Consider the following 56,506-nt stretch of genomic DNA (forward strand, 5'->3'; position numbering starts at 1 on the left):
TGGACGTCGCCGCGGAGCGCGACGAGGCGTCGGTAGGAGGGGTCGGCGAGCATGTCGTTGAGGATGACGTCGGCGGCCTTGAGCTCGTCGGTGGTCTCCAGGAGCGGCACGATGCCGATCTTGGCCCAGCCGGCGTGCAGGTCGATGAGGCCGGCCTCGCGGGCGAGGACGGTGGCGGCGAAGACGTCGTCGGCGCCCTGGCACATCGAGATGATGTAGGACTCGATGACTTCGGGGCCGAAGCGCTCGAAGGCTTCCTTGACGGTGTGGAAGACGCCGAGGGTCTTCTGGCCGGGGGCGTCGAGCGGGGCCGGGGTGGGGGCGAGCGGCCGGCGGGAGCGGAGCTCCTTGGCGAGGAGCTTCTGCCGGTAGTCGCGGGGCATGTCGGCGTACCGCCAGGACTCCTCGCCGAGGCGGTCGAAGAGCTGGCCGAGGGCGTGGTGGTGGGCGTCGGCGTGCTCGCGGACGTCCATGGTGGCGAGCTGGAGGCCGAAGGCGGCGAGGGTGCGGATGGTGCGGTCCATCCGGCCGTCGGCGAAGATGCCGCCGCGGTGCTCGCGCAGGGAGGTCTGGATGAGGGTGAGGTCCTGGAGGAGCTCGGCGGTGCCCAGGTAGTCGCGGCCGTCCTGGTGGGGGGTGCCGTTGGCGAGGCGCTCGCGGGTGTTGAGGAGCTTCTGGCGGACGCAGGTGGCCTTGAGGCGGTACGGCTCCTCGGCGTTGAGCCGCTTGTAGCGCGGGCTGATCTCGGGGAGGAGGTCGAGGTCGCGCTGGAGGGAGTCCAGGAGTTCCTGGGTGGCCCCGGTGTAGCGGATGGAGTTGGAGAGGAGGCCGCGGAGGAAGTCGATGAGCTCCAGGGCGTCGGTGATGCCGTGCTCGTGCTGGAGGATCAGGACGTCCCAGGTGACCTGGGGGGTCACGTTGGGGTTGCCGTCGCGGTCGCCGCCGATCCAGGTGCCGAAGGTGAGGGGGCGGGTGCCGGCGGGGAGCTCGTAGCCGACGCGCTCCAGCTCGGCGGCGAGGTCCTCCAGGACGTCGCCGACGGCGCCCGCGTGGAGCTCGTCGAGGTAGTAGATGGCGTTGCGGGCCTCGTCGGCGGGCTCCGGGCGGACGACGCGGAGTTCGTCGGTCTGCCAGATGAGGTCGATGTTCTCGGCGAGGCGGAGGTCGTGGCGGCGCCGGTCGGCCTCGGTGACCGGGCTCTCCAGGAGGGCGCCGATGCGGCGGAGCTTGTTGAGGACGGAGCGGCGGGCGGCCTCGGTGGGGTGCGCGGTGAAGACGGGGCGCACGTTGAGGTTCTTGATCGTCTCGCGGACGTGGGCGGGGTCGCCGTCCTTGAGCATGTCGGCGGTGCGGGCCAGGAGGCTGCCGTCGGCGGCGCGCTTCTCGCGGAGCTCGCGGCCGCGGTGGACCTGCTCGGTGACGTTCGCCAGGTGGAAGTAGGTGGAGAACGCGCGGACGAGCTTGGCCGCCGTCTCCAGTTCGACGCCGCGGAGCAGCTCGGCGGCGGCGTCGCCGTCCTCGCGGGTGAGCCGCCGGACCTTCTCGACGAGGTCGAGGAGGTCGTGGCCCTCCTGGCGTACGAGGGTCTCGCCGAGGAGATCGCCCAGTCGGCGGATGTCGGCGCGCAGCTCGGCGTTGGTGGTGGGAGTCTGGTCGGCACTGCTCACAGGTGTGGCTCCTTGCAGTGTTCAAGCACGTCTGGAGGGTTCTGGAGGCTTGCGGACCGCGCTGTCCGGCGTCCCCAGGATAGGTGTCCATTCCCTGGACGTGGGCGAGCCCCCCGCTTGTGCCCTCTTGCCGGGCGCCGTCGCGCTGCCATACTTACGTTGCCGTAGGTTACGCAGCCGTAGCCTCGACGCGGCCGATTCCGGCCGCGCCTTCATCCTCTTCCTCACCCCCCAGGGGACACACGTATGACCATCACCCCCGAAATGACCTCGGCGTCCGAGTCGCCGGATCAGGCCCAGGCCCTGCCCTCCGCCACGCTCGGCGGCGACAGCAAGGGCTCCGTCGAACAGCTCGCGCTGGGGCTGTTCATCGTGGTGCCGTTCGTGGCGCTGCTCGCGGCGGTGCCGCTGGCCTGGGGCTGGGGGGTGAGCTGGCTGGACCTGGGGCTGATGACGGCGATGTACTACATCGGCTGCCACGGCATCACGATCGGTTTCCACCGGTACTTCACGCACGGGTCGTTCAAGGCGAAGCGGCCGCTGCGGATCGCGCTGGCGATCATGGGGTCGCTCGCGGTGGAGGGGCCGCTGGTTCGGTGGGTGGCGGATCACCGCAAGCACCACAAGTTCTCGGACTCGGAGGGCGACCCGCACTCCCCGTGGCGGTTCGGCGAGACGGTCCCGGCGCTGCTGAAGGGCCTGTGGTGGGCGCACATCGGCTGGATGTTCGACGAGGAGCGGACGCCGCAGCACAAGTACGCGCCGGATCTGATCAAGGACCCGGCGATCCGGCGGATCTCGCGGCAGTTCGTGCTGTGGACGGTCGTGTCGCTGGCGATCCCGCCGGTGATCGGCGGGTTGGTGACGTGGTCGTGGTGGGGCGCGTTCACGGCGTTCTTCTGGGGTTCGCTGGTCCGGGTCTGCCTGCTGCACCACGTGACGTGGTCGATCAACTCGATCTGCCACGCGGTGGGCAAGCGTCCGTTCAAGTCGCGTGACCGTTCGGGGAACGTGTGGTGGCTGGCGGTGCTGTCCTGCGGGGAGTCGTGGCACAACCTGCACCACGCGGACCCGACGTCGGCGCGGCACGGGGTGCTGAAGGGGCAGGTCGACTCCAGCGCCCGGCTGATCCGCTGGTTCGAGCAGGCCGGCTGGGCGTACGACGTGCGGTGGCCGGCGCGGTCCCGGATCGACGCCCGGCGCCGGGCCGCGTCCGCAGACGCGGCATGATGGAAGACGTGGCGATCGACGGCAGTTCCAGCAGCACCAGCGGTACGGGCGGTACCGGAGCGAAGCCCCGGCGGAGCCGCCGGGTGCGGATGACCGGCGCGGAGCGCCGGGAGCAGCTCCTGGACATCGGCCGGACGCTCTTCGCCGCGAAGGGGTTCGAGGGCACGTCGGTGGAGGAGATCGCGGCGAAGGCCGGGGTCTCGAAGCCGGTGGTGTACGAGCACTTCGGCGGCAAGGAGGGGCTGTACGCGGTCGTGGTCGACCGGGAGATGCGCCAGCTCCTCGACGGGGTGACGGGCGCGTTGACGGCGGGCCATCCGCGGGAGCTGCTCGAACAGGCGGCGTTCGCGCTCCTGGACTACATCGAGAACTACACGGACGGGTTCCGGATCCTGGTCCGGGACTCCCCGGTGGCGCAGTCCACGGGTACGTTCGCCTCGCTGATCAGCGACATCGCCACGCAGGTCGAGGACATCCTGGGCCTGGAGTTCAAGGCGCGCGGCTTCGACCCGAAGCTGGCGCCGCTGTACGCGCAGGCGCTGGTCGGCAGTGTGGCGCTGACCGGCCAGTGGTGGCTGGACGTCCGCAAGCCGAAGAAGGCGGAGGTCGCGGCGCACCTGGTGAACCTGGCGTGGCACGGTCTGGACGGGCTGGAGCAGAGGCCGCGGCTGATAGGGCACCGGAAGAGCTGAGGCCGGGCCCGCGGGCCCGGCGACGGTTCCGGGGCCCGGGCCGGCGCCGCCGACCTGACGGATCTCGAAAAGGCTCGTTGCCGGATCAACGATCAAGGTTATGATCCCCCCACATCCGGGGGGGTGTCCGCCCTCCGCGCGTGCCTTCTGCCGCGCGGAGCAGGAGCGGAGCCCTGTCCTGGATCCTGTTCTCACGTTCCCCAGGGGGGGATCAGTTTTGCGTACCGCTTTCTCCCTGCGCGGCCGCCGGATCGCCGCGTGCACCGCGCTCGCCCTCTCCGCCGGCATGCTGCTGGCGTCTCCCGCCGTGGCCCAGCCCGCGCCCGTACCGCCGACCGCGAAGGAGCTGCCGCGTCACGCCGCGACCCCGCTGCCCGACCTCGACCTGTCGCCGCTGCGCTCCGCCGGTACCGCCCGGACCGCGCAGGCGGGCGAGGCGCTGCCGCCCCGGTTCGACGTGGACGGGGACGGTCTCACGGACATCCTGCTCCGCGACTGGGGCGGCGGGCTCGGCGTGGTGCCGAGCAGCGACACGCCGAGCGGGCCGTGGTACAGCTCCGGGTCCTACGAGGTCTCCATGGACCTGGTGCCGCTCGGCGACCAGAACGCCGACGGCATGCCCGAGGTGCTGGTGCTGACCAAGCACGGCAAGGCCGAGCTCCAGGGCGGCGCCACGCTGAGCGGCAGCTCGCACTACTGGACCGGCGGCGGCTGGAACGTCTACAACAAGGTCTTCTCGCCCGGTGACGTCGACGGCGATGGCCGCTTCGACCTGCTGGCCCGCAAGCACAACGGCGACCTGTACTTCTACCGGAGCACCGGCAGCCCCTCCGCGCCGTTCTCGGCGCCGGTGAAGGCGGGCACCGGCTGGGGTGCCTTCGACCAGCTCGTCGGCATCGGCGACAACGACGGCGACGGCCGGGGCGACGCGGTGGCCCGCACGCCCGACGGCAGCCTGTACTTCTACGGCAGCACCGGGGTGAAGACGAACCCGTTCAAGCCGAAGAAGTTCGTCGGCGGCGGCTGGAACACGTACAACCAGATCCTGCCGGCGGACGACATCAACGGCGACGGGCACGCCGACCTGTACGCCCGGTCCGTCACCGACGGCTCGCTGTGGGCCTACGCGGGCCGCGGCAACGGCACGTTCGAGGCCCGTCAGCGCCTCTCGACCGGCGGATACCTCGCGGTCGACCAGTTCGCCGGTTCCGGCTCGATCGCCTTCGCCGGCAAGAACGCGCTGCTGGCCCGGACGCCCGGCGGCACCCTGTACTGGTACGGGGCGACGAACAACGGCAAGCTGACCGCGCGCGAGCCGTTCGAGGGCGACTGGTCCGGCGCCCCGCTGGGCTTCGCCGCCTCGCTCGACGGGGACGTCTTCGGCGACCTGTTCTTCACCCTCGACGGCACCCTCTACACCGGCGGCTGGAGCGGCGGCGGCTGGGGCTCGTACAACCACGTCTTCGGGCCCGGCGACCTGAACGGCGACGGCAAGGGCGACCTGCTGACCCGGGACCGGTCGGGCGTCCTGTACCTGCAGCGGGGCAACGGCGAGGGGACCGGCTTCGCGTCCCGGCTCCGGGTCGGCAGCGGCTGGGGCCAGTACAACCGTCTGATCGGCGCCGGTGACGTGTCGGGCGACGGCCGCGCGGACATCCTCGCGCGGGACGGCTCGGGCGTCCTGTGGCTGTACAAGGGCACGGGCGTGTCGACGCGGCCGTTCGAGACCCGGTACCGGATCGGTGGCGGCTGGAACGCGTACCGGCAGATCGCCGCCCCCGGTGACATGGACGGCGACGGCCGCGCGGACCTGCTCGCGACGACGTCCGGCGGCACGCTGTACCGCTACCACTCCACCGCCACGAAGGGCGTCTTCGCGCCGCGGGCCGCGGTCGGCGGCGGCTGGCAGGTCTACTCCAACCTGTACTAGTCCACGTCACCCCGGCGCCGGCATCCGTTCGTCCGGATGTCGGCGCCGGGCGCTACACTCACGCACACATCGGGGGAGGCGTTCGCCCTTCGCACGCGGGTGCGTCGCGAAGGCGTGCGGAACCACCCCGGTACCCACATCTTCATGTTCCCCAGGGGGGGATCCTTTGCGTTCCATGTTCTCCGGGCGTGGTCGCCGCGTCGCCGCGTGCACCGCCCTCGCCCTCTCCGCCGGCATGCTGCTGGCGACCCCCGCCTCGGCCGACGACGCCGTTCCGTCGAAGTCGCGTCTGCTCACCGAGCGGAAGCAGGACCACAAGCCCGCGCAGCGGACGCTGACGCTTCCTCAGGCCGGTGCGGCCCGTGCGGACGCGCAGGCCGCCGCGGCCGCCTCGCCGCTCCTTTCGGACCTGGACGGTGACGGCTTCGAGGACCTCATCTACCGCGACACGAGCGGTTTCCTGAACTCGGTCACGGGTACCGGCCTGTTCCTGTTCGGCGACATCGAGAACGTCGTGAAGGACGTCGTCCCGATCGGCAACCAGTCCGGGGACGCTCGGCCCGAGGTGCTGACGGTCAGCGAGACCGGCGCGCTCGTCATGTATCACGACAACGACGAGTTCGGCAGCCAGGACGCGGAAGGCAACCCGCGTCCGGGCACCTTCGTGGGCGGTGGCTGGCAGACCTACAACAAGGTCTTCTCGCCCGGCGACGTGAACGGCGACGGCCGTGCCGACGTCATCGGCCGCGCCAAGACCGGCCAGCTGTACCTGTACCTCGGCACCGGCAGCGCGGACAAGCCGCTGAGCGGCCGGGCCCTGGTCGGCTCCGGCTGGAACAAGTTCGACCAGATCGTCGGCGCCGGCGACGGCAACGGCGACGGCCACGCCGACCTGTACGCCCGCACCCCCGACGGCCAGCTGGTCTTCTACCCGGGCACCGGCGTCGTCGCCCAGCCCTTCGCCGCCCCCAAGGCCATCGGCGGCGGCTGGCAGACGTACACCCAGATCGTGGCGGGCGGGGGCGGCAGCCTCCTCGGCCGCTCCCTGGACGGCACGCTCTTCTTCTACGCCCCGAAGGGCGACGGCACCCTCGCGGGCCGCGTGCAGGAGGGCGACAAGGGCGTCTGGGCGGACGCCGCGCAGATCGCCAACGCGGGCAGCATCCCGTACCTGGGCCGCGCGGGCGTCAACGCCGTCACCACCAACGGTTCGTGGTACTGGTACGACAACACCACCACGGGCCGGCTCAGCCCCCGCCTCCTCATCCACGGGGCCGACCCGTTCATGGCGAGCGCGAACTTCTTCAGCATCGCGTCGACGAACGACGACGGCGTCGGCGACGACGTCTTCATCGTCGACGGCCACCTGATCATCGACGGTCAGGACATCGGCGGCGGCTGGGGCGTCTTCACCTCCGTCGTCGGCCCCGGCGACCTGACCGGCGACGGCAAGGGCGACCTCGTCGCCCGCGACCGCGACGGCGTCCTGTGGCTCTACAAGGGCAACGGCCTCGGCACCCGCTTCGCGACCAAGATGCGCATCGGCGGCGGCTGGAACGGCTTCAACAAGCTCCTCGGCGCCGGCGACTACACCGGTGACGGCCTCACCGACCTGGTGGCCCGCACCACCGGCGGCGACCTGTACGTCTACCCGGGCACCGGCAAGGACACCGCGGTCTTCGGGGCGCGCAAGCCGGTCGGCGGCGGCTGGAACACCTTCAAGCACCTCACGGCCCCCGGCGACCTGAACGCCGACGGCAAGGGCGACCTCCTCGGCATCAACAGCGCGGGCGAGCTCTACCCCTACCTGAACACCTCGTCGGCCCGCTTCGCCAAGCAGAAGAGCGCCGGCACCGGCTACCAGGTCTACAACAAGTTCAACTGACCCTCGGGTCGGGCCCGTCGGCCGCCCCCGCACCGGTTCCCTCCGGTGCGGGGGCGGCCGCGTTTCCAGGGGGTCAGGCCGGCTTGCGGGCGACCGCGAAGACGCGGCGGAACGGGAAGACCGTGCCGTCCGGGCCCGGGGGGTAGGCCTCGCGGAGGAGGTCGCGGTACTGGGCGAGGAAGGCGTCGATCGCGGCCCGGTCGTCGCCGAGGGTGGTGAGGACGGGGCGCAGGGCGGTGCCCTTCACCCAGTCGAGGACGGGGTCCTCGCCCTGGAGGAGCTGGCAGTAGACGGTCTCCCAGACGTCGGTCTCGCAGCCGAGGGCGGTGAGGCGGGTGAGGTAGTCGGCGGCTTCGAGGATGTGGACGAAGCGGCGGCCCTGGCCGGCGAGCCGGCCGCGCCATTCGGGGCGGGCGCAGAGTTCGCCGAGGAGGGCGTGGCTGGGGGAGGTGAAGTTGCCGGGGACCTGGAAGGCGAGGACGCCGCCGGGGCGCAGTCCGTCGATCCAGGCGGCGAAGGACTCGGGGTGGTTGGGGACCCACTGGAGGGCGGCGTTGGAGACGATCAGGTCGTACGGCTCGGTGGGGGTCCAGTGAGCGGCGTCGGCGGGGCGGAAGTCGAGCCAGCCGCCGCCGGCGGTGCTGCCGGCCCAGTCCTTCTCGGCCTGCTGGAGCATCTCGGGCGAGAGGTCGAAGCCGGTGATGCGGGCGTCGGGCCAGCGGTCGGCGAGGAGGGCGGTGACGTTGCCGGGTCCGCAGCCGAGGTCGGCGACGCGGGCGGGGCCGCCGTGGTCGGGGAGGGGCGGTATTCGCTGGAGGAGGTCGAGGAAGGGGCGGGTGCGGTGGGTGGAGTGGCGGAGGTACTGGTGCGGGTCCCACACCGGTGCGGCGACGGAGTCGTCGGAATGCATGTTCGAAGCCCCCTTGCAGGCGAGAGTCGGCCAAACGGAACCGGTTCCGGCCGGGTCTCTTCCCCATAGTTGCGCGAACTATATCTTGAGATCGAGATTCATGATGTCGAGAAACTCGAATGCAAGAGACTTTATGTCAACAGACCCTCTACACTGATCACATGGAGGACGAGGTCGACCGACTGGTCGCTGCATGGCGCCGCGAGCGCCCGGACCTCGACGTGGAGCCGTTGGAGGTCCTCAGCCGCGTCTCCCGGCTGGCCCGGCACCTCGACCGCGCCCGCCGCCTCGCCTTCTCGGAGCACCAGCTGGAGCCCTGGGAGTTCGACGTCCTCACCTCGCTGCGCCGCGCCGGAGCCCCGTACCAGCTCTCCCCCGGCCAGCTCCTCACCCAGACCCTGGTGACCTCCGGCACCATGACCAACCGCATCGACCGGCTCACCAAGAAGGGCCTGGTCGAACGGCTCCCCGACCCCAGCGATCGGCGCGGGGTCCTGGTCCGCCTCACCCCCGAGGGACGCGACCGCGCCGACGAGGCGCTCGCCGGGCTGCTCGCCCAGGAGCGCGCCATCCTCGCCCAGCTCTCCCGCCCCCAGCGCGCCGAACTGGCCGCCCTGCTACGCCGGCTGACCGCCCCGTTCGACAACGTCCCCGGCTAGGACCGGTCCCGGTGCCGACAGCGGCGCCGGACCCACGCCCGCCCGCCGGGCCAGCGCCACCGCCGCGAGCGTCGAGTGGACGCCCAGCTTCCCCAGCACGTTCTGCATGTGCGTGCGGACGGTGTGCGGGGAGAGGAAGAGGCGCTCCGCCACCGCCTTGCGGCCCAGGCCCGCGACCATGCAGCGCAGCACCTCCCGCTCGCGCGGGGTCAGCGACTCCACGAGCCGCTCGCTCTCCGTCCGGTGCCGCCGGGCCGCCGTCAGCTCCCGCAGCACCCCCGTCAGCAGCGCCGGCGGCAGGTGCGTCTCGTCCCGCAGCACCCCGCGCACCACGGCGAGCAGCCGCTGGAGCGAGGAGTCCTTCGCCACCCAGCCGGAGGCCCCCGCCTGGAGCGCGAGCGCGGCACGGCGGGCGTCGTCCTTCTCGGCGAGCACGACCGCGCGCACCGAGGGCTGGGCCTTCCGCACCCCCGCGACCAGCGAGATCCCGTCCACGGCGGGCTCGCCCTCACGAGGAGGCGGTACGGCCCCGGCCGGCGCGCCCAGATCGGCGTCGACGAGCAGCACGTCGAACCGGCGCCCCTCCGCGACGCCCCGGTCCAGACAGCGCATGGCGGCGGGACCCGTGCCCGCCGCGGCGACGTCGACGTCCGGCTCGGCCGCGAGCGCGGCGGCCAGCGACTCGGCGAAGACGCGGTGGTCGTCCACCACCAGGACCCGGATTCGTGCCACGGACACCCCCAAGTGTCGAGGAGAGGCCGGCGCGGTACGGCGCCGGGGGGCGGGTCCGTCGGGCGCACGGCCGCCGCCGTGACCAGACCTGTACCCCGCTCCCGGCGCCGTACCCGACGGGTCTCGCTCCCCTGAACGGCACCGGCCCCCACCGGTGCTGCCCCACAGAGTAGGGGCGGGGCACCGCCGTGGGGGCCGATGGGCGGAAGTGTCCGAAGTCGACCGTCCGTGTGGCCGGAAGGATCACGGACGGGGCTCCTCAGAGACGGCGGGCGCCCGCCGAGGGGACGGCCGGGAAGATCCCCGGCTCCGCGTGCCCGGCGTCCGCGAAGGCCTTCCGGACCGCCGCCGCGACGTCCTCCGCCCGGTCCGCGTCCACCAGGACCACCGCCGAGCCGCCGAAGCCGCCGCCGGTCATCCGGGCGCCGAGCGCCCCGGCCGCGTTCGCCGCCTCGACCACCAGGTCCAGCTCCGCGCAGGAGACCCGCAGGTCGTCCCGGAGCGAGGCGTGGCCCTCGGTGAGGAGCGGGCCGACCGCCCGGGTCGCGCCGGCGTCGAGCAGGGCGATCACCCGGGCCACCCGGTCGTTGTCCGACACCACGTGCCGGACGTACCGCAGAATCGTGCCGTCGCTCAGACGGTCGAGCGCGGCGGGCAGATGCGCGGCGTCCACCTCGCGCAGGGCGCGCACCCCGAGCGCCCGCGCGCCCGCTTCACAACCGGCGCACCGTTCCGCGTACGCGCCGTCCCCGAGCGCGTGCTTCACCCGGGTGTCCACGACCAGGAGCGCGAGCCCCTCGGCGGCGAGGTCGAAGGGCACCTGACGGTGGGACAGGTCCCGGGTGTCCAGGTGGAGGGCGTGGCCCTCCACGGCGCACGCGGAGGCCATCTGGTCCATGATCCCGCAGGGCACGCCGACGAAGGCGTTCTCGGCGCGCTGGGCGATCCGGGCCAGCTCGGGCCGGGTGAGCCCCAGCTCGAAGAGGTCGTTCAGGGCGAGGGCGGTGACGACCTCCAGGGCCGCCGAGGAGGAGAGCCCGGCGCCGGTCGGCACGGTGGAGACGAGGTGGACGTCGGCGCCGGCGACCGGGTGCCCGGCCTCCCGCAGCGCCCAGACGACCCCGGCCGGGTAGGCGGCCCAGCCGCCGCCGGAGAGGGGCTCCAGGTCCGCCACGTCGAGCCGGACGATCCCGCCGTCGACATCCCCGGAGTGCAGCCGCAGGACGCCGTCGTCGCGGCGGGAGACGGCGGCGACGGTGGTGTGCGGCAGGGCGAGCGGCAGCACGAAGCCGTCGTTGAAGTCGGTGTACTCCCCGATGAGGTTGACCCGGCCGGGGGCGGCCCAGACCCCGTCGGGCGCGGCGCCGTACAGCGCCTCGAAGCCGGCGGCGACGCTCATGCGCCCTCCTCCTGGTGACGGTGCCGGGCGAAGGCCCAGGCGTCGGCGACGACGTCCGCCAGGTCGGGGCGGGACGGGATCCAGCCGAGCCGCTCGCGGGCGGTGTCGGCGGAGGCGACGAGGACGGCCGGGTCGCCGGGGCGGCGCTCGGCGGCGATCTCCGGGATCGGGTGGCCGGTGACCTTGCGGACGGTCTCGATCACCTCGCGGACGGAGAAGCCGTTGCCGTTGCCGAGGTTGCAGACCAGGTGCTCGCCGGCCGGGACGTCGCCCCGGGTCATGGCGTCGAGGGCGAGGAGGTGGGCCTCGGCGAGGTCGGCGACGTGGATGTAGTCGCGGACGCAGGTGCCGTCGGGGGTCGGGTAGTCGTCGCCGTAGACGGAGATCGCCTCGCGGCGGCCGAGGGCGACCTGGAGGACCAGCGGGATGAGGTGCGACTCGGGGTCGTGCCGTTCGCCGAGCCCTCCGTGGGCCCCGGCGACGTTGAAGTAGCGCAGCGAGGCGGCGGCGAGGCCGTGGGCGGCGCACTCGCCGGTGATCATGTGGTCGACGGCCAGCTTGCTCGCCCCGTAGGGGCTGGTGGGGGCGGTGGCGGCGGCCTCGGTGATCGGGACGGTCGCGGGCTCGCCGTAGGTGGCGGCGGTGGAGGAGAAGACCAGCTTGCGGACGCCGGCCGCGCGCATCGCGGCGAGCAGCGCCATGGTGCCGCCGACGTTGTTCTCCCAGTACTTCTCCGGCCGGGCGACGGACTCGCCGACCTGCGAGTACGCGGCGAAGTGGAGGACGCCGTCGTAGGAGCCGTCGAGCCAGCGGGCGGCGTCCTGGACGCGGCCCTCGACGAACTCGGCGCCGGCCGGGACGCCCTCCCGGAAGCCGGTGGAGAGGTCGTCGAGGACGGTGACCCGGTCCCCCCGCTCCAGGAGGCGGGCGGCGACCGTGCCGCCCACATAGCCGGCTCCGCCCGTGACCAGGTACTTCTTGGCCGTCGTCATGCGCTTGCCACCTCTCGGATGCGCCGGGCCGCGTCCTCCGGCCGGATGTCGTTCATGAACGCGCCCATGCCGGACTCGGTGCCCGCGAGGAACTTCAGCTTGCCGGAGGCGCGCCGGACCGTGAACAGCTCCAGGTGCAGTCCGAAGTCCTCCCGCCGCTCGTCCGTGAACGGCGCCTGGTGCCAGGCGGCGATGTAGGGCGTGGGCGGCTCCGCCGGGCCGAAGATCCGGTCGAAGCGCCTCAAGAGTTCCAGATGGACCTGTGCGAACTCCGTGCGGGCGGCCTCGTCGAGGCCGAGGAGGTCGGGGACGCGCCGCTTGGGGTGGAGGTGGACCTCGTACGGCCACTTGGCGGCGTACGGCACGAAGGCGATCCAGTGGGCGGTCTCCAGGACCACGCGTTCACCGTGGGCGCGTTCGCGGGCGACGAGGTCGTCGAAGAGGTTCCGGCCGGTCTCCCGGCGGTGCTCGTCGATGCGGCGGCGCATCAGGGCGGTGCGGGGGGTGACGTACGGGAAGGCGTAGATCTGGCCGTGGGCGTGGGGGAGGGTGACGCCGATCTCCTGGCCCCGGTTCTCGAAGCAGTAGACCTGCTGGACGCCGGGGAGGGCGGAGAGGGCCGCGGTGCGGTCGGTCCAGGCGTCGAGGACGAGGCGGGCCCGCTCCTCGGTGAGGTCGGCGAAGGAGGCGGTGTGGTCGTCGGTGAAGCAGACGACCTCGCAGCGGCCCACGCCGCCGGAGAGGGCGGGGAAGCGGTTCTCGAAGACCGCGACCTCGTAGCTCTCCTCGGGGATCTCGCTCTCGCGTCCGTCCCTGGCCGGGCAGAGCGGGCAGGCGTCGGCCGGCGGGAGGTAGGTGCGGGTCTGCCGGTGGGAGGCGACGGCGACGTGGTCGCCGGTCAGCTCGTCGTACCGGATCTCCGAGCGGGAGGTGACGGGGGCGAGGGGGCGCGGGTCGACGGCGGTGCGGACGAGGTCGTCGCGACTGTCGTAGTAGATGAGCTCGCGCCCGTCGGCGAGCGTGGTGACGGTCTTCTTCACGGGGTGCCCTCCGGGCGCGAACAAACAGAACCACGCACAAAGAACCACAACCGAACATCGAGGTCAAGGGCGCGTCCCCGCGGCACCCTTCCGGAGAGCTCAGTGCGCCGTCCGCTGCCGCGGCACCGCCCGGTCGAGGAGGCCGGTCCTCGCGGCCAGCGCCGCCGCCTCCAGCCGAGACCCGACGCCCAGCTTCATCAGCACCCGCTGCACGTGCGTCCGCGCCGTGCTCGGCGCGATCCCCATCCCCGCCGCGATCAGCCGGGTGCCCTCGCCCTCCGCGACCCGCACCAGGACCTCCACCTCGCGGTGGGTCAGCAGCGCCAGCAGCCGCTGCGCCTCGTCGTCCGGCTGCGCCGCCGGGTTCAGCAGCTCCGCGAAGGCCCCGGCGAGCAGCTGCGGCGCCACCGCCGCCTCGCCCGCCCGCGCCTTCAGCAGGGCCCGCTCGACGCCCTCGATCCGCTCGTCGTGACGGACGTACCCGGACGCCCCGGCCGCGAAGGCGGCGGCGATCCCGCGCGGCGACGGCACCGGGCCGAGGACGACCACGGCCACCTGCGGCCGCTCCCGCTTGATCCGCGCGACCGGCTCGAAGGCCCCGGCGGCGGCCGGCGCCGCCGTGCCGAAGAGGCAGACCTCGGGGGCCCGGCCCACCACGACCTCCGCCGCGCCGGCGGCCGGCGCGGCCGCCGCGAGCACCCGGTGCCCGCGCAGCTTCAGCGCCGAGGCGAGTGCCTCCGCGTGCAGGCGGTGGTCGTCCACGACCACGAGCCGAACGCCCATCCCGTCGTCCCCCTCCCCCGGGCGCGCCGTCCCCCGGCAGCCCTGATCCCGGCAAGCTACACGCTCCCCCGCCCCACGGTCCGTCAACCTCCGCCGCCCGAAAGGGGGACGGAACGCGCGAAGGGCCTCCCCGGTGTCCCGGGGAGGCCCTTCGCGTCGGCCGCGGACGTCAGCCCTTGGTGCTGAACGAGACCGCGAGGTACTTCTTGTCGAGGGCGGAGCCCGTCTCCCTCGGCTTGTTGGCGTAGGTGCCGGAGATGAAGAACCGTCCGTCGGCGTAGAGGAGTTCGGCGCCGGTGATCGAGAAGCTGGACTCGATGGAACGGTTCGCCTTGTCCGAGGGGTTCTCCAGGAGCAGCGTCGACTTCATGGTGCCCGCGTGGACGGAGACGAGCTGCCCGCCCTTGTCGTGCGGGGGCGCCTTGTACGCGATGAGGTCGCCGCCGTCCATGCGCAGCGGCATCAGCACGTAGCCGTCGCCCGCGTCGGCCTTCTCGGGTGCCATCTTGCCGTCGGCGAGGCTGAAGGCGACGATCTCGTTGGTCTCGTCGCCGTACTCGCCGGTGGAGCCCTCGTGCTCCTCGGTCGGCAGGTAGAGCCGGTCGTCGCCGACGAGGGCCTGCGAGCACTCCTCCACCGAGGTGGCGCCGCACTCGGCCGCGTAGCGGTCCGGGTTGGCCGTGATCTTGGTCCGCAGCTTGCCGGTCTTCTCGTCGATGGAGAAGAAGTCCGAGATGCTGCTGCCGTCGTCGGCGGCGTCGCCGACGTTGGCCGCGACCACCAGCGGCTTGGTCGAGACGACCGACGCGTACTCCACGCCCTGCGGCATCTTGAACTCGGAGAGCGGCTTGCCCGACTTCGGGTCCAGGTTCTGGACGGAGACGGTCTGCGCGCCGTACTTGCCGCACTTGCGGACCGCGACGAGGCCGGCGCCGCCGCCGTACCCCATGTCGTAGCAGCCCTGGTCGTTGGACTGCGGCTTCCAGAGCACCTTGCCGGTGGCCGCGTCGAAGGCCGCGCCGCCGTCGGTGCCGCCGGCCGCGACGGTGCCGCCGCCGAGCGTCACCTCGCTGAAGCGGGCCTTCTCGTCGCCGCCGCCGCTGACGGAGGCGGACCAGAGGAGCTTGCCGGTGTTCAGGTCGAGCATGCCGATCTGGTTGCAGCTCTGGTAGTAGCGGGGTGCGACGCGCTTCTTCTCCTCGAAGAGGACCGGCACCTTGTTGTCCTCGGTCTTGTGCCGGGACGCGCCGCAGACCTGGCCGGGCAGCGGGATCGTCCAGGAGACCGTGCCCTTGTCGATGTCGTAGCCGACGACCGAGTTCACGCCCGTCTTCACGAACGTCTTGTCGGTGAGCCAGGAGCCGTCGACGGGCGTGGTGTCGGGCACCTTCGGCACGTCGACGCGGAAGGCGAGGCGGGCGCCGGTCTTGTCGCCCGGCTTCTCCTTGCCGTTGCCGCCCAGACCGTTGCCGGCGCCGCCGCCGTCACCGTCACCGGAGGCGCCGCCGTCACCGCCGCCGTTCGGGGACTGGCGGGTGCCGCCCGCGGGCTTGGCGTCCGGGGACGGGTCCGCGCCGGAGTTGGCGTACCAGATGCCGCCGCCGACGATCAGGGCGACGGCCACGGCCGCCGCGACGATGATCTGCGCCTGCGCGGACAGCTTCCGGCGGCCGCCCGGCGCGACCGCCGGGACCTGCTGCTGCGGCGCGGTCGGGTAGCCGTACGGCTGCTGGGGCTGCCCCCCGGGATAGCCGTACGGCGGCGGAACCGGATGCTGGTACTGCGGGGCCTGCTGCGGGTAGCCGTAGCCGGGCTGCCCCTGCGGGGCCTGCGGGTAACCGTAGCCGGGGTCGCCCTGCGGCGGGGGCGGGGGCGTCGGCGCGCCGAAACCGCCCTGGCCCTGTCCCTGGCCCGGGTCCTGCGGGGCGCCGAAGCCGCCCGGCGGCGGGCCGGGGGGCTGGTTCGGCGGAGGGGGTGGCTGGGTCATCGGTCCGCGTACCTCACTTGCTGAAGCCCATCATCGTCTTGGTCTCCTTCTCCTCGGCGTCGTTGGACGCCGAGACCCGGCCCGCCGCGATCACGAAGGTGCCGTTGCCGTAGGCGTAGCCCGCGCTGAAGAAGCCGCTCTCGATCTGCGCGACCGAGACGGGGTGCTTGAGGAGGATCTTCGGCGCACCGCCGGCCGGGGCGATCGTCGCGACCGCGCCGCCCTTGTCGTACCTGGGCGAGACGTAGGCGAGGACCTCGCCGCCCTCCATGCGCAGCGGCGACATCTGCTGCTCGTCGGGGGCCTTCGAGCGCCACTTCGGCTTGCCGGTGTTCAGGTCGAAGGCGACGACCTCGTTGGAGGTGCCGTACGAGGTGTCGGTCGCCATGTAGAAGGTGTCGCCACCGGCGGCGACACCGGTGCAGCCCTGGAGGTTGCGGCCGAAGATGACCAGGCCGCCGCCGCAGCGCGGGGCGTACTTGTCCTTGCCGCCCTGGATCTCGGAGCGCACCTTGCCGTCGGGCTTGAGCGCGACGACGGACCACTTCTTCTGCTCGCGCTGGAAGGCGGAGACGACGAGCGGGTTCACCGAGTAGACCTTGTCGACCTCCCAGGTGGCCGCCAGCCGGTAGGTCCACTTGGCCTTGCCCGTGGTGGGGTCGACCTCGCTGATCGTGTGCTGTTCCTTGTTCACGTCGCCGGTGCGGCACTGGCCGGCGGCGATCAGCTTGGTGGCGTCGCCGGCGTAGGCGTACGGCTTGCAGTCGCCGGTGGGGCCGGTGAAGAGCTGCTTGCCGTCGGTGAGGGAGAAGCCGTAGGCGCTGCTGCTGCCGGCCGCGGTGACCGTGTTGCCGCCGATGGCGAGGGTGTTGTCGGAGAAGGCGAAGAGGCCCTGCGGCTTCGGGACGGCCTTCTTCCAGCCCGCCTTGCCGGTCTTGAGGTCGATCTGCTGGAGCATCGAGCACTTGGCGCCGTCCTTGGCGCTCTCCTCGTACCCGAAGACCATGAGGCCGTCGGCGCCGGGCTGGGCCGGGGCCGCGCACAGCTTGAAGGGCAGGTCGACCGACCACTTCTTGGCGCCGTCGGCCAGGGAGTAGCCGGAGACGCCCTTGTACATCGCCTTGACGACGGTGTCGCCGACGATCCACGGGCCGAAGACCTCGGAGCCGTTGCGGGGCAGGTCGACGTCGTTGGTGGCGAGGAAGTTGACCTTCGCCTCGCCCTCCTGGCGGGCCGCGTTGAGGTCGTCCTCGCCGCCCTTGTCGCCGTCGCCGGAGCCGTCGCCCTGGTCGACCGACTCGGTCGGCTTCGGGCCGTCGGTGGCGCTGGAGCTGCTCGTCGGCGTCTGCGCGACGGTCGGCTTGTCGTCGTCACCGCCGCCGACGACGGCCCAGGTGGTGACGCCGGCGACGAGCACGACGGCGGCCGCGACGATCGCGACGAGGCCGGTGCGGCCCTTGAACGGACCGCCGCCGGAACCGCCGCCCGGGGCGGGCGCGCCCGGGTACATCGGCTGGGTCTGGCCGGGGTGGCCGCCGTAGGGGTTGGCCTGCTGCCCGTACGGGCCCGGCTGCTGCGGCTGGCCGTACGGGCCCGGCTGCGCGGCCTGCTGCGGATAGCCGTACGGCGGCGGGACCGGCTGCTGGTGCTGCGGGGCCTGCTGCGGGTAGCCGTAGCCGGGCTGGGCCTGCGGCGGCTGGCCGGGCATCTGCGGCGGGACGGGCGGCATCTGCGGCGGCTGGGCGGGCGGCTGCGGCGGCTGGGCCGGCGGGACGGGCGGCATGCCACCCTGGTTCGGATCCTGGGGAGCTCCGAAGCCCCCCGGCGGCTGGTTGCTGGGCGGCTGGGTCATCAGCGCTTCCCCCTTGCTGTGAGCGGGTTTTCTTTCTACCACTCACCCGGTGGCGCAAAAGCGACCGGTCCATCCCTTGTGCCCAAGGGAGGACCGGTCCGTGATGCCCTCGTTATGCGTTCTCGGCCAGTTCGAGCCAGCGCATCTCCAACTCTTCACGTTCTCCCGAAAGTTCTCGCAACTCGGCGTCGAGCTTCGCGACCTTCTCGAAATCGGTCGCGTTCTCGGCGATCTGCGTGTGCAGCTTCGTCTCCCGCTCGGAGATCTTGTCGAGCTGCCGCTCGACCTTCTGGAGCTCCTTCTTGGCGGCCCGCGCGTCGGCCGCGGAGACGCCGGCCTTCTGCTGCGGGGCGGCCGTGGGGGCCGGCGCGGGGGCGGCCTCCTCGATCATCCGGCGGCGGCGCTCCAGGTACTCGTCGATGCCGCGCGGCAGCATCCGCAGGGCCCGGTCGCCGAGGAGGGCGAAGGTGCGGTCGGTGGTGCGCTCCAGGAAGAAGCGGTCGTGGGAGATGACGACCATGGAGCCCGGCCAGCCGTCGAGGAGGTCCTCCAGCTGGGTCAGGGTCTCGATGTCGAGGTCGTTGGTGGGCTCGTCGAGGAAGAGGACGTTCGGCTCGTCCATCAGCAGGCGGAGCAGCTGGAGCCGGCGGCGCTCGCCGCCGGACAGGTCGCCGACGGGCGTCCACTGCTTCTCCTTGCCGAAGCCGAACTGCTCGCAGAGCTGCCCGGCCGTCATCTCCCGGCCCTTGCCGAGGTCGACCCGGTCGCGGATCTGCTGCACGGCTTCCAGGACGCGCAGCTGCCCGGGCAGCTCGGTGACGTCCTGGGAGAGGTAGGCGAGGCGGACGGTCTTGCCGACGACGATCCGGCCGGCCGGCGGCTGCTTCTCGCCCTGGGTGGCGGCGGCATCCGCCAGTGCCCGCAGGAGTGAGGTCTTGCCCGCGCCGTTGACGCCGACGAGTCCGACGCGGTCGCCGGGGCCCAGCTGCCAGGTCAGGTGCTGGAGGAGGGTCTTCGGACCGGCGGTGACGGTCACGTCCTCCAGGTCGAAGACGGTCTTGCCGAGCCGGGCGCCCGCGAACTTCATCAGCTCGGTGCTGTCGCGGGGCTCCGGCACGTCCGCGATGAGCGCGTTGGCCGCCTCGATGCGGAAGCGGGGCTTGGAGGTCCGGGCGGGGGCGCCGCGGCGCAGCCAGGCCAGCTCCTTGCGCATGAGGTTCTGCCGCTTGACCTCCTCGGTCGCGGCGATCCGCTCCCGCTCGGCCCGGGCGAAGACGTAGTCGGAGTAGCCGCCCTCGTACTCGTACACGTCACCGCGCTGCACGTCCCACATGCGGGTGCAGACCTGGTCGAGGAACCAGCGGTCGTGGGTGACGCAGACGAGCGCCGAGCGACGGGCCTGGAGGTGGCCGGCGAGCCAGGCGATGCCCTCCACGTCCAGGTGGTTGGTCGGCTCGTCGAGGACGAGGAGGTCCTGCTCCTCGATGAGCAGCTTGGCGAGCGCGATGCGGCGCCGCTCGCCGCCGGAGAGCGGACCGATGACGGTGTCGAGGCCGTGCTCGAAGCCGGGCAGGCCGAGGCCGCCGAACAGGCCGGTGAGCACGTCCCGGATCTTGGCGCTGCCGGCCCACTCGTGGTCGGCCAGGTCGCCGATGACCTCGTGCCGGATGGTGGCCTTCGGGTCGAGCGAGTCGTGCTGGGTCAGCACCCCGAGCCGCAGCCCGCCGCTGTGCGTGACGCGGCCGGTGTCGGCCTCCTCCAGGCGCGCCAGCATCCGGATGAGGGTGGTCTTGCCGTCGCCGTTGCGCCCCACGACCCCGATCCGGTCCCCTTCGGAGACGCCGAGCGAGACCCCGTCGAGCAGGGCACGGGTGCCGTACACCTTGCTGACGTTCTCGACATTGACCAGGTTGACGGCCACGTTGACTCCAGTGCGGGGTGATCGATCGACGTACCAGGGTACGTCGCCGCGCCCCGTCGGCGGCCCGGCCGACCGCTCAGGGCCGGGAGCGGCCCGGCCGGTCGACGAGGAGCCAGCCCGCCAGCGCCATCGCGACCGCCGCCGGGGCGGTCACCCGGACGGCGATCAGGGTGGCGGTGTGGCCCTCCAGGAGGCCGCCGAAGCCCGTCATCGACAGGCCGAGGACGCCGAGGAGCGCGAGGGCGATGCCGAGCGCGGCGAGCGGGCCGGAACCGCCGGTGCGGGGGGCGGGGGCCGGGGCCTCGAAGCGGCGGAAGACCGCGACGAGGAGGGCGGTCAGCAGGGCCGCGGCGAGGAGCCTCGGCGGCAGCTGCGCCCACCAGGCGGCCGTGGCCGGGGCCGGGAGCCGTACGCCGAGCGCGAGCATCCCGCCGTACACGCCGAGCATCGCCGTCAGGTGCCACAGGAAGGCCGTCATCGCGATGCCGTTCGCCGCGACCACCGCCCGCCAGACCCGCGCCCGGGCCGCGAACCGCGCGCCCGGGCCGCGCAGCAGCTCCACCGCGCCGATCAGCCACAGGCCGTGGCAGAGCAGGGCCAGCGTCGGCGGGGCCATGTTCGACACCTTCTCGCCGGGCATCCCCACCATGGACAGCGGATACGGGCCGAGGGCCACGAGCAGGCCCGCGCCCGCGAGCCCCGCCGCCGCGAGGAGCGCCGGGCGCCGGATCGCCCCGTCCGCGCGCAGGAAGCCGAGCTGGTGCACGGCCAGCCAGACGAACGCGAAGTTCAGGAACTCGACGTACGGGACGCCGGCGGCGAAGCGCAGCACGTCGACGAGGACGGCGGCGGCCGCGAGGCCCGCGAAGGCGCCCCAGCCGTACCGTTCGTGCGCCCGCAGCAGCGGCGGCGTGAAGGCGACCATCGCCAGGTAGATGCCGATGAACCACAGCGGCTGCGTCACCAGGCGCAGCGCGACGCCGGTCAGCCCGCCGTCGGCCCCCGCCACCTGGAGGGCGAGCGCCGCCGCGCCCCACACCGCGACGAACACCATCGTCGGCCGCAGCAGCCGGCGGAGCCGGGCCCGCAGGAAGTCCGCGTACCGGGGGCGGGAGCGGTGGGCGAGGGCGTGCGCGAAGCCGCCCACGAAGAAGAACACCGGCATCACCTGGAGCGCCCAGGTCGCCGGCTGGAGCTCCGGCACGACCGCCAGCAGGTTGCCGACGCCGTCCTGGGTCACGGCCGCCATCAGCCAGTGGCCGAGCACGACGACCCCGAGCGAGACGACCCTCAGCAGGTCCACGTACCGGTCCCGGCTCGCCGGTGTTTCCTCGGCGAGCTCCCGCGCGCTGATTCTCATACGGGCAGGGTCCCGTGCCCGCCTGCGGCCCGACAGGGCGCGGATACTCAGCCGGCCACTGAGTACCGGGGGGTCACGGGAGGACCGTCGCGCCCGGGGCCGGGGAGGTGGCGGTGTGGGTGGCGCGGCAGGTGCCGGAGGCGCGCAGGGCCCGCGCCACCTGCTCCGCCGACTCCGCGTCCTTCACCAGGAAGGCCGTCGTGGGGCCCGAGCCGGAGACCAGGGCCGCGAGGGCGCCGGCCTCCGTGCCGGCCGCGAGGGTCGCGGCGAGCGAGGGGCGCAGCGAGAGCGCGGGGGCCTGGAGGTCGTTGGCGAGGGCGTCGGCCAGCGCGGTCGTGTCGCCGGTGCGCAGGGCGTCGAGGAGGGCCGGGGAGGCGGCCGGCTCGGGGACGTCGACGCCTTCGGTGAGGCGGTCGAACTCGCCGAACACCGTCGGCGTCGACAGGCCGCCGTCGGCGACCGCGAAGACCCAGTGGAAGGGTCCGGCCACCGGCAGCTCCGTCAGCCGCTCGCCGCGGCCGACGCCGAGCGCCGCGCCTCCGACGAGGCTGAAGGGCACGTCGGAGCCGAGTTCGGCGCAGATCTCCAGGAGCACGTCACGCGGGGTGCCGAGGCCCCACAGCGCGTCGCAGGCGAGGAGGGCGCCGGCGCCGTCCGCGCTGCCGCCGGCCATGCCGCCGGCCACCGGGATCGCCTTGGCGATGTGGAGGTGGACGTCCGGGGAGAGGCCGTGCCGGGCGGCGAGGAGCGTGGCGGCGCGGGCCGCGAGGTTGGTGGCGTCCAGCGGGACCTTGTCCGCGTCGGGGCCCTCGCAGGTGACCGTCAGCCGGTCGGCGGGGGTGGCCGTGACCTCGTCGTACAGCGACACCGCGAGGAAGACGGTGGCGAGGTCGTGGAAGCCGTCGGGGCGGGCGGCGCCCACCGCGAGCTGCGCGTTGACCTTGGCCGGGACCCGTACGGTCACGCCCGCCGCACCCGTCACGCCGTTCACGCCCGCGCCTCCGGCTTGTTCTCCGCGATCCGGGCGAACTCCTCCACCGTCAGCGCCTCGCCGCGCGCCTGCGGCGAGACGCCGGCCTTCACCAGCGCCTCCTCGGCGGCGGCGGGCGAGCCCGCCCAGCCGGCGAGGGCGGCCCGCAGCGTCTTGCGGCGCTGCGCGAAGGCCCCGTCGACGACGGCGAAGACCTCTTCCTTGGTGGCGGTGGTCGCGATCGGCTCCGTGCGGCGGACCAGGGAGACGAGGCCCGAGTCGACGTTGGGCGCGGGCCAGAAGACGTTGCGGCCGATGGCTCCGGCGCGCTTGACCTCGGCGTACCAGTTCGCCTTGACGGAGGGGACCCCGTACACCTTGTTGCCCGGTCCGGCGGCGAGCCGGTCGGCGACCTCGGCCTGGACCATGACGAGGGTCCGCTCGATGGTCGGGAAGCGGTCGAGCATGTGCAGCAGGACGGGCACGGCCACGTTGTACGGGAGGTTGGCGACGAGCGCGGTCGGCGCCGGGCCCGGCAGCTCCCGGACGAGCATGGCGTCGGAGTGGACCAGCGCGAAGCGGTCCTTGCGGTCCGGCATGCGGGCGGCGATCGTCGCGGGCAGCGCGGCGGCGAGGACGTCGTCGATCTCGACGGCGGTCACCCGGTCGGCGGCCTCCAGGAGGGCCAGGGTGAGGGAGCCGAGTCCGGGCCCCACCTCGACGACCACGTCGTCCGGGCGCACGCCCGCGGTGCGGACGATGCGCCGGACGGTGTTGGCGTCGATGACGAAGTTCTGGCCCTTCTGCTTCGTGGGGCGCACGCCGAGGGCGGCGGCCAGCTCACGGATGTCGGCGGGGCCGAGGAGGGCGTCGGGGCCGTCGGGGCCGGTGGTGGTGCTCACCGGTACAGCCTACGGGTCGCCGTACCGGTCACCGGAACAACCTGGGCCCGCAGTGCGGCCAGGGGCCGGCGCCGCGCTGGACGTAGAGCTTCTTCGCCCGGAAGGTCTGCTCGGCGGCGGGGGCGTTCTGGGCGACGCCGGTGCCGCCGAGGGAGCGCCACGTGCCGGGGTCGAACTGGTAGAGGCCGCCGTACGTCCCCGAGGGGTCGACCGCGTCCGGCCGGCCGCCGGACTCGCAGGCGGCGAGCGCGCCCCAGTTCAGGCCGTCGGCGCCGGCCACGGAGGCGGGGAGCGCGCGGGTGCCGACGCGGACCTTGCGGGAGACGGGTTCGCGGACGAGTTCCTCGCCGGTGCGGCGGGGCCGCTGCTGCACGCCGTTGACGGAGCGCAGGTGGTACGTGATCCGGCGCAGGCCCGGCACGCCCTGCCGTTCGACGACCTCGGTGCCGGCGAAGAGCTCCGGGTCGCGGACGCGCTCGACGGCGTACGGGACGGCCTCCTCGCGGGTCTGGGTGGAGCCGGTGATCCGCAGCACGGTGACGGTCTGCCCGTCGCGGGGGAAGGCGTCCTGCGGGACGGAGGTGGTGTCCTCGCCGCCGAGGGTGATGCCGGCCTCGTCGAGGGCCTCGGCGACAGTGGCCGCGTTGGTGCGGACGGTCCGCTCGCGCCCGTCGGCGAGGAAGGTGACCGCGCGTTCGGTGCGGACGTCGAGCGCGAGGCCGGTGCGGGAGATCGCGGCGGAGCGGGAGACCGACAGGTAGGCGCCCTCGGCGCGGACGCCGAGCTGGCGCAGGGCGCCGTCGACGGTGTCGGCGGTGGTCCACACCTGGCGGCGGTACCCGTCGAGGGTGAGGGACACCGGCCGGCCGTACCGCAGGACGACCTCGTCGCCGCTGGCCAGCGGCTCGCCGGGGGCGGGGGCGACGAGGTCGTGCTCGCCGATCTCCAGGCCCTCGTCGGCGAGGAGTTCCCGCACGTCGTCGGAGAAGGTGTGCAGGGTGCGGGGGACGCCGTCGACGGAGAGCCGGACGGCCTTGTCGTCGGCGACGAAGGCGCTGGTGCCGCCGGCCAGGAAGGCGACGACGAGGGCCTGCGGCACGAGCCTGCGCAGTCCGTCGCCGGCCGGGCGGGCGGCCTTGCGGCGCCGGGCCCCGCGCCGGGCGGCGGCCCGGCCCTGCGCGGGGACGGGGGCGGGGAGGGGTTCCACGGCGAGGGGCGCCGTGCGGGTCCCCTCTGTTCGGGCGGAGCCGGGAACGCGGGGGAGGGTGGGCTGCTCGTGGACGGGCAGCGTGGCCGTCGCGGCCCGCCGTCCGGCGCGGTGACCGCCCTGGGAAGTGCTCACGAGGCCGGGACCCTAGCCCCGGCGCCCGTCACTCTCCACGGCGACCCGGCCACGATACGTAACCGTTATGTGCCGGTGGTCCTCGGCGCGGGGCGCGGCGCGGGTCAGTAGTCGAAGGCGCGGGCCGTGTTCACGGCGAGCGCCTCCGCCATCGCGTTCTCGTCGATCCCCCGCACCGCGGCCATCGCCCGGACGGTGACCGGGATCAGGTACGGGGCGTTGGGGCGGCCCCGGAAGGGCGCCGGGGTGAGGAAGGGGGCGTCGGTCTCGACGAGGACGAGGTCCAGCGGGGCGACGGCGAGGGCGTCGCGCAGCGGCTGGGCGTTCTTGAAGGTCATGTTGCCGGCGAAGGACATGTAGTAGCCCTTGGCGGCGCAGATCTCCGCCATCGCGGCGTCGCCGGAGTAGCAGTGGAAGACGGTCCGCTCGGGGGCGCCCTCCTCGTCGAGGACGCGCAGGACGTCGGCGTGGGCATCCCGGTCGTGGATGACGAGGGTCTTGCCGTGCCGCTTGGCGATCTCGATGTGGGCGCGGAAGGAACGCTCCTGCGCGGCCGTGCCCTCGGGGCCCGTGCGGAAGAAGTCGAGGCCGGTCTCGCCGACGCCGAGGACGTGCGGGAGGGCGGCGAGCCGGTCGATCTCGGCGAGCGCGTCGTCGAGCGCCGCGTCGCCGCCGGCCTCCCGCGCGCCCTGTCGCGACCAGCCGTCCGGGTCCCCGAGGACGATCCGGGGGGCCTCGTTGGGGTGCAGGGCGACGGCCGCGTGCACGTTCGCGTGCCGCTCCGCGGTCTCCGCGGCCCACCGGGAGCCCTTCACGTCGCAGCCGACCTGCACGACCGTCGTCACGCCGACGGCCGCGGCCTTGGCCAACGCCTCCTCGACCGTGCCGGACTGCATGTCGAGGTGGGTGTGCGAGTCGGCCACCTCCACCAGGAGGGGTTCGGGCAGCGGCGGCGGGGCGTCCTTGGCACTCATGGCCCCGATCGTACGAGGGCCATGAGCGCGTCCGCTTCCGGTGCTCCGCCCTCAGTGCCGGGAGCGGAAGGGGTGGAGCAGGTCGGAGAGGTGCCAGTGGTGCGGGACCGGCGGTGTCTCGTCGCCCTCGGCCAGCTCCTGGCCCACCGGCCCGGCCGGCGAGACGGGCCTGGTCTCCTTGGCGCCGCCGCCGCGCCCGTGGTGCTCCATCGACGCGATCAGGTCCAGCACGGTCGACACCTGCCCGGCGCGCATGATCCGCACGACGTGGCCGCCGCAGTTCATGCAGGTCGGGTTCGAGAGCGGCGAGGGAACCCGCTCCCCGCCCGCCTTGTAGACGACGAACGCCTGGCCGTGCGCGTCCGTGCGGTGCTCTATCTCGTAGGACTGCTCCCAGCCGTACCCGCACCTCATGCAGGCGAAGGCGTAGGCCTCATGGACGACGGGCGTTCCGGTGCCGGTGGACTCGCTCATGCCAGCTCCTCTCCACTGGTCCAGTGGACGCCTTTTCGGGCCGGAGCGCATCAGCACGGAAGAAACCGTGGAACGGTTTTGGGCGTTCCCTTGCCAAAGCGCCCTCTGAAGTCTCCCGGCGCCGGATTCGGCTTTACCTCAAAGATTAGCCCTTTACCGTTTCCAGGGCCTTTCCTGGAATTGTCAGGACGCGTTCTTCGCCGCGACGACCGCGTCGAAGACCTCCCGCTTGGGCAGCCCCGCCTCGGCGGCGACCGCGGCGATCGCCTCCTTGCGCCGCTCCCCCGCCTCCTCGCGCACCCGCACCCTGCGCACCAGCTCGGCGGCGTCCAGCTCCTCGGGTCCGGTCTCCGGGGCGCCCTCGACGACGACCGTGATCTCGCCGCGCACCCCTTCCTTCGCCCAGGCCGCCAGCTCGCCCAGCGGGCCGCGCTTCACTTCCTCGTACGTCTTGGTCAGCTCGCGGCAGACGGCGGCGCGCCGGTCGGTGCCGAAGACCTCGGCCATCGCGTCGAGGGTGTCGTCGAGCCGGTGCGGGGCCTCGAAGTAGACGAGGGTGCGCCGCTCGGCCGCCACCTCCTTGAGCCGGCCGAGCCGCTCGCCGGCCTTCCTCGGCAGGAAGCCCTCGAAGCAGAACCGGTCGACGGGGAGGCCGGAGAGCGCGAGTGCGGTGAGCACGGCGGACGGGCCGGGGACGGCGGTCACCTTGATGTCCACCTTGACGGCGGCGGCGACGAGGCGGTAGCCCGGGTCGGAGACCGACGGCATGCCCGCGTCCGTCACGAGCAGCACCCGCGCGCCGCCCTGGAGGGCCTCGACCAGCTCGGGCGTGCGCGCCGACTCGTTCCCCTCGAAGTACGACACCACCCGCCCGGTGGTGTGGACGCCGAGCGCCCGGGTCAGCCCGCGCAGCCGGCGGGTGTCCTCGGCCGCGACGATGTCCGCCCCTTCCAGCTCGGCGACGAGCCGCGGCGGCGCGTCCGCGACGTCACCGATGGGGGTCCCTGCGAGTACCAGCGTTCCTGTCACACGTCCATCCTCCCAGGAGTCGCGCCGCTCTCCTCCCGGAAGTCGCTCCCGTCACGGCGCCCCGTACCGCCGGGACGGGCGACGCGCACAGGCGCAGTCCCTACGATGGCGCGGTGACCCGTACCGCACCCGAGGCCCTGGAGGGCCAGCACTCCATGGCGCCGACCGTGGCCGAGCCCTCGTCGTGGCAGCTGCGGCTGCGGCGCTTCGGCTACCGCCCGCCCGCCGCCGGCTCGCTCGCCATCGGCACCCGGGACCGGCTCGACCCGCCGTACACCCGGCCCTCGCCGCGGGTGACCTCGCTCCTGGGACTCGGTCCCGGGGCCGCCGACCGGCTGTGGCGGCTCTCCGCGTGGGGCGGCCCGCTGCTCGTCGCGGCCGTCGCGGGCGTGCTCCGGTTCTGGAACCTGGGCAAGCCGCACGCGGTGATATTCGACGAGACGTACTACGCCAAGGACTCGTGGGCCCTGATCAACCAGGGGTACGAGGGGGCGTGGCCCAAGGACATCGACAAGACGATCCTGAAGGACCCCGGCTCGGTCCTGATCCCCACCGACCCGGGATACGTGGTCCACCCGCCGATGGGCAAGTGGGTCATCGGCGTGGGCGAGAAGCTCTTCGGCTTCGAACCGTTCGGCTGGCGGTTCATGGTGGCGCTGCTCGGGACGCTCTCCGTCCTCATGGTGTGCCGGATCGGCCGCCGCCTCTTCCGCTCCACCTTCCTCGGCTGCCTCGCCGGACTGCTGCTCGCCGTCGACGGCCTGCACTTCGTGATGAGCCGGACCGCGCTCCTCGACCAGGTGCTGATGTTCTTCGTCCTCGCGGCCTTCTGCTGCCTGGTCGTCGACCGGGACCGGACGCGGAAACGGCTCGCCGCCGCGCTCCCCGAGGACGCGGAGGGCGTCCTGCGGCCCGACGCGGAGATCGCCGAGACCCTCCGCCTGGGCTGGCGCCCGTGGCGGCTGGCGGCCGGCGTGATGCTGGGCCTGGCGGGGGCCACGAAGTGGAACGGCCTGGTCTTCCTCGCCGCGTTCGGCCTGATGACCGTCCTGTGGGACGTCGGCGCCCGGCGGACGGCGGGCGCGGTCCGCCCGTACGTGGCGGTCCTGAAGAAGGACGTGCTGCCCGCCTTCGTCTCCACGGTGCCGGTGGCGTTCGCCGCCTACCTGGCCACCTGGTCGGGCTGGCTCGTCTCCGACAAGGGGTACTTCCGGAACTGGGCCGCCGAGCAGGACGCGGTGGACCCCGGCTTCTGGAGCTGGCTGCCGCAGTGGTGGCGCAGCCTGTGGCACTACGAGTCCGCGGTGTGGAAGTTCCACGTCGAGCTGACCTCGCCCCACACGTACGAGTCCAACCCCTGGTCCTGGCTGGTCGCGGGCCGCCCCGTCTCCTACTTCTACGAGTCCCCCGCCCCCGGCACGGCCGGCTGCCCGGCCTCCGCGAAGGAGAAGTGCGCCCAGGAGATCCTCGCCCTCGGCACCCCGCTCCTGTGGTGGGCCGGCTGCGCCGCCCTCCTGTACGTCCTGTGGCGCTGGCTGTTCCGCCGCGACTGGCGCGCCGGCGCGATCCTCTGCGCCTTCGCCGCCGGCTGGCTCCCGTGGCTCCGCTACCAGGAGCGCACGATCTTCTACTTCTACGCCGTGATCCTCGTCCCCTTCCTGTGCCTGGCGGTCGCCATGATGATCGGCGCCATCATCGGCCCGAAGGGCTCCACGGAGAGACGCCGCACGATCGGCGCCGTGGTGGCGGGCTGCCTGGTCCTCCTGATCGTCTGGAACTTCATCTACTTCTGGCCGATCTACACCGCCACCCCGATCCCGATGGACCAGTGGCGGGCCCGGATGTGGCTGGACACCTGGATCTAGCGGCGGAACGGAAGAGGGAGGGCCCGACCGGCGGTCGGGCCCTCCCTCTTCCGTCCCCTACTTCCGTCTCCTACTGACGCGGGGCGTCGGCGGGGAGGGTGCAGCGGGCTGTCTTGTGGGCCGTCTCGGCCGCGATCTCGGCGAGGCGGCGGAGGTCGTCGAGGCGGTCGGCGGGGGCGGGGTCGCGGAGCTGGACGAAGGTGCTCAGACCGGAGTTCCCGTAGGGGATACAGGCGGAGTAGACCGCCCCGACCCGCAGGATCTCCGGTGTCGTCGTGAAGGCCCAGCGCCCGGCGTCGAAGGCCATCGGCCGCCGCCCGTTGGTGTTGCCGAGCACCTCCTCCCGCCAACTCCGCTCGCTGCCCCAGGCGCCCATCTCCGTGCGCACCAGAAGCAGCCGCCGGCCGTCACCGCTGACGGTGCAGCTCGACAGGTGGTTCACGTCGGTGGGGCTCGGGCTGCGGGGAGTGCCCCGCTCGCGAGGGATCCGGTAGGAGACCGCGTACGGCAGCAGCCGGTTCAGAATGTCCGCCGCCTCCTGCGATTCTCCGAACGAGGGACAGAGATCGGCCGCCCCGATCGTCCCCTTCGGCTTCTCGAAAGGCGGGGTGTTGGTGGCGTGACTGATCGCCGCCCAGGCGGCGACCAGCACCAGGCACACCGCGAGCGCGATGGTGCCGCGCTTCCTCGACGTCATGCTCACTTGTCCTTCTCCAGCGCGTTCGGGACGCCCACGCCCTCGCAGTAGTCACGGATGTTGGTGTGGGCGGAGGTGAAGCCCGCTTCGGTCTGTCCCGCGATCGAGGACACCACGCTCGGGTAGGACACGCCGGTCTTCTTCTCCGACTCCTGGGCGGCCTTCTCCACGAGGGCGAAGGTCGATTCGCGGGTCGCGTTGATCTCCTCGCCGTTGCGGTAGATGACCTCGCCCGAGCTGTCCTTCATCAGCCCCTCGGTGAGGCTTCCGATGATCTCGCCCGCGACCGTCTCCGCCGCGCCGCCGGCGATGACCGCGCCCGGGCCGACGGCCGAGGCCGTGGCGGCGCCGACACCGATGCCGACGAGGGACTCGCCGAGTTCGCCCGCCTTCGTGATGGCGTCGTTGAACTCGGCGTCCTTGTTGCCCGCGTCCAGTTCGGCGGCGTACGCGCGGCCGGCGCCCAGCATGCCCTGGATCTCACCGGCGTTGTGCGCGATGGCGCCGGTGGCCTTCTCCAGGTTCTGCGCGGGGGTGTTCCCCTTCTCGTCCACGAAGGCGTCGGGGTGGGCGAAGTGGTACTCCAGCATCCCGGCGGTGTACGCGTGCTGGCCGACGCTGACGGCCGCGTACCCCTCGGGATTCTGTCCCACGGTGTACAGGAAGCGGGTGAGGTCCTGCTCGTTGAGGGGCGCGGCCGCTCCCGCGATCGGGTACAGCTTGTCCTCTCCGGCGTCGCCCGCGCGCAGCCCCCGGTGGATGTCCGCCATGTACTCCGCCGAGATCTGGCCGAGGCTGTCCGACATGAAGCCGTTGTCGGTGAGGCGGGAGGGGACCTCGGAGACGGACTTGACGATGTCGCCGTACAGCTTGGCCTGTTCCTCGGTGTGGGCGGCGGTCGCCGGGGTGGGGAGTTCGCCGGCCGGGTGGCCCGTCGTGGCGGCTTCCAGGGCGGCGGCGAGGTAGTTCTTCCCGGAGATGCTGTCCTCGCCCTCCGCGTCCTCCTCCCGCATCCACTCCCGCTCCTCGAAGAGGTACTGGAAGTTGGTCAGGCCGATGTGGCCCTTGTTGCCGTCGCCGTCGGTGTCGCGCTTGAAGGGGTTGTTCTCGGTGTCCTTGCCGATGAACTCCGAGGTGAAGAACGCGGTCGCGGCGTCCGGACTGTTGGAGAGGGCCTTCATGTAGCCGGTCATCGGGTCGAAGCCGAAGTCGGTGCCGGTGGTGTTCAGGTGGGGCCAGAGGCCGCCGCCGTTGTAGCCCCAGATCTGCTCGGGGCGGCGGCCGTCCCGTACGCCCTCCTGCTCCTTGGCGAGCATGTTGCGGCCGTAGCTGTTGAGGAAGTCGTCCTCGTAGTCGCCCCAGCGCATGAGGTTGCTCATCACGACGTAGCCGGAGAGGCCGTTGCCGGGGCCCATCGGCTTCTCCACGGCCTGGAGCATGTCGAACTTCCAGCGCGTCATGTCCGGGCTCGCGCTCTGCGTGGCGTTGGCGAGCGTCAGGCCCAGGTGCTTCTGGAGGTCCTTGTACTGGTCGAGGCGCTTGCCGTCGGCGGCGTGGTCGCGGCTGTTCGGGTCGTTCAGCTGGGCCCAGAAGTCGAGGGTGCCCTGGGCGCCGAGCCCGTGGGCGAAGGTGGAGGCGAAGAGGTCGTCGCCGTGGTACTTGGTGAGGCCCGCGAGCAGCCGGTCGAACTCGGCCTCCGACATCTTGCCCGGGTCCTTCTTCGCCAGCGCCGCGAGGTCCTCCGCCGTCTTCATGGCGGCGGCGGCCTGGTCCCGGTCGCCGTACTCGGCGTCGCCGAAGCCCTTCTCCGCCTGGTCGACGAGGGCGCGGAGGACCTTGGCGGCGGAGCCGTCGCTCTCGGCGGCGCTCTTGATGATGCCGTCGATCCGGTCCCGGACGCCGTCCACGGTGCTCTGCTGGACGTCCTTGCCGGCGTCGCCGTCCATGGCCTTGGCCATGAAGCTCTTCCCCTGGGGGACGACGGACACCTTCTGCTGCCGCGCCGACTCGATGGCCTGCTCCAGGTCTCCCTTGAACTTCTTCAGCTCGCCGAGGGTGTCGCGGAGGATGTTGCGGACGGAGGTGGCCTGGGTGTGCGCGTCGCCGAACTCACCGGCGGTCTTGTCGATGAACTTCCGTCCGACCTGGGAGTTCACGCCCTGCCAGTCGGCCTTGGCGGCGGCGCCCTTCAGGCCCTCGCGCGCGTCCTTCTCCAGCTTCTCCAGGTTGGTGACGAGCGTGTTCCAGTCGGTCAGCGCCGCGTCGAGCGTGCCGAACTTGGCGTGCAGCAGGGTGTCGAAGTCCATCACTTGCCGTCCTTCTTCTCGCCCTTGTCGTCCTTCTCGCCGTACACGTCGTTCGGCTTGCCGGGCTCGGAGGCCCGCTCGTCGAAGCCGGAGTCGAGCGTGGCGATGCCGCTCATGCGCCGCTCGATGAAGATCTCGTCGCCGGCGTGGGCGTTCTTCGTGTAGTCCATGTGGTTCGAGATGTGCGCGCAGGCGTCCATGAGGTCCGCCAGTGCGGACGCCCACTTGAGGGAGACGTGGCTGAGCGCGCCGCCCAGCTCGAAGCCCTGGCCCGAGAGGTCGGAGGCGGCGGAGTCGGTGGTGGTCTCCGCCACCCGGCCCTCGCGCCACAGCCGGTTGTAGAGCCCGAAGGCGTGGTCGCCGATCTTGGCGAGGTGCTCGTTGACGACCTTGAGGTCGCCCTGGCTGTTGGTGGACAGCGACTTGCCGTCCGGCTCGTCCGGCACCCGGTTCAACTGCATCCGGGCCGAGGAGGCTCCGGCGGCCTCGGCCTTGAGCTGGTTCCATTCGTCCCACGCCATGGTGACTCCTCCCCTTGGGCCCGTCCTCGCTTCGCGCGGTCGCCTCGAAACCGTCGATGCGGAAGCAACGCTCGACGGCATCCTAGGGAGGAGGACGGAAGGCGCCACGGCTGGGACCAGGGTCCGGACACCTTCACAGATCCTTCGCAGGGGAGAATTCCGTTTGCGGCGGACGTGACAGGTGTGGGCCGATCCCGCTCGACAGTTGTCGGTGGCGGCTGCTTGACTCGACGGTCCACACGGGGAGGGGAACCCAGTCATGCGCAGCGGAGTCAAGGTCGGCATCGTCGGAGGGGTGTTCGCCGTCGTCGCGAGCGGGGTCGCGTACGGGGGGTACAACCTCTGGAACGGGATCACGGGCGGGTCGGCGGACGTCGGTACGCGGGCGGCGCCGCGGACCGGGCCGCTGACGGCGGAGGAGGTCACCGCGACGGCGCGGGACTTCCTCGCCGCGTGGGCGGCCGGGGAGTCCGACCGGGCCGGTCAGCTGACGAACGACCCGGTGACGGCGGGCCCGGCCGTCGCCGCGTACCTGGAGGGGGGCGGCGTCTCGGAGGCGGCCATCACGGCGGGGACGCCGACGGGGACGGTCGTGCCGTTCACGGTGAAGGCGACCGTCACGTACGACGGGGTGTCGAAGCCGTGGACGTACGAGTCGAAGCTCAGCGTCGTCCGCGGGGAGTCCACCGGCCGCCCGCTGGTGAAGTGGACGCCCACCGTGCTGCACCCGAAGCTGACCGCCGGCGCCACGCTGCGGACCGGCACCGCGAAGACCCCGCCGGTGAAGGCCGTCGACCACAAGGGCGTCGCGCTGCCGCCGGAGAAGTACCCGTCGCTCGTGCCCGTCCTGGACGCGCTGCGGCAGCGGTACGGCGGCACGGCCGGCGGCGAGGCCGGCGTCGAGACCTGGATCGAGAGCGCGAACGGCACGCCGAGCAGCACCCTCCTGGTGCTGTCGGCGGGCAAGCCGGGTGAGCTGCGCACCACGATCGACGCGGGCGTGCAGGCGGCGGCGGAGAAGGCGGTCAAGGAGTTCCCGAAGGCGGCCGTGGCGGCGGTCGAGCCGTCGACGGGCGCGATACGGGCGGTCGCCAACAACCCGGCCTCGGGCTTCAACACGGCGTTCCAGGGGAAGCAGGCGCCCGGCTCCACGATGAAGATCGTGACGGCGGCGATGATGATGCGGTACGACGTCGCCGGGCCGGACTCGCGGGTGGAGTGTCCGCCCACCGCGGAGTGGGACGGGTACACGTTCCACAACCTGAAGGACTTCTCCACCGACGGCGACCTGACCAACGCGTTCGCCATGTCCTGCAACACCGCCTTCATCAAGGCGATCAACCCGCTGAAGAACAAGGGCGTCCACAACACCGCGCTCGGCGACACCGCCCGGAAGTGGTTCGGGATCGGCGAGGTGTGGTCGGTCGGCGTGACGACCGAGGACGGGAACGTGCCCGAGTCCAGCGGCACCGAGACCGCCGCCTCGTACATCGGCCAGGGCAGGATCACCATGAACGCGCTCAACATGGCGTCGGTCTCCGCCACCGTGAAGAACGGCGGCTTCCGCCAGCCGTACCTCGTACCGGAGGGCGGGGACGGTCAGAAGTTCGCCACCGCCGAACGGCTTCCGAGGACGGTCGCGGAAGGGCTCCGGAAGATGATGAACGCGGCGGCCACCGCCCCGCGGGGCACGGCCCTGGAGGCGATGCGGGGCGTGCCGTCGCCGAAGGGCGCGAAGACCGGTTCGGCGGAGGTCGGGACGCAGTCCACCTCCAACAGCTGGTTCACCGGCTACTCCGGCGACCTCGCCGCCGCGGCCGTCGTCGAGGCCGGCGGACACGGCGGCGACGCGGCGGGGCCGGTGGTGGCGCAGGTCCTGAAGGCGGGCTGACGGGCCCGGGAAAGACGGTCGCGTGCCCCGTGCACCTACCGCTACCGTGCGGGGCATGACGACCGATGCCGCTTCCGCCGCCCACCCCCGGTTCGCCGCCGCGCTCGCCGAGTCGGGCCTCGACGTCGAGGTGCGGCGCTTCCCCGACGAGACGCGGACCGCGCAGCAGGCCGCCGAGGCCATCGGCTGCGCGGTCTCCGAGATCGTGAAGTCGCTCGTCTTCGCCGCCGACGGGGTGCCGGTGCTCGTCCTGATGGACGGCGCCTCGCGGGTGGACGTCGAGCGGGTGCGGGAGGCGCTGGGCGCCGGGGAGGTCACCCGGGCGGACGCGCGCGTGGTGCGGGAGACGACCGGGTACGCGATCGGCGGCGTACCGCCCTTCGGGCACCGCACCCGGACCCGGGTCCTCGCCGACGAGGGGCTGCTCGGCCACGCCCTGGTGTGGGCGGCGGCCGGCACCCCGCACGCGGTCTTCGCGCTGCCCCCGGAGGAGCTGATCGCCCACGCGGGCGCGACCGTCGTGGACGTGCGCGAGCGCACGGCGTGACGCCGCCGGTCGCGTGCGCGGTGCTGGTCGCGGCGGTCACGCACGCCTCGTGGAACGCTTCGGCGGCCCGAGGATCGCGGCGGCCGGCCTGAGGGCCGCGGGCATCGGCCTGATGCCGGCCCGCGGCTGAGACCGGGTCGGCCGGGACCGGGTCAGCCGCCGTCCATGACCTCCCGGAAGTGCCGGTTGACCGCCATCAGGCCGCCGTCGACGCGGAGGGTGGAGCCGGTGATCCAGGCGGCGTCGGGGGAGGCGAGGAAGGCGACGGCGGCGGCGATGTCGTCGGGGGTGCCGACGCGGCCGAGGGGGTAGGCACGGGCGCCCAGGGCGGCGAGGTCCTTCTCGCGGCCCGCCCAGGAGGGGGTGGCGACGGTGCCGGGGTTGATCTGGTTGACGCGGACGCCCTTCGGGGCCGCTTCGCCGGCCAGGGTGCGGGTGAAGGAGCCCAGGGCGGCCTTCGCGGCGCTGTAGGCGTGGTCGCCGAAGTCGGCCTCCGCGTTGACCGAGCCGATGGTGACGATCGCGCCGCCCGTCGCGGCCAGGTGCGGGAGGGCGGCACGGGAGCAGCGGACGGCGCCGAGGAGGGTGCCGTCGAGCTGGCGGCGCCAGTTCTCGTCGGGGTCGTCGACGAAGGGGACGAAGGCGTTGTTGACGAGGACGTGGAGGGCGGGGAGGCCGCCGACCACCTCGTCGACCGACTCCCGGTCGGTGATGTCGAGGCGGTGGGCGGTCGCGTACGGGAGGTCCGCCGCCACCGTCCGCGCCGACTCCTCGTCGATGTCGGTGACCAGGACCCGGGCGCCCTCCGCCGCCAGCCGTCGGGCGGTCGCCGCGCCGATGCCGCTGCCCGCGCCCGTGATCAGCGCCGTCCGTCCTTCGAACCGCTTCGTGAGATCCATCCCCCGATCTCAGCACCGGCCGGGCGGCACGACCACCCCCGCGGACAAATCGCTGGGCGGGCGCCGGATCCGGCCCTACCGTCATCCGGATGGAGATCTCCTTCCGGAAGCTGCCGGACGATCAGCACGAGGTCCTGGTCCGCGCGCGCAGGGGGCCGGACGTCAGACTGCCCGCCGGGCCCGTCGGGCCGACCGTGCCGCACGACCTGGTCCACGCCGTCGTGGAGACCGCCCTCGGCATCGAGGACGGCTTCTGGGGGGCGACGGCGCGCGGCGCCACGTTCGAGGGCTTCGAGCTCGTCGTCCCGGGCCGGCACCGCCGGTCAGGGATGAAGGTGCTGCGCCGGGGCGGCGACGCGGTGCTGGCCGCCGAGCTCCGCGTGAACTGGGCGTACCGGGTGTGGCGCGGCCTCCCCGTGGAGGGCCGCGGTGTCGGCCCGGCGCTCCTGGACGCGGAGGCCCTGGCGAGGACGGGGCCGCGCCTGGACGCCGCCGCCGCCCGCTGGGCCGCCGTCCCCGAGGGCGGGGAGCTCCTCTGGCGCTGGGGCACGGACCGGTAGGGCGCCGGCCCTTTCCGGAGACGGGCCTACGCGGGGAGGGACGCGCGGACCGCCCGCACCAGGGCCTGGGCGCGCGGGTCCGAGGTGACCGTCTTCCGCATGCCGTTGGTGACGTAGGCGAAGGCGGTGCCGGATGCGGGGTCGGCGAAGGCGAGGGAGCCGCCGCGGCCGGGGTGGCCGAAGGAGGTGGGGCCGAGGAGCGGGGAGGCCGGGCCGTGGAGCATGTGGCCGAGGCCGAAGCGGGTGCCGACCAGGAGGACCCGGTCCGTGCCCGCCGACTCCTCGGTGCGGGCCAGGGCGAGGGTGGCGGGGGCGAAGAGGCGGGGGGTGCCGTCGGCGAGGGGGCCGAGGGTGGCGGCGTAGAAGCGGGAGAGGGAGCGGGCGGTGGCGACGCCGGCCGAGCCGGGGAGTTCGGCGGCCCGGTAGGCGGGGTCGTTCTCGTCGGGCTTCGGGGTGATGACCTCGAAGGCGCGGCGGGTGAGCGAGGCCGGGTCCTCCCAGGCCTCGGTGACCGAGCGCTTGGGGCGCAGGCGGAGGGCGCCGGCCTCCTCGGGGGCGTCGACGGGGGCCAGGCGGCCGACGCGGTGCTCCTCGGCGACCGGGAGGCCCATCCAGAGGTCCAGGGCGAGCGGGGCGGTCAGCTCTTCCGCGACCCAGCGGCCGATGGTGCGGCCGGTGACGCGGTGGACGAGGCCGGAGAGCAGCCAGCTGAAGGTGTGGGCGTGGTAGCCGTGGTCGGTGCCGGGGTCCCAGGCGGGGGCCTGGGCGGCGATCGCGGCGGTGGACGCCTCCAGGTCGGTGGCCTCGGCGAGGGTGAGGGGCCGGTCGAGGACGGGGACGCCGGCCTGGTGGGCGAGGAGCTGCCGTACCGTCACGCGGTCCTTGCCGGCGGCCTTGAACTCGGGCCAGTACGTGGCCACCGGGGCGTCCAGGTCGATGCGGCCGCGCTGGTGGAGGAGGAGCGGGACGGCGGCGGCGACGCCCTTCGTCGCGGAGCGGACGATCTGGGCGGTGTCCCGCGCCCAGGGTTCGGTGCCGTCGGCGTCCTTCGTGCCGGCCCACAGGTCGACGACCTCGGCGCCGTCGTGGTGGACGGCGACCGCCGCGCCCTTCTCGCCGCGCTGCTCGAAGTTGCGCAGGAACGCGTCCCTGACCGGTTCCCAGCCCGGTGCCACCGTGCCCTGGACGTCCACCTGACCCACTCATCCTTTCGTACGAACGGGTCCCATGGTCTCAGGCGACGGACCCCGGAACGAAACCGAAGGGGAGTTCGAGGCGGTGGCGGTTCATGAGCGCGTCGTCGGCGAGGATCTCCCGGGTCGGGCCGTCCGCCGCGATGACGCCCTCGCTGAGGACCAGCGAGCGGGGGCAGAGCTCCAGGGCGTACGGCAGGTCGTGGGTGACCATGAGGACGGTGACGTCCAGGGAGCGCAGCACGTCGGCGAGTTCGCGGCGGGAGGCCGGGTCGAGGTTGGAGGACGGCTCGTCGAGGACGAGGATCTCCGGTTCGGTGGCGAGGACGGTCGCGACGGCGACCCGGCGGCGCTGGCCGAAGGAGAGGTGGTGCGGGGGCCGGTCGGCGTACGCGGCCATGCCGACCCGGGCCAGGGCCCGTTCCACCACCGCGTCGAGTTCGGCGCCGCGCAGCCCGGCCGCGGCGGGCCCGAAGGCCACGTCCTCGCGGACGGTCGGCATGAAGAGCTGGTCGTCGGGGTCCTGGAAGACGATGCCGACCTTCCGCCGGATCTCCGCCATGTGCTTCCTGCCGACGGGCAGCCCGGCGACCGTCACGCTGCCCGCGCCGGCGGCGAGGATGCCGTTGAGGTGGAGGACGAGGGTGGTCTTGCCGGCGCCGTTGGGGCCGAGGAGGGCGACCCGCTCGCCCCGCCCGATGGTGAGGTCCACGCCGAAGAGGGCCTGGTGGCCGTCGGGGTAGGCGTAGGCGAGGCCGCGCACGTCGAGGGAGGGGGGAACGGTCATGGTGGTCATCCCAGGAGGGCGAGGAGGCGGATCGGGAGGGCGGCGAGCGGCAGCGCCAGGGCCCGCGCCCACGTGGTCCGGGTCGTCGTGGCGGCGTCGAGGACCGGCATGGTGCCGGTGTAGCCGCGGCTGATCATGGCGAGGTGGACGCGTTCGCCGCGCTCGTAGGAGCGGATGAAGAGGGCGCCCGCGGACTTCGCGAGGACACCCCAGTGCCGTACGCCGGACGCCTCGAAGCCCCGGGAGCGGCGGGCGACGGACATCCGGCGCATCTCGTCGGTGATGACGTCCCCGTACCGGATCATGAACGAGGCGATCTGGACGAGCGGCGACGGCAGTCCGAGCCGCTGGAGGCCGAGGACGAGGGAGCGCAGCTCGGTGGTGGCGGCGAGGAGCACGGAGGCGGCGACGCCGAGGGTGCCCTTGGCGAGGATGTTCCAGGCGCCCCAGAGGCCGGGGACGCTCAGGGAGACGCCGAGGACGGTGGTCTGCTCGCCGGGGACCACGAAGGGCATGAGGACGGCGAAGGCGACGAAGGGGATCTCGATCGCGAGCCGGCTGAGCAGGAAGCCGGCCGGGACGCGGGCGAGGGCGGCGACCGCGGCGAGCAGGGCCGCGTAGCAGGCGAAGGCCCAGACGGCCTCGCGGGGCGTCGTGACGACGACCAGGACGAAGCCGAGGACGGCGGCGAGTTTGGTGTGCGGGGGCAGGCCGTGGACCGGCGAGTCTCCCCGCCGGTACAGGTGGTGCGCGTGGCCCGCTCCCACGTCAGACCCGGGCGCCGGTGTCGGCGGCCCGTCCGCGGCGGCGGGCGGCCCAGAAGGCGCCGGTGCCGACGGCGAGGGTGAGGCCGACGCCGATGACGCCGGCGAGGCCGCCGGAGAGGCGGGCGGATTCGACGCCCTTGACGCCGTAGTCGGCGAGCGGGGAGTCGGCGGTGGCGTGCTCGTACTCCTCGGCCTTGGCGTCGATGCCCTGGTCGGCGGCGACCTTCTCCAGGCCGTCGGGGCTGGCGGAGGCGTAGAAGGAGACGACGCCGGCGAGGACGAGGGCGGTGACGACCCCGCCGATCCAGAACTTCCTCGGGCTCCTCGTGGCGGGGGCCCCGGCGGGGGCGGGGGTCCCGGCCGGCGCGGGGGGCGCGTCGACCAGCTCGCCGTCGGCGCGGAGCTTCGGCGCGTCGACCAGCTCGCCGTCGGCGCGGAGCTTCGGCGCGTCGACCAGCTCGCCGTCGACGCGGAGCTTCAGCGGGGCGGTGAGGCCGCGGGCGCCGTGGACGAGGTCGGGGCGGACGGCGAGGACGGCGCCGACGGTGAGGGCGGTGATGACGGCCTCGCCGATGCCGATGAGGACGTGGACGCCGAGCATCGCGGTGAGGACCTTGCCGATCGGCACGTCGGTGGTGCCGCCGATCGCGTAGATCAGGGTGAAGGCGGCGGCCGAGGCCGGTACGGAGACGAGCGCGGCGACGAAGGTCGCGGCGGTCACGCCGCCCCGGGTGCGGGGCAGCACGAGCCGCAGGCCGCGGAAGAGGAGGTGGGCGGTGACGACCGTCACCACGCCCATGACGGTGATGTTGACGCCGAGCGCGGTGAGGCCGCCGTCGGCGAAGAGGACGCCCTGCATGAGCAGGACGACGGCGATGCACAGGACGCCGGTCCAGGGCCCGACGAGGATCGCCGCGAGCGCCCCGCCGAGGAGGTGGCCGCTGGTCCCGGCCGCGACGGGGAAGTTGAGCATCTGGACGGCGAAGACGAAGGCCGCGACGAGGCCCGCGAGCGGGGCGAGCCTGTCTCCTCCGAGGTCTTCGGCCCGGGGGTGGCCCCCCAGTTCCTTGCGCGCTCCGCGCAGGCTCACGGCGACGGCCGCCGCGGCGGCGACGCCGGCGGCGGCCGACACGGGGGCGTTGATGAATCCGTCGGGTACATGCACGAACCGAATGATGAGCGCAGCTGCAAAAGACGTGCAAGAGCGCCCGGATGGCAAGACGCCGGATGTGAGGCCGGACACGTCACGAGTGACCATCCGGTGACCGGGGAAGAATGCGACATCAAGGAATAAAACGACTCAACCACGGCCTGCGGACCCGGCCACGACCTGAGGAGCCACCCCATGCGCGCCGTCGAGGACCACGCCCGAGGCCGCCTGATCAGCGACGACGGACCGGTCGCCCGGGGCGTCCCGGTCGCCCTCCGCTACGACCCCGGCTTCTCCCCCGCCACCGTCCGCTTCGTGCTGCCCGGCGGCGTCGAGTGGTCCTTTCCCCGCGCCCTCCTGGAGGACGGGCTGCGGGAGCCCGCGCACCGGGGCGACATCGCGGTGTGGCCGTGCGGGCGGGTGCAGACGGTCGTCGAGTTCCACGGCCGGGACGGGGTCGCCGTCGTCCAGTTCGACAGCACCGCCCTGACGCGGTTCCTGGAGCACACGTACGCCGCCGGCGCGTCGTCGCTCACGACACGCTGACGGCGTACGACCGCGTCGGCTCCCCGTCCCCACAGGTCCCGGCGCGGTCCGGGGCGCACCCCCCGCTCAGGGGCGGCCCCGGGGTTCTCGGGGGCTAGGCCTTCACGAGGTCGGGCTTCGGGGCCTCGGCGTCGTGGGCGGCCAGGCCCTCGCCCTCCACGTCCACGTTGGGCAGCGCCCGGTCCAGCCACTTCGGGAGCCACCAGGCCTTGTGGCCGAGGAGCGCCAGGACGGCCGGGACGATCGCCATGCGGACGACGAAGGCGTCGAAGAGGACGGCGACGGCGAGGCCGAAGCCGATCATCTTGATCATCTGGTCGGTCATCCCGATGAAGCCGGAGAAGACCGCGATCATGATCACCGCGGCGGCGGTGACCACCCGGGCGCTGTGCCGGAAGCCGGTCACGATCGCCTCGCCGGGCCGCTCGCCGTGGACGTACGCCTCGCGCATCCGGGTGACGAGGAAGACCTCGTAGTCCATCGCCAGGCCGAAGACCACGCCGACCATGAAGATCGGCATCATCGACATGATCGGGCCGGTCTGCTCGACGCCGAACAGGCTGCCCAGCCAGCCCCACTGGAAGACCGCGACGACGGCGCCGAGGGCGGCGACCACCGAGAGCAGGAAGCCCAGGGCGGCCTTGAGCGGCACCAGGACCGAGCGGAAGACCACGGTCAGCAGGACGAAGGCGAGGCCGACGACGAGGGCCAGGTAGGGCACCAGGGCGTCGTTCATCTTCTGCGAGAAGTCGATGTTCATCGCGGTGGCGCCGGTGACGAGGACCTCGTCGCCGGTGGCGTCGCGGATGTCGTGGACGAGGGTCTCGGTGGCGCCGGAGGACGGGCGGTCCTTCGGTATCACCGTGATCATGGCGGCGTCGCCGGCCTTGTTCGGGGTGGCCGGGGTGACGGCGGCGATGCCGTCGAGGCCCTTGATGGTGGAGACGGTCCGGTCGGCGGTGGCCCTGTCGCCGTCGACGACGACGAGCAGCGGGCCGTTGAAGCCGGGGCCGAAGCCGTCGGAGAGCAGGTCGTAGGCGCGGCGCTCGGTCGCGGAGACCGGCTTCACGCCGTCGTCGGGCAGGCCCATCTCCAGGGAGGCGGCCGGGATCGCGATGGCGCCGAGGCCGATGACGCCGGCGAGGAGCACGAAGAGCGGGCGGCGGATGACGAAGCGGGCCCAGCGGGTGCCGGCGTTCGGCTTCGCGTCCTTCTCCGGGGCTGCGGCCCCCTTGCGCTCCTTGCGGCCGATCACCTTGTCGCCGGCGAAGCCGAGCAGCGCCGGGATCAGGGTGAGGGCGATCAGGACGGCGATCACGACGGTGCCGGCGGCGGCGAAGCCCATCTTCGTCAGCATCGGGATGTTGACGACGGCGAGGCCGACGAGGGCGATGACGACGGTGAGCCCGGCGAAGACGACGGCCGAGCCGGCGGTGCCGGTGGCACGGCCCGCGGCCTCCTCCTTGCCGCGCCCGTCGGCGAGCTCGGAGCGGTAGCGGGAGACGATGAAGAGGGCGTAGTCGATGCCGACGGCGAGGCCGATCATCATCGCGAGCGTGGAGGTCGTGGTGCCGAGGTCCAGGACGCTCGCGAGCGCGGTGATCGTGGAGACGCCGATGCCGACGCCGATGATCGCGGTGAGCAGCGGCAGTCCGGCCGCGACGAGCGAGCCGAAGGTGAGGACGAGGACGATGCCGGCGACGACCACGCCGACGATCTCGCCGGCGCCGGTCTCGGGCATGGTCTGGAGGGCGTCGCCGCCGAGCTCGACGGTCAGGCCCTTGCCCTGGGCCGCGTGACCGGCCTGCTTCAGGGCCTCGCGGGTCTCGTCGGTCAGCTCCATCGCGTTCACCTCGTAGGCGACGGAGACGTAGGCGGTGGAGCCGTCCCGGGAGACGGCCTGGGCCGTGTACGGGTCGGTGACGGAGACGATCTGGTCCGAGCCGGACTTCAGCGCGGCGACGGTCTCCTCGACGACGGCCTTGGGGGCCGCGTCGGTCATCTTCCCGCCGTCGGGGGCCTTGAAGACGATCCGGGCGGTGGCGCCGTCGGCGCCGGCGCCGGGGAAGCGCTCCTCGAGCAGGTCGAAGGCGCGCTGGGCCTCGGTGCCGGGGATGGAGAAGGAGCTGGAGGTCGCGGCGGGCGCGGTGGCGGCGCCGACTCCGGCGAGCGCGAGCAGCGCCACCCAGAGGAGGGCGACGAGCCGTCGGCGCCGGAAGGCGGCGCGGCCCAGCTTGTACAGGAAGGTGGCCACGGGTGCGTACTCCCATTGTGGGGCGGGACAGGGCATGGGGAGCCGGCCCGACGGCGTGAGCGGTGCGCAGTCAGGTGGAGCTGGGGACTTGCGGGTGGTTGCCGGGTCAGACGCCGAGGGCGGGGAGCACGACGGCGTCGACGTAGCGGGCGAGGAAGGCGTGGTCGACCGGCTGGTCGTCGATCAGCGGGCGGGCGACGAGCGCTCCGATGAGCATGTGCGGGACGAAGTCCAGGGCCGGGTTGTCCGGCGGGACCTCGCCCCTGCGGACCGCGCGGCGGAGGAACTCGGCGAAGCCGTTCAGCTCGGGTTCGATGAGCAGCTCGCGCAGCGCCTGGTGCAGGTCCGGGTGGGTGTGGACGGCATGGGCCAGACCCCGCATCAGCGCGGTGTCCTTCTCCATCTGGCAGTCGTCGGCGAGGTCCAGGAGCGCCTGGAAGTCACCGCGCAGGGATCCGGTGTCGATCGCGTCGAAACCGGACGGCTTGTTGTGGCGCAGGGCCGTGGCGACCAGCTCCGGCTTGCTCCCCCACTGGCGGTAGAGGGTGGCCTTGCTGGAGTGGGTGCGGGCGGCGACGGCGTCCATGGTGAGGGCGTCGTAGCCGACCTCGCGGAGGAGGTCGAGCACGGCCGCGTACAGCTCGGACTCCCGCTCGGGAGTGAGTCTGCTGCGGGCCATGTGCGGACCTCCGGTCTACGGGGACGAGCAGGGCGAACGAAACGGTTTCGTACTCTGCGTACGATACGAAGGTACCCCGTCCGCCAGCGAAACGAAACCGTTTCGTACGTGGCCTGGGCCACATCGCCCTCCGTACGCCCGTACGAGTTGCCGCGCCCCCTCCGCGCGGAAAGCATGAACGGGTGAGTGACGACGTGGCCTACCTCCGCTTCCCGCACCTCCACGACGACCTGCTGTGCTTCACGGCCGAGGACGACCTCTGGGTCGCCCCGCTCGTCCCCGACGGACAGAGCCCCGGCCGCGCCTGGCGGCTCACGGTCGACCGCACCCGGGCCGGGCACCCCCGCTTCTCGCCCGACGGCCGCCACATCGCCTACACGAACTGGCGCAGTCTCGATCCCGAGATCCACCTCGTGCCGGTCGACGGCGGCCACGCCCGCCAGCTCACCCACTGGGGCTCCTCCGACACCCGGGTCTGCGGCTGGTCGCCGCCGGACAAGGACGGCCGCTCCGACATCCTCGCCGTCTCCTCGCACGGCCAGCCCTTCTCGTACTTCTCCTGGTCCTACACCGTCGCCACCGACGGCTCGCCCGGCGGCAGGATGCCCTGGGGCCCGGTCTCCGACATCGCCGTCCGGGACGTCGACGGCGAGCGCCGCACCCTCCTGCTCACCGGCACCCCGCCGCACGAGCCGGCCTCCTGGAAGCGGTACCGGGGCGGCGCCACGGGCCGCCTCTGGCTCCACGGCGAGCGCCTCCTGCCGGACCTCCGCGGCCACCTCGCCGACCCGATGTTCGTCGCCGCCCCGCCCGGCGAGACGGGGTACCGGATCGCCTTCCTCTCCGACCACGAGGGCGTCGGCAACCTGTACTCCTGCCGCCCCGACGGCACCGACCTGCGCCGCCACACCGACCACGCCGACTTCTACGCCCGGCACGCCTCCTCCGACGGGCACCGGGTCGTCTACCAGTGCGCCGGACAGCTGTGGATCGCCGACGACCTGAGCGCCGGCGCCGAACCGCGCCGCCTGGAGGTGCGGCTCGGCGGGCAGCGGGCCGGCCGCCGCCCCCACCAGGTGCCCGCCGCCCAGCACGTCGACGCGCTCTCCGTCGACGAGACCGGCCGGGCCAGCGCCGTCGGGGTGCGCGGCAGCCTGTACTGGCTCACGCACCGGGACGGGCCCGCCCGGGCCATCACCGACACCCCCGGCGTCCGCGTCCGGCTCCCCGAGATGCTCGGCAGCGGCGGCCAGATCGCCTACGTCACCGACGCCGAGGGCGAGGACGCCGTCGAGATCGCCTACCTCCCCCGGGCCAGCGGCGACCGGCCGCCGCGCCGGCTCGCCGCCGGGGAGCTCGGCCGCGTCGAGGAACTCGTCGCCGACCCCGACGGCGAACGGCTCGCCATCGCCTCGAACGACGGCCGCCTCCTCCTCGTGGACGCGACCGAGGAGTCCGACGGAGAGGTCACCGAGCTCATCCGCTCCGTCAACGGCCCCGTCCGCGACCTCGCCTTCTCCCCCGACGGCGCCTGGCTCACCTGGTCCCACCCCGGCATCGGCCGCTCCCTGCGCTCCATCAAGCTCGTCCGCATCTCGGGGCCCGGCCCGCGCACGGTCATCGACGTCACCAACGGCCGCTTCGAGGACGAGAACCCGGTCTTCACCAGCGACGGCCGCTACCTCGCCTTCCTCTCCTGGCGCGGCTTCGACCCGGTGTACGACGTCCACACCGGCGACCTGTCCTTCCCGCTCGGCTGCCGCCCCTACCTGGTGCCGCTCTCCTCCGCGACCCCCTCCCCCTTCGCGCTGCTGCCCGACGGCCGCCCGGCGGCCGGCGGACTCGACCCGGCCGACGACGGCGCCGACAGCGGCGACGGCACGGTCACCGTGGAGATCGAGGGCCTGCCCGACCGGGTCACCCCCTTCCCCGTCGCCGCCTCCAAGTACTCGGCCCTCGCCCCCGTCACCGGCGGCGGCCTCGTCTGGCTGCGCTGGCCCATCTCCGGCGCCCTCGGCGAGACCTTCGCCAACCCGGCCGACACCTCGGGGCGCCCCACCCTGGAGCACTTCTCCGTCACCAAGGCACGCCGCACCGAACTCGCCCGCGACCTCGACTGGTTCGCCGTCAGCGGCGACGGCAGCCGGCTCGTCGTCTTCGACGAGGGCGAACTGCGGGCCGTCCCCGCCACCGAGCCCGGCGACGGCGACTCCACCGTCTACCTCGACCTGCGCCGCATCCTCCACCAGGTCGACCCCGGCGCCGAGTGGCGCCAGGCCTACGACGAGGCCGGACGGATCGTCCGCGCCTACTTCTGGGAGCCCGGCATGGGCGGCGTCGACTGGACGGCGATCCTCGACCAGTACCGGCCGCTGCTCGAACGGGTCGCCTCCCCCGACGAGTTCGCCGACCTGCTCCGCGAGGTCATGGGCGAACTCGGCACCTCCCACGCCTACGTCACCCCGGCCCGCCGCAACGAGGGACCGCCGCACTACCAGCGCCCCCAGGGCCTCCTCGGCGCCAACCTCGTGCCCCGCGACGGCGACTGGGTCGTCAAGCGGATCCTGCCCGGCGAGTCCTCCGACTCCAAGGCCCGCTCCCCGCTCGCCGGCACCGGCATCCGGGAGGGCGACGCCCTCACCCACGTCGACGGCCGGCCCGTCGACCCCGTCCGCGGCCCCTACCCGCTGCTCGCCGGCACCGGCGGCACCACCGTCGAGCTCACCTTCGCCCCCGCCGGCGGCGAGGGCCGCTCCCGCCGCGTCGCCGTCGTCCCGCTGATCGACGAACGCCCGCTGCGCTACCAGGACTGGGTCGCCAAACGCCGGGCCGTCGTCCGCGAGCTGAGCGGCGGGCGGTGCGGCTATCTCCACATCCCCGACATGGGCGGCTCCGGCTGGGCGCAGTTCAACCGCGACCTGCGGATGGAGGTCTCGCGGCCCGCCCTCATCGTCGACGTGCGCGGCAACGCCGGCGGCCACATCAGCGAACTCGTCGTCGAGACCCTCACCCGGAAGATCATCGGCTGGGACCTCACCCGCAACGCCCAGCCCGTCAGCTACGCCTCCAACGCCCCGCGCGGCCCGGTCGTCGCCCTCGCCGACGAGGCCACCTCCTCCGACGGCGACATGATCACCGCCGCCTTCAAGCTCCTCGGACTCGGCCCCGTGGTCGGCCAGCGCACCTGGGGCGGGGTCGTCGGCATGACCGGCCGCCACAAGCTCGGCGACGGCACCTGGATCACCGTCCCCATGAACGCCGCCTGGTTCACCGAGTGGGGCTGGTCCGTGGAGAACCACGGCGTCGAACCCGACCTGGCCGTCCTGCGCACCCCGCTCGACTGGGCCGAGGGCCGGCACGCCCAGCTCGACGACGCCGTCCACCGGGCCCTCGCCCTGCTGGAGTCCGAGCCGGCGGCCGGCCCGCCCGGCTACGAGTCCGTGCCGGACCGCTCCCGCCCGAAGCTGCCGCCGAGGTCCAGCTCGTAGGCGATCGCGGACTCCCCGGTCTTCAGCGTCTCCCTGCCGACCGCGCCGAAACCGACCCGGGCGAGCACCGCCCGGGACGCGGCGTGCTCCGGCGACGCCTTCGCGTACAGCCGGCGCAGCCCGTACTCCTCCACGGCGAGCCGGCACACCTCCCGCACGCCCCGGGTGGCGAGGCCCCGGCCGGCGGCCGACTCCGCGATCCGGTAGCCGAGTTCGGCCGCGCCGTCGGCGAGGTCGATGAGGTTGACCCGGCCGACGATCCGCCCGTCCTCCTCCACGAGGACGTGGAAGCGGATGGTGCCCTCCTCCTGCTCGTCGAGGAGGGCCTCGTGGCGGGCGGCGAAGTCGGCGAAGTACGCGTCCCCCCGGTCGGGCACGCTGGCGGCGAAGTAGGCGCGGTTCTCCCGCTCGAAGGCGAGCAGGGCGGGCGCGTGGTCGGGACGGAGACGTTCGAGTACGACGGACATGAGGGGAGCGTACGAAGATCCACGCGCGGACGCCCGCGAGTTGAACGGTTCCGGCCACACGACGACCGGTCCCGGCCGCACGCCCGGAAGGGGCGACCGGCGTCCCGGGCACACGCCCGGAAGGGGCACCCGGCGTCCCGGGCACACGCGCGGAAGGCGCACCCGGCGTCCCGGGTGCGCCTTCCGTCACAGGACGGGCGTCAGGCCTCGTCGCGGCCGGTGCGCTCGCGCAGCTCCCGCTCGGCACGCTCCTTGGCGTCCGGCGTGCCCTCGCGCTCCTGCCGGGCGCGCTCGGAGGCCTCGTCCTTGGGGTTGCCCATGGCCTTCTTCGCGCGGTCCTGGAGCTCCTGCGCCTTGTCCTGGAACTGGTCCTTGATGCCCATGAAGGTTCACTCCTAGTAAGGGTGTGAGGGGGCCGGGGCGGTGCGCCCCGGGGCCTCGACCAGCCTTGCACGAGCGGACATTCCACGCATTTCGATCAGTCACGGTCCGTGTGCGGCGGCCTCACGGCCTCCCCGTACGGGCCTGCTCGTCGGCCGCGCCGCCCGCGCCCACCAGGCCCTTGGAGACCGTGGCCAGGCGGGGCCCGAAGCGGGCCACCTCCCGCTTGCCGACGGTGGCGATGAGGCCGGGCAGGTAGCCGCGGACGGACTGCATCCCGCGCAGCCACCACTGCGCGTACACGTGGGCCGAGCGGCGCTCGATGCCCTCGACGATCCGGTCGACGGCCGGGCCGAGCGGGTACGTGCGGTTCGAGGGCCACGGCAGCCGCTGCCGCAGCTCCTTCATCACGTCGTCCTGGTCCGCGCCGCGCACCATGTCGGTGTCGGTCCAGGAGAGGTAGCCGACGCCGACCTTCACGCCCTTGTAGGCGACCTCGGCGCGCAGGCTGTGCGCGAAGGCCTCGACGCCGGACTTGGAGGCGCAGTAGGCGGTCATCATCGGGGCCGGGGTGATCGCGGCGAGCGAGGCGATCTGGAGGAAGTACCCCCGGGACTCCATGAGGACCGGCAGGAAGGCGCGGCCGGTGACCGCCCCGCCGATGAGGTTGACCTCGATGACCCGCCGCCAGGCGACCGGGTCGGAGTCGACGAACGGGCCGCCGGCCGCGACGCCGGCGTTGGCGACGACGACGTCGACCTTCCCGAAGCGCTCCTTGACCTCGGCGGCGACCCGGGCCATCGCCTCGTGGTCGGTGACGTCCGCCTCCCACCAGTCGGCCTCGGTGTGCAGCCGTCCGGCGACCTCCTTGAGGAGCTCGGGCTCCAGGCCGACGAGGGCGATCTTCGCGCCGCGCGCGGAGAGCTTGCGGGCGAGGAGTTCGCCCACGCCGCGGGCGCCGCCGGTGACGACCGCGACCTGCCCTTCCAGGCTGATCCTGCTCATACCCCTGCCTCCTTGCCGGTCGGACGCGCACCGAGGTAGGTGAGCGTCAGTTCGCGGATCTGCGCGGTGACGGCCTCCGGGGCCTCGACCGGCGTCATGTGGCCCATGCCGGCCAGTTCGGTGAGTCCGGTGCAGTGCGGCAGCGCCTCGGCCATGGCCCGGGAGTGGGCGGGCGGGGTGAGCCGGTCGGCGGTGCCGACGAGGACGGCGGTCGGGACCCGCAGGTCGCGCAGGCCCGCCTCCAGGTCGAGGTGGGCGAGCACCTGCGACCAGCCGTAGCGGGACGGGCGCGGGCAGGCGTGCACGATCCGGGCGCAGGCGTCGACCCGCGCGGGCGCCGAACCGGGGCCCATGGTGGCGTACTTGAGGATCCTCTTCGAGAGGCCGTTGACGGGTCCGAGCGGCGCCTTCGAGCCGAGGACGGCGCCGGTGAGCCGGGTCCGCAGGCCGCCGGGCCCGAGCGGCACGACGGTGGCCTCGGCGGTGAGCCGGGACGGGCCGGTGGAGCAGAGCAGGACGGCGGCGGCGTGCTGGACGAAACCGGGCCGGCCGGCCGCGGCCATGATCGTCATGCCGCCCATGGAGTGGCCGGCGAGCACGGCCCGCTCGCCGGGCCCGAGGGTGGCGGCGAGCACCGCCTCCAGGTCGTCGGCGAGCGCGGTGGTCGAGTAGCCGCCGTCGGCGGGGACGGGCGAACGGCCGTGGCCGCGCTGGTCGTAGGCGACGACCCGGTGGTCGACCGCCAGGTCCCGTATCTGCTCGGCCCAGAAGACGGTGGAGCAGGTCCAGCCGTGGGCGAGGACGACGGCGGGCGCGCCCTCGGGGCCGTACACCTCGGCGTGCAGCTCGGCGCCGTCGGCGGAACGGACGGTCAGGGTGCGGGCGTTCACGAGGCGGCCTCCTTCTTGCGGGCGGCGCGGGCGGCGGCGTCGACGGTCCCGGCGGCCTTCGGCGGCTCGGCGGCCTTCAGGGGCTTCGGGGCGCGGAGGACCTCGTACTCGGAGAGGTCGACCTGCCGGGTCTCGCGGCGGAACTCGCCGGTGGTGCCGGGCCAGAGGGTGGTGTTGCGGCCGTTGGCGTCGAGGTACCAGCTGTCACAGCCGCCGGCCTTCCAGACGGTCCGCTCCATGCGGTTCTGGACCTTGCGGTTCCAGGCGTTGACGGCGGAGGGGCGGACCGCGAGGGCGGCCCGGCCGCCGAGCACGTCCAGCTGGCGGAGGTAGTCGGCCATGTAGTTCAGCTGGGACTCGATCATGAGGATCATGGAGGAGTTCCCGAGGCCGGTGTTGGGCCCGATGATCGTCATCCAGTTGGGGAAGCCGGCGGCGGTGGCGCCGCGCAGCGCCTCCATGCCGTCCTTCCAGACCTCGGCGAGCGAGCGGCCGTCGGCGCCGATGACGCGCGGGGCGATCGGCATGTCGGTGACGTGGAAGCCGGTGCCGAAGATGATCGCGTCGACCTCGGTCTCGGTGCCGTCGGAGCCGACGACGACGTTGCCGCGGACCTCCTTCAGGCCGCCGGCGACGACGTCGACGTTGGGCTGGGCGAGGGCCGGGTAGTAGGTGTTGGAGAGCAGGATCCGCTTGCAGCCGATGCGGTACGAGGGCGTGAGCCTGGCCCGCAGCGCCGGGTCCTTGACCGCCCGGGCGATGTTCGCCTTGGCGAGCTTCTCGACCAGGCCCAGCTCGCCGGGGTGCTTGGTGAAGGCGCCGACCTGGAGTTCCCGGATGCCCCACAGGATGCCGCGGCGCAGGGTGGCCGTGGCGGGCAGCTTGCGGTGCAGCCAGCGCTCGGGGCCGCTGATGGCGCGGTCCATGCGGGGCATGACCCACGGGGGCGTGCGCTGGAAGAGGGTGAGCCGGGCGACCTCGGGCTGGATCGAGGGCACGATCTGGATGGCGGAGGCGCCGGTGCCGACCATGGCGACCCGCTTGCCCCGGAGGTCGTAGTCGTGGTCCCAGCGGGCCGAGTGGAAGACCTTGCCGGTGAAGCCGTCGAGCCCCGGGATGTCGGGGATCTTCGGGTCGGAGAGCGGGCCGGTGGCGGAGACGACGACGTCGGCGGAGAAGCTGCCGCGGCCGGTCTCGATGTCCCAGCGGAGTTCGTCCTCGTTCCAGGCCATCTTCGTGACCTCGTGGTTCAGGCGCAGGTGCGGCCGGAGCCCGAAGGTGTCGGTGACGTGCTCCAGGTAGGCCCGGATGTGGCGCTGGCCGGAGAAGGTCCGGGGCCAGTCGGGGTTGGGCGCGAAGGAGAACGAGTAGAGGTGGGAGGGCACGTCGCAGGCGCACCCGGGGTAGCTGTTGTCGCGCCAGGTGCCGCCCACGGAGTCGGCCCGTTCCAGGACGACGAAGTCGGTGATCCCCTCGCGGCGCAGCCGGACGGCGGCCCCGAGCCCACCGAACCCCGATCCGATCACCGCCACCCGAACGTGCTCGTGCTTCGCCATGCCGCCTCCCGTGCGCCCGGCCAAGATTCCGCCAGCAATCACTGGCACAGTCGGACTGTAGAGCAGCTCCATACCGAGCGGTAGGGGTCGGGCGAGGGAAAGTTACCGGCGGTACAACATAGGCTGGCCGGTGTGGCAGATCGATCAGGGAACCCACCCCACGAGTACCGGATGACGGAGCTGGCCGAGGCGGCCGGCATCACCGTCCGCACGCTCCGCTTCTACCGCGAGCGCGGCCTGATCCCGCCGCCCCGCCGCGAGGGCCGCATCGCCTGGTACGACGACCGCCACCTGGCCCGCCTGCGCACCATCGCCGCCCTCCTCGAGCGCGGCCACACCCTCACCGGCATCGCCGACCTCACCACGGCCTTCGAATCCGGCCGGGACGTCGGCGAGGTCCTCGAACTCGGCTCCCCCACCGAGGAGGAACCGGTCCGCCTGACCCCCGAGGAGCTCGCCGACCACTTCGACGGCGAGGTCACCCCGGAGAACCTCGCGGCCGCCCTGGACCTCGGCTACCTGGCGACCGACGGCGAGGAGATCGTCCACATCAGCCGCCGTCTGCTCGACGTCTCCGCGGCCCTGGTCCGCGAGGGCGTCCCCCTCGCCGAGGTCCTGAGGGCCGGCGCGCGCGTCCGCGAGCACGCCGAGGCCCTCGCCGAGCTCTTCACCGAAGCCCTCGGCCCCCATGTGAAGGACGCCGACGTGCAGCGCCTCCGCCCGCTGGCCAAGGCCGTCGTGGACGCCGAGCTCTCCCTGGCCCTCGACCGCCGCCTGCGCGCCCCGGGGACCTGACGGCGGGCCTACAGGTCGTACACCGCCGTGACGGGCGCGTGGTCGCTCCACCGCTCCCCGTGGGTCGCGGCCCGCTCCACGAACGCCTTCACGGCCTTCGCCGCCAGGCCCGGCGTGGCCATCTGGTAGTCGATCCGCCAGCCCGTGTCGTTGTCGAAGGCGCGGCCCCGGTAGGACCACCAGGAGTACGGCCCCTCCTGCTCCGGGTGGAGGGCCCGCACCACGTCCACGTACCCGCCGTCGGCCTCCTCCAGGACCCGGGAGAGCCACGCGCGCTCCTCGGGGAGGAAGCCGGCGCTCTTGCGGTTGGCCTTCCAGTTCTTGAGGTCGGCCTCGCGGTGGGCGATGTTCCAGTCGCCGCAGACCACGACCTCGCGGCCGTCGGCGGCGGCGCGGACCCGCAGCTCCTTGAGGTAGGGCAGGAACGCGTCCATGAAGCGGTACTTCTCGTCCTGCTTCTCCGTCTCGGCCTCGCCGGAGGGCAGGTAGAGGCTGGCGACGGTGACACCGGGCAGGTCCGCCTCGATGTAGCGGCCGGAGCCGTCGAACTCGGACGACCCGAAGCCGACGCGGACGGCGTCGGGCTCGCGCCGCAGGTAGAGCGAGACGCCGGCGCGGCCCTTGGCGGCGGCGGGGGCGTGGGCGGTGAACCACCCCTCGGGGCTCCGGACCTCCTCGGGCAGCTGCGCCTCCTCGGCGCGCACCTCCTGGAGCAGGACGGCGTCGGCGGGGGTCTCCGCCAGCCACTCGACGAAGCCCTTCTTGGCGGCGGCGCGGAGACCGTTGACGTTCGCGCTGGTGACAGTGAACATCCCGGGAGAATACCGACACCCGCCTCTCGCATACACGTACGATCGTCGCCATGCGCATCGAGCCCACCCCCTACGACCACCCCGATTCCGTGAAACTGCAGGACGAAGTGCTGGCCGAGTACGTCGTCCGCTACGGCGACGACGAGGGCGACGCCACACCGCTCGACGCCTCGATGTTCGCCCCGCCGCGGGGCCTCTACCTCCTCGCGTACGACCCCGAGGGCCGCCCGGTCGCCAGCGGTGCCTGGCGCGGCCAGGAGGAGAACGAGGAGGGGTACGCGGACGGCGACGCCGAGCTGAAGCGCATGTACGTCATACCCGAGGCCCGCGGCCTGGGCCTGGCCCGCCGCATCCTGGCCCTCCTGGAGGACGACGCCCGCGCCGCCGGCCGCACCCGCATGGTCCTGGAGACCGGCACCGAGCAGCCCGAGGCCATCGCCCTCTACACCTCCAGCGGCTACGCCCCCAGCCCCGCCAAGTTCGGCCACTACCGCGACCACGACAGCAGCCTCTGCTTCGTGAAGCCGCTGGCCTGACGGCCCGTCCCCCGCCGCCCGGGACGACTCCGCGACGGGCTCGGCACTCCCTTGCCGGGCCCGTCGCCCTCCGCACTCCGACCGGGACACGGACGAACGACGAAGATCCCGCCCGATCTTTCGATCGGACGGGATCTTCGTCTTCCGCTGGTGGACCTGAGGGGATTCGAACCCCTGACCCCCTCGATGCGAACGAGGTGCGCTACCGGACTGCGCCACAGGCCCCTGCGACGTGTGAAACATTAGCATCCCGGTCGCCGAGAAGAAAAATCGCTTACGCCGCAGGTCAGATGAGGCCCCGCGCGGGGCCTCCGTCATTCGTTGGCGGCACGGGGGCGCTCGTCGTCCGCGCGGTCGGCGTACTGGTCGAAGAGCGGGGTGCGGCCGTGGTCCCGGCCGCGGCGCGGCGGGGCCTGGCGGCGGCGCGGCGCCGGGGAGGCGGCCGGGGGCTGCTCGGCGGCCGTGGAGGAGCGGGCGGCGCTCCAGGTCTCCGGGTCGGTGACGTCCACGCCGTTGGAGGCGCGCGGGGCGACCGGCGCGGTGACGTACGTGGGCAGCGGCACCGGCACCGGGTCCCAGCTGTCGCCGCGGGCCGGGCCGCGCTCGCGCTGCTGGTCCACCCACTCGGCGTGGTCGGTCTGCTCGACCAGGGCGCGCCGGTCGGCCTCCTGCGGGGAGACCGTCGGCGCGGGCGACGGCTCGGGCTCGGGCGCCGACGCGGCGGCCCGGCGGGTCTCGCGGAGCCGGACGGCGGCGGCCTCGGCGCGGCGCCGGTCCATCACGTACACGAAGCGGCGGCGCTCCTGTCCGCGCAGGTGGACGATGTAGGCGCTGAGCAGCACGGCGGGGACGCCGGGCGCCCAGAGGAAGGCGACGCCGCCGACGGCGGCGACGACGGCCCCGAGGGTGAAGGCGGAGAACAGCACGATGGTGGTGCGCCGGCGCCGCGCCAGGGCCTTGCCGCGGCGGGCGCGCTCGGCGGCGCTGCGGGCCGCCGGGGCGGGCGCGGCCTCGGGCTGCGGGGCGGGCTCGGGGAGTTCGAGGCGCGCCTCGGTCCTGGCCGGAGGCGCGGCGAAGGCCCGGACGTCGACGGAGCTCAGGTGCTCGGTCGCCGCGTCCGGGTCCGCGTCGGTCGCCGCCTCCAGGGCCGTACGGTCCCGCTCGCGGAGCTCCTTGGCGTACCGGCGCTCCATGCCCGCCCGTCCGGACAGGAGCCGGATGGCGGTGCTGAAGCGTTCCGTCGGACGGGCCTCGTTCAGCTCGTCCTGCCTGCGGAGCCACATCGGCACCAGGTAGGCGGCCCAGGCCCCGACGATGACTGCGTAGATGAGGCCGCTGCTGCTCACGCCTCACACGGTAGAGGGGTTCGCGACGGGGCATCGGCCAATTGGCCCGGTGTGTCGCACGATCTGGCTGATATCACTGAACTTTTTTGTGATTGTTCAGATCGATCGCTGTTCATATGCCGCTGAAATTCGAACAGTTATGTGAATAGCCGTGTTCACGGAGACTAGACGGCGTCCCTGCGCCGCGTGCGGTGCCAGCGGGCCAGCAGCCCCTCCGGGATCTCCTCCGCCGTCAGCGCGAAGACCAGGTGGTCCCGCCAGGCGCCGTCGATGTGGAGGTAGCGCGGCCGCAACCCCTCCTCCCGGAAGCCGAGTTTCTCCACCACGCGCCGCGAAGGGCCGTTCTCCGGCCGGATGCAGACCTCCATCCGGTGCAGACCGACCGTGCGGAAGCAGTGGTCGGTGGCGAGCGCGACCGCCGTCGGCATCACCCCGCGCCCGGCGACCTCGCTGTCCACCCAGTAGCCCACGTGCCCGGAGCACATCGAGCCCCAGGTGATCCCGGCGACCGTCAGCTGCCCGGCCATCCGGCCCCGGTACTCGATGACGAACGGCAGCATCCGCCCCGCGTGCGCCTCCGACCGCAGGTGGCGCACCATCTGACGGTACGTGGGGCGCCGCGCGGGCGGCATGCCGGGCGCGGGCGGCGGCACCGTCGCCTCCCAGGGGCGCAGCCACTCGCGGTTGCGGTGGTTCACCTCCCGCCACTCCCGCTGGTCGCGCATCCTTATCGGGCGGAGCACCACGTCTCCGTCGACGAGGACCGCCGGCCAGGCCGGGGTCATGACGCCGGGCCCGCTTCCGCCGGTCTCGGGTGGTCGCCGCCGCGGATCTGGTCCACGGCGTGCCGCAGCAGCGGCTCCAGGACGGCGAGCCCGTCCCGCACCCCGCCGGTCGATCCCGGCAGGTTGACGATCAGCGTGGAGCCCGCGACCCCGGCGAGACCGCGGGAGAGCGCCGCCGTCGGCACCTTCTCCCGGCCGTACGCCCGGATCGCCTCCGGGATGCCGGGGACGTGCCGCTCCAGGACCCGGGCGGTGACCTCGGGGGTCTCGTCGGTCGGCGAGATGCCGGTGCCGCCGGTCGTGAGGATCACGTCGTACCCGGCCGCGATCCCGGCGCGGAGGGCGGCCTCGACGGGCGCCCCGTCCGGGACGACCCGCGGCCCGTCGACGGCGAAGCCCATCGCGCGCAGGCCCTCGGCGATCAGCGGGCCGCCCTTGTCCTCGTAGACCCCGGCGGAGGCGCGGTTGGAGGCGGTGACGACGAGCGCCGCGTACGGCGTGACCAGGGCACCGCCGCCGGCCGCGGGCCCGTGGCCGCCCCCGTGTTCGTGGTCGTGGGCGCCCGCGACCCGGCCGCCGCGCGTCACGCGTCGTCCCGGGTCCAGTGCCCGGACTTGCCGCCGGTCTTCTCCTCCACCCGCACGTCGGAGATGACCGCGCCCTTGTCCACCGCCTTGATCATGTCCACCACGGTCAGCGCGGCCACCGAGACGGCGGTCAGCGCCTCCATCTCGACCCCCGTGCGGTCGGTGGTCCTCACCGTCGCCAGGATCTCCACGGCGTCGTCCGCGACCGTGAGGTCGAGCGTCACCCCGGACACGGCCAGCGGGTGGCAGAGCGGGATGAGGTCCGGGGTCTTCTTGGCGCCCATGATCCCGGCGATCCGGGCGGTGGCCAGCGCGTCGCCCTTCGGCACGCCCTCGCCGCGCAGCAGCTCGATCACGCGCGGCGAGACGAGCACCCGTCCGCTGGCGCGCGCCGTGCGGGACGTGACGTCCTTCGCCGATACGTCGACCATGCGGGCGGCGCCCGCCTCGTCGATGTGGGTGAGGC

General features: G+C 73.3%; 50 protein-coding genes and 1 tRNA gene (1 of these 51 cut by a window edge). 13 read left to right on the top strand and 38 right to left on the bottom strand.

Annotated elements, in window-relative coordinates:
• On the bottom strand, positions 1-1,667 hold a 1,667-nt coding region (locus tag IE245_RS37155), incomplete at its 3' end, for a phosphoenolpyruvate carboxylase (RefSeq protein WP_229851454.1).
• A gap of 246 nt (positions 1,668-1,913) precedes the next feature.
• Here IE245_RS37155 and IE245_RS23215 point away from each other — a divergent pair.
• The 4 genes from IE245_RS23215 to IE245_RS23230 all read left to right on the top strand — a co-directional run bounded on the left by IE245_RS23215 (position 1,914) and on the right by IE245_RS23230 (position 7,404).
• On the top strand, positions 1,914-2,897 hold the full coding sequence (locus tag IE245_RS23215; RefSeq protein ID WP_229851455.1) for an acyl-CoA desaturase: 984 nt from the start codon (positions 1,914-1,916) through the stop codon (positions 2,895-2,897).
• The gene (locus tag IE245_RS23220; RefSeq protein WP_189950674.1) at positions 2,894-3,589 is read left to right on the top strand and encodes a TetR/AcrR family transcriptional regulator; all 696 of its coding nucleotides are present in this window, start codon (positions 2,894-2,896) and stop codon (positions 3,587-3,589) included. The genes IE245_RS23215 and IE245_RS23220 overlap by 4 nt, the downstream gene beginning before the upstream one ends.
• A 217-nt stretch (positions 3,590-3,806) precedes the next feature.
• Entirely contained in the window at positions 3,807-5,519 is a 1,713-nt protein-coding gene (locus IE245_RS23225; RefSeq protein WP_229851456.1) for an FG-GAP repeat domain-containing protein, read from the top strand.
• A 175-nt stretch (positions 5,520-5,694) separates the two neighbouring features.
• A complete protein-coding gene (locus tag IE245_RS23230; protein WP_189950678.1) occupies positions 5,695-7,404 on the top strand; it encodes an FG-GAP repeat domain-containing protein in 1,710 nt (569 codons plus the stop codon).
• Positions 7,405-7,477: 73 nt separating this feature from the next.
• Here IE245_RS23230 and IE245_RS23235 read toward each other — a convergent pair whose 3' ends face one another.
• Entirely contained in the window at positions 7,478-8,314 is an 837-nt protein-coding gene (locus IE245_RS23235; RefSeq protein WP_189950680.1) for a trans-aconitate 2-methyltransferase, read from the bottom strand.
• A gap of 161 nt (positions 8,315-8,475) precedes the next feature.
• Between IE245_RS23235 and IE245_RS23240 the strand changes: the two genes are divergently transcribed.
• On the top strand, positions 8,476-8,973 hold the full coding sequence (locus tag IE245_RS23240; RefSeq protein WP_030494707.1) for a MarR family winged helix-turn-helix transcriptional regulator: 498 nt from the start codon (positions 8,476-8,478) through the stop codon (positions 8,971-8,973).
• Here the strand turns inward: IE245_RS23240 and IE245_RS23245 are convergent.
• The 15 genes from IE245_RS23245 to rsmI all read right to left on the bottom strand — a co-directional run bounded on the left by IE245_RS23245 (position 8,932) and on the right by rsmI (position 26,730).
• A complete protein-coding gene (locus tag IE245_RS23245) occupies positions 8,932-9,717 on the bottom strand; it encodes a LuxR C-terminal-related transcriptional regulator (RefSeq protein WP_189950682.1) in 786 nt (261 codons plus the stop codon). The two genes, IE245_RS23240 and IE245_RS23245, sit on opposite strands and share 42 nt — an antisense overlap.
• A gap of 247 nt (positions 9,718-9,964) precedes the next feature.
• Positions 9,965-11,104: a galactokinase gene (gene galK, locus IE245_RS23250; RefSeq protein ID WP_189950685.1), complete on the bottom strand. Its 1,140-nt coding sequence runs from the start codon at positions 11,102-11,104 to the stop codon at positions 9,965-9,967.
• Positions 11,101-12,096, bottom strand: a complete 996-nt coding sequence (gene galE, locus IE245_RS23255; protein ID WP_189950686.1) for a UDP-glucose 4-epimerase GalE — start codon at positions 12,094-12,096, stop codon at positions 11,101-11,103. The genes galK and galE overlap by 4 nt, the downstream gene beginning before the upstream one ends.
• Positions 12,093-13,136: a galactose-1-phosphate uridylyltransferase gene (gene galT, locus IE245_RS23260; protein WP_189950688.1), complete on the bottom strand. Its 1,044-nt coding sequence runs from the start codon at positions 13,134-13,136 to the stop codon at positions 12,093-12,095. The genes galE and galT overlap by 4 nt, the downstream gene beginning before the upstream one ends.
• A gap of 99 nt (positions 13,137-13,235) precedes the next feature.
• Positions 13,236-13,919, bottom strand: a complete 684-nt coding sequence (locus IE245_RS23265; RefSeq protein WP_189950690.1) for a helix-turn-helix transcriptional regulator — start codon at positions 13,917-13,919, stop codon at positions 13,236-13,238.
• A 169-nt stretch (positions 13,920-14,088) separates the two neighbouring features.
• Positions 14,089-15,906, bottom strand: coding sequence for an outer membrane protein assembly factor BamB family protein (locus IE245_RS23270; RefSeq protein WP_189950692.1), 1,818 nt, complete (start codon positions 15,904-15,906; stop codon positions 14,089-14,091).
• A gap of 13 nt (positions 15,907-15,919) precedes the next feature.
• The gene (locus tag IE245_RS23275; RefSeq protein WP_189950694.1) at positions 15,920-17,758 is read right to left on the bottom strand and encodes an outer membrane protein assembly factor BamB family protein; all 1,839 of its coding nucleotides are present in this window, start codon (positions 17,756-17,758) and stop codon (positions 15,920-15,922) included.
• A 112-nt stretch (positions 17,759-17,870) separates the two neighbouring features.
• Complete coding sequence (locus IE245_RS23280; RefSeq protein ID WP_189950696.1) at positions 17,871-19,679, bottom strand: ABC-F family ATP-binding cassette domain-containing protein; 1,809 nt, start codon at positions 19,677-19,679, stop codon at positions 17,871-17,873.
• Positions 19,680-19,755: 76 nt separating this feature from the next.
• The gene (locus tag IE245_RS23285) at positions 19,756-21,039 is read right to left on the bottom strand and encodes an acyltransferase family protein (protein WP_189950699.1); all 1,284 of its coding nucleotides are present in this window, start codon (positions 21,037-21,039) and stop codon (positions 19,756-19,758) included.
• 73 nt (positions 21,040-21,112) lie between these two features.
• Complete coding sequence (locus tag IE245_RS23290) at positions 21,113-22,030, bottom strand: 4-(cytidine 5'-diphospho)-2-C-methyl-D-erythritol kinase (RefSeq protein ID WP_373305384.1); 918 nt, start codon at positions 22,028-22,030, stop codon at positions 21,113-21,115.
• Positions 22,027-22,911 carry a 16S rRNA (adenine(1518)-N(6)/adenine(1519)-N(6))-dimethyltransferase RsmA gene (gene rsmA / locus IE245_RS23295; protein WP_189950701.1) on the bottom strand — a complete coding sequence of 295 codons (885 nt, stop codon included), beginning with the start codon at positions 22,909-22,911 and terminating at the stop codon, positions 22,027-22,029. The genes IE245_RS23290 and rsmA overlap by 4 nt, the downstream gene beginning before the upstream one ends.
• Before the next feature lie 28 nt (positions 22,912-22,939).
• On the bottom strand, positions 22,940-24,253 hold the full coding sequence (locus tag IE245_RS23300; RefSeq protein ID WP_189950703.1) for a resuscitation-promoting factor: 1,314 nt from the start codon (positions 24,251-24,253) through the stop codon (positions 22,940-22,942).
• 104 nt (positions 24,254-24,357) lie between these two features.
• Entirely contained in the window at positions 24,358-25,227 is an 870-nt protein-coding gene (locus IE245_RS23305; protein WP_189950705.1) for a TatD family hydrolase, read from the bottom strand.
• A gap of 51 nt (positions 25,228-25,278) precedes the next feature.
• Positions 25,279-25,701 carry a hypothetical protein gene (locus IE245_RS23310; protein ID WP_189950707.1) on the bottom strand — a complete coding sequence of 141 codons (423 nt, stop codon included), beginning with the start codon at positions 25,699-25,701 and terminating at the stop codon, positions 25,279-25,281.
• Between the two features lie 183 nt (positions 25,702-25,884).
• Positions 25,885-26,730, bottom strand: a complete 846-nt coding sequence (gene rsmI, locus IE245_RS23315) for a 16S rRNA (cytidine(1402)-2'-O)-methyltransferase (RefSeq protein WP_189950709.1) — start codon at positions 26,728-26,730, stop codon at positions 25,885-25,887.
• Positions 26,731-26,843: 113 nt separating this feature from the next.
• On the opposite strand from rsmI, the gene IE245_RS23320 reads away from it, so the two are divergent.
• Entirely contained in the window at positions 26,844-28,595 is a 1,752-nt protein-coding gene (locus IE245_RS23320) for a dolichyl-phosphate-mannose--protein mannosyltransferase (RefSeq protein WP_189950711.1), read from the top strand.
• A 70-nt stretch (positions 28,596-28,665) separates the two neighbouring features.
• Here the strand turns inward: IE245_RS23320 and IE245_RS23325 are convergent, their stop codons facing one another.
• From IE245_RS23325 to IE245_RS23335, 3 genes are read right to left on the bottom strand one after another with little or no spacing between them, the layout of a single operon-like run.
• Positions 28,666-29,292: a hypothetical protein gene (locus tag IE245_RS23325; protein WP_189950713.1), complete on the bottom strand. Its 627-nt coding sequence runs from the start codon at positions 29,290-29,292 to the stop codon at positions 28,666-28,668.
• A gap of 2 nt (positions 29,293-29,294) precedes the next feature.
• On the bottom strand, positions 29,295-31,598 hold the full coding sequence (locus tag IE245_RS23330) for a DUF6571 family protein (RefSeq protein ID WP_189950715.1): 2,304 nt from the start codon (positions 31,596-31,598) through the stop codon (positions 29,295-29,297).
• Positions 31,598-32,119: a hypothetical protein gene (locus IE245_RS23335; RefSeq protein ID WP_189950717.1), complete on the bottom strand. Its 522-nt coding sequence runs from the start codon at positions 32,117-32,119 to the stop codon at positions 31,598-31,600. Before IE245_RS23335 ends, IE245_RS23330 begins: the two co-directional genes overlap by 1 nt.
• Positions 32,120-32,378: 259 nt before the next feature.
• Between IE245_RS23335 and IE245_RS23340 the strand changes: the two genes are divergently transcribed.
• Both IE245_RS23340 and IE245_RS23345 read left to right on the top strand, forming a co-directional pair.
• Positions 32,379-34,010 (top strand): penicillin-binding transpeptidase domain-containing protein, encoded by a 1,632-nt coding sequence (locus IE245_RS23340; protein WP_189950718.1) that lies wholly within the window; start codon positions 32,379-32,381, stop codon positions 34,008-34,010.
• Between the two features lie 55 nt (positions 34,011-34,065).
• The gene (locus IE245_RS23345) at positions 34,066-34,557 is read left to right on the top strand and encodes a YbaK/EbsC family protein (RefSeq protein WP_189950722.1); all 492 of its coding nucleotides are present in this window, start codon (positions 34,066-34,068) and stop codon (positions 34,555-34,557) included.
• A 152-nt stretch (positions 34,558-34,709) separates the two neighbouring features.
• Here the strand turns inward: IE245_RS23345 and IE245_RS23350 are convergent, their stop codons facing one another.
• A complete protein-coding gene (locus IE245_RS23350; protein WP_189950723.1) occupies positions 34,710-35,456 on the bottom strand; it encodes an SDR family NAD(P)-dependent oxidoreductase in 747 nt (248 codons plus the stop codon).
• An 89-nt stretch (positions 35,457-35,545) separates the two neighbouring features.
• Between IE245_RS23350 and IE245_RS37770 the strand changes: the two genes are divergently transcribed.
• On the top strand, positions 35,546-36,016 hold the full coding sequence (locus IE245_RS37770; RefSeq protein ID WP_189950725.1) for a hypothetical protein: 471 nt from the start codon (positions 35,546-35,548) through the stop codon (positions 36,014-36,016).
• Positions 36,017-36,042: 26 nt separating this feature from the next.
• Here the strand turns inward: IE245_RS37770 and IE245_RS23360 are convergent, their stop codons facing one another.
• The 4 genes from IE245_RS23360 to IE245_RS23375 are packed head-to-tail and all read right to left on the bottom strand — an operon-like array spanning position 36,043 to position 39,928.
• The gene (locus tag IE245_RS23360) at positions 36,043-37,209 is read right to left on the bottom strand and encodes a serine hydrolase domain-containing protein (protein WP_189950844.1); all 1,167 of its coding nucleotides are present in this window, start codon (positions 37,207-37,209) and stop codon (positions 36,043-36,045) included.
• A 40-nt stretch (positions 37,210-37,249) separates the two neighbouring features.
• A complete protein-coding gene (locus IE245_RS23365; protein WP_189950727.1) occupies positions 37,250-37,996 on the bottom strand; it encodes an energy-coupling factor ABC transporter ATP-binding protein in 747 nt (248 codons plus the stop codon).
• A 5-nt stretch (positions 37,997-38,001) separates the two neighbouring features.
• A complete protein-coding gene (cbiQ, locus tag IE245_RS23370; protein WP_189950729.1) occupies positions 38,002-38,763 on the bottom strand; it encodes a cobalt ECF transporter T component CbiQ in 762 nt (253 codons plus the stop codon).
• 1 nt (position 38,764) lies between these two features.
• On the bottom strand, positions 38,765-39,928 hold the full coding sequence (locus IE245_RS23375; RefSeq protein WP_189950731.1) for an energy-coupling factor ABC transporter permease: 1,164 nt from the start codon (positions 39,926-39,928) through the stop codon (positions 38,765-38,767).
• A 180-nt stretch (positions 39,929-40,108) separates the two neighbouring features.
• On the opposite strand from IE245_RS23375, the gene IE245_RS23380 reads away from it, so the two are divergent.
• Positions 40,109-40,459: an SsgA family sporulation/cell division regulator gene (locus IE245_RS23380; RefSeq protein ID WP_189950734.1), complete on the top strand. Its 351-nt coding sequence runs from the start codon at positions 40,109-40,111 to the stop codon at positions 40,457-40,459.
• A gap of 94 nt (positions 40,460-40,553) precedes the next feature.
• On the opposite strand, the gene IE245_RS23385 is transcribed toward IE245_RS23380, so the two are convergent.
• Together IE245_RS23385 and IE245_RS23390 are read right to left on the bottom strand one after the other, a co-directional pair.
• The gene (locus IE245_RS23385) at positions 40,554-42,713 is read right to left on the bottom strand and encodes an MMPL family transporter (protein ID WP_189950736.1); all 2,160 of its coding nucleotides are present in this window, start codon (positions 42,711-42,713) and stop codon (positions 40,554-40,556) included.
• A gap of 106 nt (positions 42,714-42,819) precedes the next feature.
• The gene (locus IE245_RS23390) at positions 42,820-43,392 is read right to left on the bottom strand and encodes a TetR/AcrR family transcriptional regulator (protein ID WP_189950738.1); all 573 of its coding nucleotides are present in this window, start codon (positions 43,390-43,392) and stop codon (positions 42,820-42,822) included.
• Between the two features lie 182 nt (positions 43,393-43,574).
• On the opposite strand from IE245_RS23390, the gene IE245_RS23395 reads away from it, so the two are divergent.
• On the top strand, positions 43,575-46,880 hold the full coding sequence (locus IE245_RS23395) for a S41 family peptidase (protein WP_189950740.1): 3,306 nt from the start codon (positions 43,575-43,577) through the stop codon (positions 46,878-46,880).
• Here IE245_RS23395 and IE245_RS23400 read toward each other — a convergent pair.
• From IE245_RS23400 to IE245_RS23420, 5 genes are all read right to left on the bottom strand, one after another.
• The gene (locus tag IE245_RS23400) at positions 46,823-47,347 is read right to left on the bottom strand and encodes a GNAT family N-acetyltransferase (protein WP_189950742.1); all 525 of its coding nucleotides are present in this window, start codon (positions 47,345-47,347) and stop codon (positions 46,823-46,825) included. The two genes, IE245_RS23395 and IE245_RS23400, sit on opposite strands and share 58 nt — an antisense overlap.
• A 200-nt stretch (positions 47,348-47,547) precedes the next feature.
• A complete protein-coding gene (locus IE245_RS23405) occupies positions 47,548-47,730 on the bottom strand; it encodes a hypothetical protein (RefSeq protein WP_189950743.1) in 183 nt (60 codons plus the stop codon).
• A 121-nt stretch (positions 47,731-47,851) separates the two neighbouring features.
• Complete coding sequence (locus tag IE245_RS23410) at positions 47,852-48,733, bottom strand: SDR family oxidoreductase (protein ID WP_189950746.1); 882 nt, start codon at positions 48,731-48,733, stop codon at positions 47,852-47,854.
• Positions 48,730-49,623, bottom strand: coding sequence for an alpha/beta fold hydrolase (locus tag IE245_RS23415; protein ID WP_189950748.1), 894 nt, complete (start codon positions 49,621-49,623; stop codon positions 48,730-48,732). The genes IE245_RS23410 and IE245_RS23415 overlap by 4 nt, the downstream gene beginning before the upstream one ends.
• The gene (locus IE245_RS23420; protein WP_189950751.1) at positions 49,620-51,179 is read right to left on the bottom strand and encodes a flavin-containing monooxygenase; all 1,560 of its coding nucleotides are present in this window, start codon (positions 51,177-51,179) and stop codon (positions 49,620-49,622) included. Before IE245_RS23420 ends, IE245_RS23415 begins: the two co-directional genes overlap by 4 nt.
• A gap of 171 nt (positions 51,180-51,350) precedes the next feature.
• On the opposite strand from IE245_RS23420, the gene IE245_RS23425 reads away from it, so the two are divergent.
• Complete coding sequence (locus IE245_RS23425) at positions 51,351-51,974, top strand: MerR family transcriptional regulator (RefSeq protein WP_189950846.1); 624 nt, start codon at positions 51,351-51,353, stop codon at positions 51,972-51,974.
• Positions 51,975-51,982: 8 nt separating this feature from the next.
• Here the strand turns inward: IE245_RS23425 and IE245_RS23430 are convergent, their stop codons facing one another.
• Positions 51,983-52,786: an exodeoxyribonuclease III gene (locus IE245_RS23430; protein ID WP_189950754.1), complete on the bottom strand. Its 804-nt coding sequence runs from the start codon at positions 52,784-52,786 to the stop codon at positions 51,983-51,985.
• Between the two features lie 50 nt (positions 52,787-52,836).
• On the opposite strand from IE245_RS23430, the gene IE245_RS23435 reads away from it, so the two are divergent.
• Positions 52,837-53,322, top strand: coding sequence for a GNAT family N-acetyltransferase (locus IE245_RS23435; protein ID WP_189950755.1), 486 nt, complete (start codon positions 52,837-52,839; stop codon positions 53,320-53,322).
• A 148-nt stretch (positions 53,323-53,470) separates the two neighbouring features.
• Here IE245_RS23435 and IE245_RS23440 read toward each other — a convergent pair.
• From IE245_RS23440 to moaC, 5 genes are all read right to left on the bottom strand, one after another.
• Positions 53,471-53,547, bottom strand: a tRNA-Ala gene (locus IE245_RS23440).
• 89 nt (positions 53,548-53,636) lie between these two features.
• Positions 53,637-54,668: a divisome protein SepX/GlpR gene (gene sepX / locus IE245_RS23445; RefSeq protein WP_189950757.1), complete on the bottom strand. Its 1,032-nt coding sequence runs from the start codon at positions 54,666-54,668 to the stop codon at positions 53,637-53,639.
• Positions 54,669-54,832: 164 nt separating this feature from the next.
• On the bottom strand, positions 54,833-55,453 hold the full coding sequence (locus IE245_RS23450) for a GNAT family N-acetyltransferase (protein WP_189950759.1): 621 nt from the start codon (positions 55,451-55,453) through the stop codon (positions 54,833-54,835).
• The gene (locus IE245_RS23455; RefSeq protein WP_189950849.1) at positions 55,450-55,959 is read right to left on the bottom strand and encodes a MogA/MoaB family molybdenum cofactor biosynthesis protein; all 510 of its coding nucleotides are present in this window, start codon (positions 55,957-55,959) and stop codon (positions 55,450-55,452) included. The genes IE245_RS23450 and IE245_RS23455 overlap by 4 nt, the downstream gene beginning before the upstream one ends.
• A gap of 77 nt (positions 55,960-56,036) precedes the next feature.
• Positions 56,037-56,506, bottom strand: partial view of a cyclic pyranopterin monophosphate synthase MoaC gene (gene moaC / locus IE245_RS23460; RefSeq protein WP_189950761.1) — the 3' portion only. 16 nt of this gene lie beyond the right edge of the window; only the last 470 of its 486 coding nucleotides appear in the window; its start codon lies off the right edge, out of view — the gene reads right to left on this strand; it ends in the stop codon at positions 56,037-56,039.

The sequence above is a fragment of the Streptomyces roseolus genome, from assembly GCF_014649855.1.
Classification (GTDB): domain Bacteria; phylum Actinomycetota; class Actinomycetes; order Streptomycetales; family Streptomycetaceae; genus Streptomyces; species Streptomyces roseolus.

Bases quoted from the DNA above. Each gene is read 5' to 3' on its own strand.
- IE245_RS23215 (WP_229851455.1), top strand. From the start codon at position 1,914: ATGACCATCACCCCCGAAATGACCTCGGCGTCCGAGTCGCCGGATCAG.
- IE245_RS23220 (WP_189950674.1), top strand. From the start codon at position 2,894: ATGATGGAAGACGTGGCGATCGACGGCAGTTCCAGCAGCACCAGCGGT.
- IE245_RS23230 (WP_189950678.1), top strand. From the start codon at position 5,695: ATGTTCTCCGGGCGTGGTCGCCGCGTCGCCGCGTGCACCGCCCTCGCC.
- IE245_RS23235 (WP_189950680.1), bottom strand. From the start codon at position 8,314: ATGCATTCCGACGACTCCGTCGCCGCACCGGTGTGGGACCCGCACCAG.
- IE245_RS23240 (WP_030494707.1), top strand. From the start codon at position 8,476: ATGGAGGACGAGGTCGACCGACTGGTCGCTGCATGGCGCCGCGAGCGC.
- galK (WP_189950685.1), bottom strand. From the start codon at position 11,104: ATGAGCGTCGCCGCCGGCTTCGAGGCGCTGTACGGCGCCGCGCCCGAC.
- galE (WP_189950686.1), bottom strand. From the start codon at position 12,096: ATGACGACGGCCAAGAAGTACCTGGTCACGGGCGGAGCCGGCTATGTG.
- IE245_RS23265 (WP_189950690.1), bottom strand. From the start codon at position 13,919: ATGGGCGTTCGGCTCGTGGTCGTGGACGACCACCGCCTGCACGCGGAG.
- IE245_RS23270 (WP_189950692.1), bottom strand. From the start codon at position 15,906: ATGACCCAGCCACCCCCTCCGCCGAACCAGCCCCCCGGCCCGCCGCCG.
- IE245_RS23275 (WP_189950694.1), bottom strand. From the start codon at position 17,758: ATGACCCAGCCGCCCAGCAACCAGCCGCCGGGGGGCTTCGGAGCTCCC.
- IE245_RS23285 (WP_189950699.1), bottom strand. From the start codon at position 21,039: ATGAGAATCAGCGCGCGGGAGCTCGCCGAGGAAACACCGGCGAGCCGG.
- IE245_RS23305 (WP_189950705.1), bottom strand. From the start codon at position 25,227: ATGAGTGCCAAGGACGCCCCGCCGCCGCTGCCCGAACCCCTCCTGGTG.
- IE245_RS23310 (WP_189950707.1), bottom strand. From the start codon at position 25,701: ATGAGCGAGTCCACCGGCACCGGAACGCCCGTCGTCCATGAGGCCTAC.
- IE245_RS23325 (WP_189950713.1), bottom strand. From the start codon at position 29,292: ATGACGTCGAGGAAGCGCGGCACCATCGCGCTCGCGGTGTGCCTGGTG.
- IE245_RS23330 (WP_189950715.1), bottom strand. From the start codon at position 31,598: ATGGACTTCGACACCCTGCTGCACGCCAAGTTCGGCACGCTCGACGCG.
- IE245_RS23335 (WP_189950717.1), bottom strand. From the start codon at position 32,119: ATGGCGTGGGACGAATGGAACCAGCTCAAGGCCGAGGCCGCCGGAGCC.
- IE245_RS23340 (WP_189950718.1), top strand. From the start codon at position 32,379: ATGCGCAGCGGAGTCAAGGTCGGCATCGTCGGAGGGGTGTTCGCCGTC.
- IE245_RS23345 (WP_189950722.1), top strand. From the start codon at position 34,066: ATGACGACCGATGCCGCTTCCGCCGCCCACCCCCGGTTCGCCGCCGCG.
- IE245_RS23350 (WP_189950723.1), bottom strand. From the start codon at position 35,456: ATGGATCTCACGAAGCGGTTCGAAGGACGGACGGCGCTGATCACGGGC.
- IE245_RS37770 (WP_189950725.1), top strand. From the start codon at position 35,546: ATGGAGATCTCCTTCCGGAAGCTGCCGGACGATCAGCACGAGGTCCTG.
- IE245_RS23365 (WP_189950727.1), bottom strand. From the start codon at position 37,996: ATGACCGTTCCCCCCTCCCTCGACGTGCGCGGCCTCGCCTACGCCTAC.
- IE245_RS23380 (WP_189950734.1), top strand. From the start codon at position 40,109: ATGCGCGCCGTCGAGGACCACGCCCGAGGCCGCCTGATCAGCGACGAC.
- IE245_RS23390 (WP_189950738.1), bottom strand. From the start codon at position 43,392: ATGGCCCGCAGCAGACTCACTCCCGAGCGGGAGTCCGAGCTGTACGCG.
- IE245_RS23400 (WP_189950742.1), bottom strand. From the start codon at position 47,347: ATGTCCGTCGTACTCGAACGTCTCCGTCCCGACCACGCGCCCGCCCTG.
- IE245_RS23405 (WP_189950743.1), bottom strand. From the start codon at position 47,730: ATGGGCATCAAGGACCAGTTCCAGGACAAGGCGCAGGAGCTCCAGGAC.
- IE245_RS23410 (WP_189950746.1), bottom strand. From the start codon at position 48,733: ATGAGCAGGATCAGCCTGGAAGGGCAGGTCGCGGTCGTCACCGGCGGC.
- IE245_RS23420 (WP_189950751.1), bottom strand. From the start codon at position 51,179: ATGGCGAAGCACGAGCACGTTCGGGTGGCGGTGATCGGATCGGGGTTC.
- IE245_RS23425 (WP_189950846.1), top strand. From the start codon at position 51,351: ATGACGGAGCTGGCCGAGGCGGCCGGCATCACCGTCCGCACGCTCCGC.
- IE245_RS23430 (WP_189950754.1), bottom strand. From the start codon at position 52,786: ATGTTCACTGTCACCAGCGCGAACGTCAACGGTCTCCGCGCCGCCGCC.
- IE245_RS23435 (WP_189950755.1), top strand. From the start codon at position 52,837: ATGCGCATCGAGCCCACCCCCTACGACCACCCCGATTCCGTGAAACTG.
- IE245_RS23450 (WP_189950759.1), bottom strand. From the start codon at position 55,453: ATGACCCCGGCCTGGCCGGCGGTCCTCGTCGACGGAGACGTGGTGCTC.